General features: G+C 43.1%; 58 protein-coding genes, 1 tRNA gene, 2 rRNA genes and 2 pseudogenes (2 of these 63 only partly in view). 57 read left to right on the top strand and 6 right to left on the bottom strand.

Annotated features, from left to right (window positions below; all coding sequences use genetic code 11):
• From MKY15_RS07280 to rsmI, 12 genes are all read left to right on the top strand, one after another.
• Nucleotides 1-437, top strand: a 23S ribosomal RNA gene (locus MKY15_RS07280) (it extends 2,495 nt beyond the left edge of the window).
• Nucleotides 438-517: 80 nt separating this feature from the next.
• Nucleotides 518-633, top strand: a 5S ribosomal RNA gene (gene rrf / locus MKY15_RS07275).
• A 539-nt stretch (nt 634-1,172) separates the two neighbouring features.
• A complete protein-coding gene (locus tag MKY15_RS07270) occupies nt 1,173-2,609 on the top strand; it encodes an aminotransferase class I/II-fold pyridoxal phosphate-dependent enzyme (protein WP_187046268.1) in 1,437 nt (478 codons plus the stop codon).
• Between the two features lies 1 nt (nt 2,610).
• Nucleotides 2,611-3,246, top strand: a complete 636-nt coding sequence (gene tmk / locus MKY15_RS07265; protein ID WP_067213765.1) for a dTMP kinase — start codon at nt 2,611-2,613, stop codon at nt 3,244-3,246.
• Between the two features lie 47 nt (nt 3,247-3,293).
• Nucleotides 3,294-3,623 (top strand): cyclic-di-AMP receptor, encoded by a 330-nt coding sequence (locus MKY15_RS07260; protein WP_067213764.1) that lies wholly within the window; start codon nt 3,294-3,296, stop codon nt 3,621-3,623.
• Between the two features lie 20 nt (nt 3,624-3,643).
• On the top strand, nt 3,644-4,084 hold the full coding sequence (locus tag MKY15_RS07255) for a YaaR family protein (protein WP_342539321.1): 441 nt from the start codon (nt 3,644-3,646) through the stop codon (nt 4,082-4,084).
• A gap of 58 nt (nt 4,085-4,142) precedes the next feature.
• Nucleotides 4,143-5,150, top strand: coding sequence for a DNA polymerase III subunit delta' (gene holB / locus MKY15_RS07250; protein WP_342539320.1), 1,008 nt, complete (start codon nt 4,143-4,145; stop codon nt 5,148-5,150).
• Nucleotides 5,143-5,970, top strand: coding sequence for a stage 0 sporulation family protein (locus MKY15_RS07245; RefSeq protein WP_187046266.1), 828 nt, complete (start codon nt 5,143-5,145; stop codon nt 5,968-5,970). The genes holB and MKY15_RS07245 overlap by 8 nt, the downstream gene beginning before the upstream one ends.
• 43 nt (nt 5,971-6,013) lie before the next feature.
• Complete coding sequence (gene yabA / locus MKY15_RS07240; protein WP_231885860.1) at nt 6,014-6,355, top strand: DNA replication initiation control protein YabA; 342 nt, start codon at nt 6,014-6,016, stop codon at nt 6,353-6,355.
• A 182-nt stretch (nt 6,356-6,537) separates the two neighbouring features.
• Nucleotides 6,538-7,290: a tRNA1(Val) (adenine(37)-N6)-methyltransferase gene (locus tag MKY15_RS07235; protein WP_187046265.1), complete on the top strand. Its 753-nt coding sequence runs from the start codon at nt 6,538-6,540 to the stop codon at nt 7,288-7,290.
• Nucleotides 7,274-7,561 carry a GIY-YIG nuclease family protein gene (locus MKY15_RS07230; protein ID WP_067213759.1) on the top strand — a complete coding sequence of 96 codons (288 nt, stop codon included), beginning with the start codon at nt 7,274-7,276 and terminating at the stop codon, nt 7,559-7,561. Before MKY15_RS07235 ends, MKY15_RS07230 begins: the two co-directional genes overlap by 17 nt.
• The gene (rsmI, locus tag MKY15_RS07225) at nt 7,539-8,417 is read left to right on the top strand and encodes a 16S rRNA (cytidine(1402)-2'-O)-methyltransferase (protein ID WP_338654461.1); all 879 of its coding nucleotides are present in this window, start codon (nt 7,539-7,541) and stop codon (nt 8,415-8,417) included. The genes MKY15_RS07230 and rsmI overlap by 23 nt, the downstream gene beginning before the upstream one ends.
• A gap of 146 nt (nt 8,418-8,563) precedes the next feature.
• Here rsmI and MKY15_RS07220 read toward each other — a convergent pair whose 3' ends face one another.
• On the bottom strand, nt 8,564-8,842 hold the full coding sequence (locus MKY15_RS07220) for an AbrB/MazE/SpoVT family DNA-binding domain-containing protein (RefSeq protein ID WP_067213757.1): 279 nt from the start codon (nt 8,840-8,842) through the stop codon (nt 8,564-8,566).
• 279 nt (nt 8,843-9,121) lie between these two features.
• On the opposite strand from MKY15_RS07220, the gene metG reads away from it, so the two are divergent.
• The 18 genes from metG to spoVT all read left to right on the top strand — a co-directional run bounded on the left by metG (nt 9,122) and on the right by spoVT (nt 27,869).
• Nucleotides 9,122-11,095, top strand: a complete 1,974-nt coding sequence (gene metG / locus MKY15_RS07215; RefSeq protein WP_338654463.1) for a methionine--tRNA ligase — start codon at nt 9,122-9,124, stop codon at nt 11,093-11,095.
• A 249-nt stretch (nt 11,096-11,344) separates the two neighbouring features.
• Complete coding sequence (locus MKY15_RS07210) at nt 11,345-12,112, top strand: TatD family hydrolase (protein WP_067213755.1); 768 nt, start codon at nt 11,345-11,347, stop codon at nt 12,110-12,112.
• Between the two features lie 135 nt (nt 12,113-12,247).
• Nucleotides 12,248-13,477, top strand: coding sequence for a G5 and 3D domain-containing protein (locus MKY15_RS07205; RefSeq protein ID WP_187046261.1), 1,230 nt, complete (start codon nt 12,248-12,250; stop codon nt 13,475-13,477).
• Nucleotides 13,478-13,674: 197 nt separating this feature from the next.
• Nucleotides 13,675-14,241, top strand: coding sequence for a ribonuclease M5 (rnmV, locus tag MKY15_RS07200; RefSeq protein WP_067214112.1), 567 nt, complete (start codon nt 13,675-13,677; stop codon nt 14,239-14,241).
• On the top strand, nt 14,234-15,130 hold the full coding sequence (gene rsmA / locus MKY15_RS07195) for a 16S rRNA (adenine(1518)-N(6)/adenine(1519)-N(6))-dimethyltransferase RsmA (RefSeq protein WP_067213753.1): 897 nt from the start codon (nt 14,234-14,236) through the stop codon (nt 15,128-15,130). Before rnmV ends, rsmA begins: the two co-directional genes overlap by 8 nt.
• Before the next feature lie 142 nt (nt 15,131-15,272).
• On the top strand, nt 15,273-15,539 hold the full coding sequence (locus MKY15_RS07190) for a Veg family protein (protein WP_067213752.1): 267 nt from the start codon (nt 15,273-15,275) through the stop codon (nt 15,537-15,539).
• Between the two features lie 132 nt (nt 15,540-15,671).
• Nucleotides 15,672-15,848, top strand: a complete 177-nt coding sequence (locus MKY15_RS07185; protein WP_067213751.1) for a small, acid-soluble spore protein, alpha/beta type — start codon at nt 15,672-15,674, stop codon at nt 15,846-15,848.
• A 300-nt stretch (nt 15,849-16,148) separates the two neighbouring features.
• Nucleotides 16,149-17,015 (top strand): 4-(cytidine 5'-diphospho)-2-C-methyl-D-erythritol kinase, encoded by an 867-nt coding sequence (gene ispE / locus MKY15_RS07180; protein WP_187046259.1) that lies wholly within the window; start codon nt 16,149-16,151, stop codon nt 17,013-17,015.
• Nucleotides 17,016-17,070: 55 nt separating this feature from the next.
• Nucleotides 17,071-17,898: a pur operon repressor gene (purR, locus tag MKY15_RS07175; protein ID WP_067213749.1), complete on the top strand. Its 828-nt coding sequence runs from the start codon at nt 17,071-17,073 to the stop codon at nt 17,896-17,898.
• A gap of 1 nt (nt 17,899) precedes the next feature.
• Nucleotides 17,900-18,277, top strand: a complete 378-nt coding sequence (locus MKY15_RS07170; RefSeq protein WP_067213748.1) for a RidA family protein — start codon at nt 17,900-17,902, stop codon at nt 18,275-18,277.
• A 149-nt stretch (nt 18,278-18,426) separates the two neighbouring features.
• On the top strand, nt 18,427-18,711 hold the full coding sequence (gene spoVG / locus MKY15_RS07165; protein WP_067213747.1) for a septation regulator SpoVG: 285 nt from the start codon (nt 18,427-18,429) through the stop codon (nt 18,709-18,711).
• Nucleotides 18,712-19,106: 395 nt separating this feature from the next.
• Entirely contained in the window at nt 19,107-20,477 is a 1,371-nt protein-coding gene (gene glmU / locus MKY15_RS07160) for a bifunctional UDP-N-acetylglucosamine diphosphorylase/glucosamine-1-phosphate N-acetyltransferase GlmU (protein WP_340741127.1), read from the top strand.
• 14 nt (nt 20,478-20,491) lie between these two features.
• Nucleotides 20,492-21,451 carry a ribose-phosphate diphosphokinase gene (locus MKY15_RS07155; protein WP_338654474.1) on the top strand — a complete coding sequence of 320 codons (960 nt, stop codon included), beginning with the start codon at nt 20,492-20,494 and terminating at the stop codon, nt 21,449-21,451.
• A gap of 84 nt (nt 21,452-21,535) precedes the next feature.
• Nucleotides 21,536-22,168, top strand: a complete 633-nt coding sequence (locus tag MKY15_RS07150) for a 50S ribosomal protein L25/general stress protein Ctc (protein ID WP_067213744.1) — start codon at nt 21,536-21,538, stop codon at nt 22,166-22,168.
• Between the two features lie 307 nt (nt 22,169-22,475).
• Nucleotides 22,476-23,039: an aminoacyl-tRNA hydrolase gene (gene pth / locus MKY15_RS07145; protein ID WP_067213743.1), complete on the top strand. Its 564-nt coding sequence runs from the start codon at nt 22,476-22,478 to the stop codon at nt 23,037-23,039.
• Between the two features lie 54 nt (nt 23,040-23,093).
• Nucleotides 23,094-23,324: an anti-sigma-F factor Fin gene (locus MKY15_RS07140; RefSeq protein WP_067213742.1), complete on the top strand. Its 231-nt coding sequence runs from the start codon at nt 23,094-23,096 to the stop codon at nt 23,322-23,324.
• A 387-nt stretch (nt 23,325-23,711) separates the two neighbouring features.
• Nucleotides 23,712-27,242, top strand: coding sequence for a transcription-repair coupling factor (gene mfd / locus MKY15_RS07135; RefSeq protein ID WP_067213741.1), 3,531 nt, complete (start codon nt 23,712-23,714; stop codon nt 27,240-27,242).
• 90 nt (nt 27,243-27,332) lie between these two features.
• Nucleotides 27,333-27,869, top strand: a complete 537-nt coding sequence (gene spoVT, locus MKY15_RS07130; protein ID WP_067213740.1) for a stage V sporulation protein T — start codon at nt 27,333-27,335, stop codon at nt 27,867-27,869.
• Between the two features lie 249 nt (nt 27,870-28,118).
• On the opposite strand, the gene MKY15_RS07125 is transcribed toward spoVT, so the two are convergent.
• Together MKY15_RS07125 and MKY15_RS07120 are read right to left on the bottom strand one after the other, a co-directional pair.
• Nucleotides 28,119-28,826: a hypothetical protein gene (locus MKY15_RS07125; protein ID WP_342539319.1), complete on the bottom strand. Its 708-nt coding sequence runs from the start codon at nt 28,824-28,826 to the stop codon at nt 28,119-28,121.
• Nucleotides 28,819-29,643 (bottom strand): ABC transporter ATP-binding protein, encoded by an 825-nt coding sequence (locus tag MKY15_RS07120; protein ID WP_067213739.1) that lies wholly within the window; start codon nt 29,641-29,643, stop codon nt 28,819-28,821. The genes MKY15_RS07125 and MKY15_RS07120 overlap by 8 nt, the downstream gene beginning before the upstream one ends.
• Before the next feature lie 192 nt (nt 29,644-29,835).
• Here MKY15_RS07120 and MKY15_RS07115 point away from each other — a divergent pair, with 192 nt between their 5' ends.
• The gene (locus tag MKY15_RS07115) at nt 29,836-30,819 is read left to right on the top strand and encodes an iron-siderophore ABC transporter substrate-binding protein (protein WP_187046256.1); all 984 of its coding nucleotides are present in this window, start codon (nt 29,836-29,838) and stop codon (nt 30,817-30,819) included.
• The gene (locus MKY15_RS07110; RefSeq protein WP_342539318.1) at nt 30,819-32,783 is read left to right on the top strand and encodes an iron ABC transporter permease; all 1,965 of its coding nucleotides are present in this window, start codon (nt 30,819-30,821) and stop codon (nt 32,781-32,783) included. The genes MKY15_RS07115 and MKY15_RS07110 overlap by 1 nt, the downstream gene beginning before the upstream one ends.
• A gap of 98 nt (nt 32,784-32,881) precedes the next feature.
• Here the strand turns inward: MKY15_RS07110 and lepB are convergent, their stop codons facing one another.
• A complete protein-coding gene (gene lepB, locus MKY15_RS07105) occupies nt 32,882-33,427 on the bottom strand; it encodes a signal peptidase I (protein WP_067213736.1) in 546 nt (181 codons plus the stop codon).
• A gap of 624 nt (nt 33,428-34,051) precedes the next feature.
• On the opposite strand from lepB, the pseudogene MKY15_RS07100 reads away from it, so the two are divergent.
• From MKY15_RS07100 to MKY15_RS07090, 3 genes and pseudogenes are all read left to right on the top strand, one after another.
• Nucleotides 34,052-34,381 (top strand): annotated as a pseudogene (locus MKY15_RS07100) (hypothetical protein); the annotation flags it as partial.
• Between the two features lie 147 nt (nt 34,382-34,528).
• Nucleotides 34,529-34,676, top strand: a pseudogene (locus tag MKY15_RS07095) (cysteine hydrolase); the annotation flags it as partial.
• 290 nt (nt 34,677-34,966) lie between these two features.
• Nucleotides 34,967-36,184, top strand: coding sequence for an MFS transporter (locus tag MKY15_RS07090; protein ID WP_338654489.1), 1,218 nt, complete (start codon nt 34,967-34,969; stop codon nt 36,182-36,184).
• A gap of 184 nt (nt 36,185-36,368) precedes the next feature.
• Here the strand turns inward: MKY15_RS07090 and MKY15_RS07085 are convergent, their stop codons facing one another.
• Nucleotides 36,369-36,542 carry an aspartyl-phosphate phosphatase Spo0E family protein gene (locus MKY15_RS07085; protein ID WP_082786772.1) on the bottom strand — a complete coding sequence of 58 codons (174 nt, stop codon included), beginning with the start codon at nt 36,540-36,542 and terminating at the stop codon, nt 36,369-36,371.
• A gap of 219 nt (nt 36,543-36,761) precedes the next feature.
• Between MKY15_RS07085 and MKY15_RS07080 the strand changes: the two genes are divergently transcribed.
• The 7 genes from MKY15_RS07080 (at nt 36,762) to MKY15_RS07050 (ending at nt 41,983) form a co-directional block, all read left to right on the top strand.
• The gene (locus tag MKY15_RS07080; RefSeq protein ID WP_342539317.1) at nt 36,762-38,354 is read left to right on the top strand and encodes a polysaccharide biosynthesis protein; all 1,593 of its coding nucleotides are present in this window, start codon (nt 36,762-36,764) and stop codon (nt 38,352-38,354) included.
• 1 nt (nt 38,355) lies between these two features.
• Nucleotides 38,356-39,822 (top strand): nucleoside triphosphate pyrophosphohydrolase, encoded by a 1,467-nt coding sequence (gene mazG, locus MKY15_RS07075; protein ID WP_342539316.1) that lies wholly within the window; start codon nt 38,356-38,358, stop codon nt 39,820-39,822.
• A complete protein-coding gene (locus tag MKY15_RS07070; RefSeq protein ID WP_067213729.1) occupies nt 39,812-40,102 on the top strand; it encodes an RNA-binding S4 domain-containing protein in 291 nt (96 codons plus the stop codon). Before mazG ends, MKY15_RS07070 begins: the two co-directional genes overlap by 11 nt.
• 88 nt (nt 40,103-40,190) lie before the next feature.
• Nucleotides 40,191-40,487, top strand: a complete 297-nt coding sequence (yabP, locus tag MKY15_RS07065; RefSeq protein ID WP_067213728.1) for a sporulation protein YabP — start codon at nt 40,191-40,193, stop codon at nt 40,485-40,487.
• Nucleotides 40,484-40,951 (top strand): spore cortex biosynthesis protein YabQ, encoded by a 468-nt coding sequence (gene yabQ, locus MKY15_RS07060; RefSeq protein WP_067213727.1) that lies wholly within the window; start codon nt 40,484-40,486, stop codon nt 40,949-40,951. The genes yabP and yabQ overlap by 4 nt, the downstream gene beginning before the upstream one ends.
• A gap of 54 nt (nt 40,952-41,005) precedes the next feature.
• The gene (locus MKY15_RS07055; protein WP_067213726.1) at nt 41,006-41,425 is read left to right on the top strand and encodes a septum formation initiator family protein; all 420 of its coding nucleotides are present in this window, start codon (nt 41,006-41,008) and stop codon (nt 41,423-41,425) included.
• Between the two features lie 129 nt (nt 41,426-41,554).
• A complete protein-coding gene (locus MKY15_RS07050; protein ID WP_067213725.1) occupies nt 41,555-41,983 on the top strand; it encodes a S1 domain-containing RNA-binding protein in 429 nt (142 codons plus the stop codon).
• Nucleotides 41,984-42,329: 346 nt separating this feature from the next.
• Here MKY15_RS07050 and MKY15_RS07045 read toward each other — a convergent pair.
• A tRNA-Met gene (locus MKY15_RS07045) sits at nt 42,330-42,403 on the bottom strand.
• 214 nt (nt 42,404-42,617) lie between these two features.
• Between MKY15_RS07045 and MKY15_RS07040 the strand changes: the two genes are divergently transcribed.
• The 15 genes from MKY15_RS07040 to lysS all read left to right on the top strand — a co-directional run.
• Nucleotides 42,618-45,035 carry a SpoIIE family protein phosphatase gene (locus tag MKY15_RS07040; RefSeq protein WP_342539315.1) on the top strand — a complete coding sequence of 806 codons (2,418 nt, stop codon included), beginning with the start codon at nt 42,618-42,620 and terminating at the stop codon, nt 45,033-45,035.
• Nucleotides 45,036-45,122: 87 nt separating this feature from the next.
• On the top strand, nt 45,123-46,526 hold the full coding sequence (tilS, locus tag MKY15_RS07035; protein ID WP_342539314.1) for a tRNA lysidine(34) synthetase TilS: 1,404 nt from the start codon (nt 45,123-45,125) through the stop codon (nt 46,524-46,526).
• A 28-nt stretch (nt 46,527-46,554) separates the two neighbouring features.
• Nucleotides 46,555-47,097, top strand: a complete 543-nt coding sequence (gene hpt / locus MKY15_RS07030) for a hypoxanthine phosphoribosyltransferase (protein ID WP_067213722.1) — start codon at nt 46,555-46,557, stop codon at nt 47,095-47,097.
• A gap of 155 nt (nt 47,098-47,252) precedes the next feature.
• On the top strand, nt 47,253-49,283 hold the full coding sequence (gene ftsH / locus MKY15_RS07025) for an ATP-dependent zinc metalloprotease FtsH (RefSeq protein ID WP_187046248.1): 2,031 nt from the start codon (nt 47,253-47,255) through the stop codon (nt 49,281-49,283).
• Nucleotides 49,284-49,390: 107 nt separating this feature from the next.
• Nucleotides 49,391-50,155 (top strand): type III pantothenate kinase, encoded by a 765-nt coding sequence (locus MKY15_RS07020; RefSeq protein WP_187046247.1) that lies wholly within the window; start codon nt 49,391-49,393, stop codon nt 50,153-50,155.
• 16 nt (nt 50,156-50,171) lie between these two features.
• A complete protein-coding gene (gene hslO, locus MKY15_RS07015) occupies nt 50,172-51,059 on the top strand; it encodes an Hsp33 family molecular chaperone HslO (protein WP_067213720.1) in 888 nt (295 codons plus the stop codon).
• Nucleotides 51,037-51,957 (top strand): peptidyl-prolyl cis-trans isomerase, encoded by a 921-nt coding sequence (locus tag MKY15_RS07010; RefSeq protein WP_187046245.1) that lies wholly within the window; start codon nt 51,037-51,039, stop codon nt 51,955-51,957. Before hslO ends, MKY15_RS07010 begins: the two co-directional genes overlap by 23 nt.
• Before the next feature lie 247 nt (nt 51,958-52,204).
• Entirely contained in the window at nt 52,205-53,131 is a 927-nt protein-coding gene (gene cysK / locus MKY15_RS07005; protein ID WP_067213718.1) for a cysteine synthase A, read from the top strand.
• Nucleotides 53,132-53,321: 190 nt separating this feature from the next.
• A complete protein-coding gene (locus MKY15_RS07000; protein ID WP_342539313.1) occupies nt 53,322-54,731 on the top strand; it encodes an anthranilate synthase component I family protein in 1,410 nt (469 codons plus the stop codon).
• Between the two features lie 16 nt (nt 54,732-54,747).
• Nucleotides 54,748-55,602: an aminodeoxychorismate lyase gene (gene pabC, locus MKY15_RS06995; RefSeq protein ID WP_340741117.1), complete on the top strand. Its 855-nt coding sequence runs from the start codon at nt 54,748-54,750 to the stop codon at nt 55,600-55,602.
• Nucleotides 55,602-56,453 (top strand): dihydropteroate synthase, encoded by an 852-nt coding sequence (folP, locus tag MKY15_RS06990; RefSeq protein ID WP_342539721.1) that lies wholly within the window; start codon nt 55,602-55,604, stop codon nt 56,451-56,453. Before pabC ends, folP begins: the two co-directional genes overlap by 1 nt.
• An 11-nt stretch (nt 56,454-56,464) precedes the next feature.
• Nucleotides 56,465-56,833 (top strand): dihydroneopterin aldolase, encoded by a 369-nt coding sequence (gene folB / locus MKY15_RS06985; RefSeq protein WP_067213714.1) that lies wholly within the window; start codon nt 56,465-56,467, stop codon nt 56,831-56,833.
• The gene (folK, locus tag MKY15_RS06980) at nt 56,830-57,315 is read left to right on the top strand and encodes a 2-amino-4-hydroxy-6-hydroxymethyldihydropteridine diphosphokinase (protein ID WP_342539312.1); all 486 of its coding nucleotides are present in this window, start codon (nt 56,830-56,832) and stop codon (nt 57,313-57,315) included. Before folB ends, folK begins: the two co-directional genes overlap by 4 nt.
• Nucleotides 57,281-57,487: a tRNA-dihydrouridine synthase gene (locus MKY15_RS06975; RefSeq protein ID WP_342539311.1), complete on the top strand. Its 207-nt coding sequence runs from the start codon at nt 57,281-57,283 to the stop codon at nt 57,485-57,487. The genes folK and MKY15_RS06975 overlap by 35 nt, the downstream gene beginning before the upstream one ends.
• A 153-nt stretch (nt 57,488-57,640) precedes the next feature.
• Nucleotides 57,641-57,671: the 5' end (the start) of a lysine--tRNA ligase gene (gene lysS / locus MKY15_RS06970; protein ID WP_342539310.1), read on the top strand. It continues 1,460 nt past the right edge of the window; only the first 31 of its 1,491 coding nucleotides appear in the window; it begins with the start codon at nt 57,641-57,643; its stop codon lies beyond the right edge, outside the window.

The raw sequence follows: 57,671 nt of genomic DNA, 5'->3' as shown, positions 1-57,671 counted from the left end.
CCCCCAAGAGTCCACATCGACGGGGAGGTTTGGCACCTCGATGTCGGCTCATCGCATCCTGGGGCTGTAGTCGGTCCCAAGGGTTGGGCTGTTCGCCCATTAAAGCGGTACGCGAGCTGGGTTCAGAACGTCGTGAGACAGTTCGGTCCCTATCCGTCGCGGGCGCAGGAAATTTGAGAGGAGCTGTCCTTAGTACGAGAGGACCGGGATGGACATACCTCTGGTGTACCAGTTGTCTTGCCAAAGGCATCGCTGGGTAGCTATGTATGGACGGGATAAATGCTGAAAGCATCTAAGCATGAAGCCCCCCTCGAGATGAGATTTCCCATTACGCAAGTAAGTAAGATCCCTCAAAGAAGATGAGGTTGATAGGTCTGGGGTGGAAGCACGGCGACGTGTGGAGCTGACGGATACTAATCGATCGAGGACTTAACCAATTTTGAAAAGGGCTTGATTACCCTGATTCGTGTAGCACAATGTCTGTTTTATTCAGTTTTGAGCGAACAAGCTCAAAGAGTCTGGTGACGATTGCGAAGAGGTCACACCCGTTCCCATCCCGAACACGGAAGTTAAGCTCTTCAGCGCCGATGGTAGTTGGGGGTTTCCCCCTGCGAGAGTAGGACGTCGCCGGGCACCATGGATAACACAAAACGAGATGATTCTAAAGAATCATCTCGTTTTGTGTTATCTGCATGTTTTTTCCGGAAATTAAAGCAAAAGTACATAGAAAACATGGATTTGAAGAAATGTAGTCATTGCCAGCAAGTAGGTAATGACTTTTTGTTCGTCTAGAGTCGCCTTCTGTCCTGTAAGTAAAGGTAATAAGAACGCCTTGTCGGGGCTGAACAGGCGCTACATGACTGGTTGAACTCATATCTGTTGACTAACCAAAATAACCAGTGAATAAAGTAATCAAACACTAGGTGCTTCTTGTATGGTTGTCGTTCATCCGTCGATCTCCAAGGCTATAATAGGTACTCAAAGTGCTGAGGCTTTGGGGGATGAGGGAATAGATGGCTTCTCCGGAAACATACTAGTCCAAATGAAGACTTTGGAGCCTCCTTTACCAGTATGGTGGGTAAGAAAATGGTTATTCAACAGATGTGGGTTGTACTGGTTATATGATCGGTCTGAGATACTATATAATAGAAGGAAAGGAAGTGTGATTTACAATGAAAGATCCTAATCGGCCGCTTATTGAAGCGTTAACTAAGTTCAAAGAAGCAAACCCGATTTCATTCCACGTGCCTGGACATAAGGGGGGAATACTTTCTGGACTACCGACCGAGTTACGGATGGCTCTTCAATATGATTTTACTGAGTTAGAGGGACTTGACGATCTTCATGAGCCGAGTGGTGTAATTGAAGAGGCGCAACAGAAGCTGTCGTTACTCTATGGTTCGGATCAAAGCTTCTTTCTTGTGAATGGTTCAACGGTAGGGAATTTGGCAATGGTCTATGCGGCGTGCCGTGCGGGTGAAACAGTTATTGTTCAGCGCAATGCACATAAGTCGATTTTCCATGCGATTGAGCTGACTGGTGCAAGGCCAGTGTTTGTGTCACCGGTTTGGGATGTGACTACAAAGACAGCGGGAGGCGTGACCGCTGCGCAAGTCGGCGAGGCGCTCAAGGCCTATCCTGGGGCCAAGGCTGTTATTCTTACCTACCCGACGTACTATGGCCTAACAGGGACCGAGTTAGAAGAGACTATCAACCTTTGTCATACATATGGAGTTCCAGTCTTGGTAGATGAGGCACACGGTGCACATTTTGTTGTAGGTGAACCGTTTCCTCGTTCAGCGTTGGAGATGGGTGCGGATGTAGTTGTTCATTCAGCGCATAAAACATTGCCAGCGATGACGATGGCTTCTTTTTTACACGTACGCTCAGACTTCATCGCTGCAGAAAAAGTTGCCCGTTATTTAGGGATGCTACAGTCTAGCAGTCCATCTTATTTGTTGATGGCATCGCTTGACGATGCCAGAGCTTATGCAGAGTCTTATAATGAAGAAGATAAAAAGGTCTTCGTGGAATGGCGGGTATCTTTTATCAAACGTTTGAAACTGATACCAAGACTTCGAGCGTTTGAAACGGATGATCCGTTAAAGCTTATTTTACGCATTGAAGGTTATTCTGGTTTTGATCTACAAAAGAAACTGGAAGCGGAAGGAATTTATAGTGAAATTGCAGATCCCTATCAAGTGTTGTTCGTGTTACCGTTATTAAAAGTGGGGTCGATTTATCCTTTCGATGAAGTTTATGAGAAAATTAAAACTGCGGTTACTTGTTTGGATGGAGTGGATAAGATAATAAGTACAATAGAAGCACCACTACTTGGGGAGGGACTTTCTCGTCTTGCTTACACGTCAGAGGAAGTGGCGAATATGGAAGTGGAGTGGATTCCATACGTGGATTCCCTGGGGCGTGTGGCGGCCGCTTCCGTGATTCCCTATCCGCCGGGTATTCCGCTTTTAATTGCCGGAGAAATTGTAAAGGATGAGCATGTTCAAACTTTAGGGAAATTGCTCCAAATGGGGGCGAAATTCCAGGGGGAAATTCGAATTAACGAAAAACAGATAGTTGTAGTAAAGAATAGAGTGGAGGAATAACATGATACAGAAAGGTGTATTCATTACATTTGAAGGACCTGAAGGGGCTGGAAAGACAACAGTCATCAAAGAGTTATATAAACGTATGGAAGAACAAGGATTGAAGGTCATTCTTACGCGCGAACCGGGTGGAATTCGTATTGCGGAGAAAATCCGTGAAATAATCCTCGATAATGATCATCAGGAAATGGATGCGAAGACGGAAGCACTTCTCTATGCAGCCGCACGAAGGCAGCATCTTGTTGAAAAAGTGATGCCTGCACTTAAGGACGGAATGATTGTCCTATGTGATCGTTTTGTTGATAGTTCGCTAGCTTATCAGGGGCATGCGCGCGGACTTGGAATTGATGAGGTTCTATCGATTAATGAGTTTGCTATCAGTGATACGATGCCGGATCTGACGGTCTTTTTTGATATTAATCCAGAACAAGGACTTGCGCGAATTGCGGCAAATGACAAACGAGAAGAGAATCGATTGGATAATGAAAGTATCCATTTTCATCAAAACGTTTATGAGGGTTATCAGGAGCTCATTCGTCGTTACCCAGAACGGATTCAATCAACGGATGCATCGCTCTCTAAAGAGCAAGTAACGGAAAATGTTTGGAAAATCATATGCTCCCAACTCATTAAATAGTCAGATTCATGATATAATAGTTGGAAAGCGGAAAAGGGGAGATTATCGTGAAATTGATTGTGGCAGTTGTACAGGACCAAGACAGTAACCGGTTGTCTACGGCTTTGACCAAAGGTGACTTCCGAGCGACGAAATTGGCTAGTACGGGAGGATTTTTACGGTCGGGAAATACGACATTTTTGATTGGTACCGATGATGCCCTCATTCCGAAGGCGCTTGAACTTATTCGAGAAAATTGCCGTTCACGAGATCAAATGGTAGCTCCAGTTTCTCCAATGGGTGGAAATGCAGACTCATACATTCCTTACCCGGTTGAAGTCGAGGTTGGCGGTGCTACCGTATTCGTCCTTCCAATTGAACATTTTCATCATTTTTGATGAATAAGAGGTGAACCTAAATGAAAGTCAATAGTGACTACCGTTCGGGCATCGATAAGATGAGGAACGATCCTTTACACTCATCTCAAGGTGGAGCGCGGTTCGGCCAAATGGTCGTTAAACAAGAGCAGCGCCTCCAAGGAGAGCAGGTTACTAAGCTCCTCGGCGATATTTCATCGGCAGGGGACCGAATTGCCCGTTCTCGCAATTTGCGCGATATGGCTAAATTTAAAATGCTAGTTCGACGTTTTCTTAAAGAAGCCGTTGAATCTGGAATGGGACTTAAACAGTCTCATACATGGAATCGTTTCGGTGAGGGACGCAGGTTGAAAATTGTCGAAACGATAGATGAAAGGCTTATTGAGTTGGCAGAAGACTTGTTGAATGAAGAAAAAACATCTGTCGATCTATTAGCTAAAATTGGTGAGATCAAAGGGCTACTCATCAATCTATACATGTGATTCCGTGTTTTCTGTCGTTTAAGAAACACGGTTTTTTTGAACACGGAGGTGTGTGCTTATGCAAGATCAAATGAATAACCGACTTGTAGTAGAGCAAAAAAAAATAACTGAACGATTAAGTTCTTCTTATAAAAATGGGCGAATTGGACATGCATATATGTTTGACGGTGAACGTGGAACAGGAAAAGAAGCAGTTGCACTTTTTTTCGCCAAACTTCTTCTTTGTGCTAGTCCTGAAAAATTTGTTCCATGTGAAACATGTCATTCTTGTCGACGAGTGACGTCCAGTAATCATCCAAACGTAACGCTTATTCGACCAGATGGTCAGGATATCAGGAAAGAGCAGATGTCCAATCTTGTGTATAGCATGACGAAAAAGGGTTACGAGTCGGGTAGGAAAATATATATTATTACTAGGGCAGATCGGATGAACGTTGCTGCGGCGAATACGTTGCTTAAGTTTCTTGAGGAACCCGAAGGCGATGTAACGGCAATCCTTTTAACGGATTCATATCAATCGATATTGCCAACGATCCAATCACGGTGTCAACGGTTATCTTTTCTACCGCCATCTAGAGAAATGATGATTAGTGAGCTAGTCGAGAAGGGGATTACACCTTCAATGGCAGCGACCGTTACGATGGTCACTGCCAATCTGGATGAAGCTTTTCGACTGGCTGGAGATGATCAATTTGCACACATGCGAAAAACAGTGTTAAAATTGGTTGAAGCATCGGATAGACATGTCCATGAAGCGTTGTTATTCATTCAATCAGAATGGGCCCCTTTATTTAAAGAGAAGGAAGAGACTGAGAGTGGACTGGATTTACTGCTTTATGCTTACAGAGATGTGGTGGCATCCAAAGCCGGTTTGCAGTCAACAGCAACATTTCCCGATCAGCAAGAACTAGTTAGAGGTCTTTCGATGAAGATGACATATAGCCAGCTGTCTGCTAATATGGAGGCAATATTGCAGTCGAAAAAGCAATTGCATGGCAATATGAATCGCACACTTTTAATGGAACAATTGGTGCTCAGCATGCAGGAGGGGTTACTTGTTGTATAAAGTTGTAGGTGTCCGCTTTAAGAAAGCGGGTAAAATATATTATTTCGATCCACTGGAGTACACGCTCGACGAAGGTGACTACGTCATCGTTGAAACAGCACGTGGAATCGAATACGGTAAAGTTACAGGTAAGGTAAGAGAAGTTGGTGAGAATGATGTTGTCTTGCCACTCAAAAAGATCATTCGTCCAGCGCAAACGGAAGACCTCGAAAAAGTAGAGGAGAACCGTCTTGAGGCTGAACGGGCTTTTAGTACAGGTGTAGAAAAGATTATAGAACATTCGTTAGAGATGAAGTTGGTTGATGTCGAGTATACATTCGATCGAAACAAGATTGTCTTTTACTTTACGGCTGAAGGTCGCGTTGATTTCCGGAATCTTGTTAAAGATCTTGCTTCGATTTTCCGGACACGTATTGAACTGCGACAGATTGGTGTACGTGATGAGGCGAAAATGCTTGGTGGCATTGGACCATGTGGCCGGATGCTTTGCTGTTCAACATTCCTAGGTGATTTCGAACCGGTTTCGATAAAAATGGCAAAAGATCAGAACTTATCACTTAATCCTTCTAAAATATCAGGTCTGTGCGGACGTCTTATGTGCTGCTTGAAATATGAGAATGATGATTACGAAGAAGCAAAAGCGCTTATGCCAGATGTAGGAACACGTGTCCAAACACCTGAGGGGCCTGGAAAAGTAGTTGGACTGAATCTGCTTGAACGCCTTCTTCAAGTAAGTATGACGGATCAGGATTTGGTATTGGAGTATACGTTGGAAGAAATAATGGAACAACAAAAAAATATGGCTCAATTGATGAAATAATGAGGTGGGATAGTTGAAAGAAAAGAGTTTTCTGGATAGGGTTATGGAATTCGAGCAAGAACTCGAATCTATGCAAAAGCAATTCCGCGAATTGATTGGATTCGTCGCGCAGATGACGGAAGAGAACCATTCGCTTCAACTCGAAAACCATCATTTGCGCAAGCGGCTTGAAGAAATGGACAAACAAATTGATGAAGAAGTACAGACAATCAACACAAGGCAACATCGGAAAAAAACGAATAAAATAGACGTTGGAGAAGGCGTTGATAATTTAGCGCGCCTATATAATGAAGGATTTCACGTCTGCAATGTCCATTACGGTGGTATTCGTAAAGGGGAAGATTGTCTGTTCTGCCTCTCTTTCTTAAATAAACAAAACGTGTAAAATGAGCCGATCCTATTGCAACGTAGGCATCGGCTTTTCTTTTATTGTGGGCCCACAGGGGGTGGGTCATGCATCGGAGAGGGATTGAACTACACCCCTCTTTGTTGCCGCAGGACGCGGCATACTTAGGATGTGTTCCTTAATTCGGCGCTTCACGCATTTTTATTATGGAGGAAAATATTATGGATGAAATTTTACAAGATGATGAACGACTCGATTATTTATTAGCGGAAGATTTGCGGATTATTCAAAGTCCGTCTGTATTTTCTTTTTCTTTGGATGCAGTACTACTTGCAAGATTTGCCTATGTCCCGCTACAACAAACTGGAAAAATTGTAGATATATGTGCAGGTAACGGAGCGATTCCGTTGTTTTTAAGCGCCAGAACGAACGCTACTATTACTGCTGTTGAATTACAGGAGCGGCTTGCAAATATGGCGGTAAGAAGTGTCCGGTATAATGGGCTGGAAAGCAGGATTCGCATCCTTAATGATGATGTCATTGGCATTGCGGCAAAAATCGGCTATGAGAAATACGATACAGTAACATGTAACCCTCCCTACTTCCCAGCGCATGAGGCAAGCGAAAAGAACTTATCGGAGCATCTGGCAATTGCCAGGCATGAAATCCATCTAACGCTTGAACAGGCTATCCAGTCGGCAAGCGAATTGTTAAAGCAGGGGGGAAAGGCGGCGTTTGTCCACCGTCCAGGACGTTTACTCGACATTGTCACTGCAATGCGTGCAAATCGACTTGAGCCTAAACGAATTCAGTTTATTTATCCGAAAGAAGGTAAAGAAGCAAATACATTGCTAATTGAGGCGATTAAAGACGGTAAGCCAGATTTGAAAGTATTACCGCCTCTCTATGTGTATGGTGCTGATAATGAATATACGGAAGAAGTGAGGCTCCTCCTTTATGGACAAAATGGGTGATCACTTATTTTATGTATTAGAATGCAAGGATGGGTCCTATTATGCCGGTTATACGAATGATTTGGAAAAGCGTGTTCGTGTACATAATGAAGGGAAGGGCGCTAAATATACACGCGCAAAACGACCTGTACAATGTATTTACCATGAGAACTTCGAAACGAAACGTGAAGCTATGCAGGCAGAGTATCAATTTAAACAACTGAAGAGGAATGCGAAAGAGATTTATATTAGAAAGAGGCGAAACGTAAATGAAGTCACAGAAAAGTGCTGAACCAGGCGGTGGAAAACTGTTTTTAGTCGGAACACCAATCGGTAATCTTGAAGATATGACATACCGAGCGATTCGTATCTTGAAAGAGGTAGATATGATAGCGGCAGAGGATACGCGAAATACAATCAGGTTATGTAACCATTTTGAAATTAAGACACCGCTAACAAGTTACCATGAACATAATATTGAAGTTGGTGGCGAAAAGATTTTGGCCATGCTTGCCGATGGAAAGACAGTTGCACTCGTGAGTGATGCGGGTATGCCATGCATTTCTGATCCGGGGGCAGACATTGTAGCCAAGGCAATTATTGAAGGGTACGACGTAGTTCCTGTTCCAGGCGCGAATGCAGCAATCAGCGCGCTAGTTGCTTCAGGGTTAGTACCGCAACCTTTTATGTTCTTTGGTTTCTTATCACGTCAGAAGAAGGCCAGGAACATTCAATTAGACGATTTAAAACTACGAGAAGAGACGGTTATTTTATATGAGGCACCTCACAGGCTAAAGGAAACTTTACGCGCGTTACAGACGAGCTTCGGTGGGACACGCTCTGTTGTCCTGGCAAGGGAATTGACAAAACGTTTTGAGGAATTTCTTCGTGGTACGCTTGAAGAAGCTGTTTTATGGGCAGAATCAAATGAAATACGTGGCGAGTTCTGTATTGTAATCGAAGGCAGTGACGGAGTTATTGTGGAAGAGCAACAGGAGTGGTGGAACGACTTAGAAATTCGTGATCATGTGACAGAATTGATGGAAAGAAAAGGTCTTCGTTCAAAAGAGGCAATCCGAGAAGTAGCAAATGACCGTGGATTAAGCCGTCGCGATGTTTATAAAGAATTTCATGTCGAAGATGAATGACAGACAGTAGTACATAAGAAAAACGCTGTAGTCTGAACGTGAAATTTTTATGTTGCAATGTATTCACAGTATGAGATTTTATAGTATCCTAAGCAACGAAAAAAAATCCAGAACGGTTAACCGATCCGGACAATACTATTATTGATTTACTTTTTTAAGCTATCTTCAATTTCCTTGATGAGTTGTTTTGCGCCTTCTGGGCTCAAAATTAACTTGCCATCGATAAGACTTAAATTGTCGTCAGACACATCGCCCGTAATCGAGCATGTCATATTCGGCATATATTTCTTCAAGATGATTTTATCTTCATCAACGTAAATTTCCAAAGCGTCTTTTTGTGCAATACCAAGTGTACGGCGTAATTCAATTGGAATTACTACACGTCCAAGTTCATCGACTTTTCTTACAATACCAGTTGATTTCATGAGTTTAACTCCTTTCAATACATTTAGTTTCGTCAAAATTCGACAAAATTCTCTTAACAACTTTTATCATACCAATTCTTCCAATTAACGTCAATACTAGGCGCTTAAAACTATGAGAAAAATAGTAGTTATTTAAAAAAATGCGCTATTTTTCGACAAAAATAGACTAATAGACACGGAAATAACAATGACGTTAGCTGTTGTCGAGGAATTTCATTGTATCGCCAGTACGCTTTAGATAGAATAGATAGTACATACTTATACACTGGAGGAATATTCGTGGCTGATCAGAAAAAGACTTTCTATATTACAACACCTATTTATTATCCAAGCGGGAATTTCCATATTGGTACCGCATATACAACTGTCGCTTCTGACGCGATGGCTCGTTACAAACGACTGCGCGGGTATGATGTTCGGTTCCTGACTGGAATGGATGAGCACGGTCAAAAGATACAGGAAAAAGCGCAAGAGGCCGGACTGCCACCGCAGGAGTTTGTCGATGGTATCGCAGAGACAGCGAAAAAGGTCTGGAATACAATGGACATTTCATATGACGACTTCATCCGTACGACGGAAGAGCGCCATAAAGTGATTGTCGAAAAGATTTTTAAAACATTCCTTGATAACGGCGATATTTATAAAGGGGAGTACGAAGGATGGTATTGCCTACCTTGTGAAACATACTTTACGGAAGGGCAGCTTGAAAATGGCAACTGTCCTGATTGTGGACGACCTGTCAAAAAAGTGAAGGAAGAATCATACTTCTTCAATATGAAGAAGTATGCTGGAAGACTGTTGAAGTTTTACGAAGATAATCCGAAGTTTATCGAACCGGAATCGCGTAAAAACGAAATGATTAATAACTTTATCAAACCGGGGCTTGAAGACTTATCTGTTTCTCGTATGTCGTTTGATTGGGGCATAAAAGTTCCTGGGGATCTGAAGCATGTCATTTATGTATGGGTCGATGCGTTGACGAACTACATCACAGCGCTTGGCTATCAGTCAGATGACGATTCGTTATTCAAAAAGTATTGGCCGGCGGATGTCCATGTTGTTGGAAAAGATATTGTTCGTTTCCATACAATTTATTGGCCGATTTTCTTAATGGCACTCGATTTACCGTTGCCGAAGAAAGTATTTGCGCATGGTTTCATCATGATGAAAGATGGAAAAATGTCGAAATCTAAAGGCAATGTCGTCTATCCGGAAATGCTTGTTGAGCGCTACGGACTCGATGCGACACGTTATTTCCTTCTTCGTGAATTGCCGTTTGGGCAAGATGGTGTATTCTCACCCGAATCCTTTGTGGAGCGGACGAATTATGACCTTGCAAATGACCTCGGAAATTTATTGAACCGATCAATTTCGATGATCAATAAATATTTCGACGGAGAGATTCCGACACAAGGCCTTATCGCAACAGATTTCGATGACAGCTTGACGAATTTCATGACGACTACGGTCGGGAAATACGAAGCGTCAATGGAGAACATGCAGTTTAGCGCTGTCCTTGGCGATTTGTGGGCTCTTATATCGCGGACCAACAAATACATCGACGAGACGTCTCCATGGGTGTTAGCGAAGGATGAGGCGGATAAAGGGAAACTAGCGTCTGTTATGATGCATCTTGCGACTTCACTCCGTCACATTGCTGTATTATTGCAACCGTTTATGACGGAAGCGCCTAAACAGATCATGACGCAACTGGGTCTGGATGAAAAATTGCTTGCTTGGGATACGCTGGGTAATTTCAACGCGATTCCGACAGGCACGAAAGTCGTAGAAAAGGGTGTACCAATCTTCCCGCGCCTGGATGCGGACGTTGAAGTCGTTTATATCCGTGATCAGATGGCGATTACTGCACCGGCTGAAAATGCGCCTGCTGAGCAACCTGCAAAAGTGGAAGTTGAAGAGCCGGTAGTGGCGGAGATTTCAATCGATGATTTCCTGAATGTCGATTTACGCGTTGCGACAGTAACTGCATGTGAAAGAATTCCGAAAGCAGATAAATTGCTGAAGCTCCAACTAGATATGGGTTATGAGAAACGACAAGTTGTATCGGGCATCGCAGAACATTACGAACCTGAGGCACTAGTTGGGCAGAAAGTAATTGTTGTTGCCAACTTGAAACCTGTAAAATTACGTGGAGAGCTATCCCAAGGTATGATTTTGGCTGGGAAATCAGATGGTATTTTGAAACTTGCCACAGTCGATCAGTCACTTGAAAATGGTGCACAAGTTAAATAAGAATAGAAACGGCGTCCCTCATGGAAACGCCGTTTTTCTTTTTTGAGTATATTATCAATTTGTAAACTATTTGAGTTGAACAAATGAATACCTATATAAACTGAGCGAAGGCGCCTTACAAGGGGTAGCCGAAGCCCTAAGACTGGCGGGCGAAGCTGCTTGGCTTAGGGTGGGAGGCATCCCCTAGCGCCGTAGCGAATAAGAAGGAAATCCGTTCGATTAAAATAAAACAATTGTGAGGCGAAAGTAATGTATATAGATACACACGTTCATTTAAATGCAGATCAGTATGAAGAAGATATAGATGAAGTGATTCAACGTGCCCAAGAAGCCGGTGTTGACAAGATGGTGGTCGTTGGATTTGATCGCAAGACGATTTTGAAGGCAATGGAACTGACTGAACAGCACGCTTTCATTTACGCCGTTGTCGGTTGGCATCCTGTAGATGCAATCGACTGCACAGAAAAAGACTTGGAATGGATTGAATCACTCGCCGCGCACCCTAAAGTTGTTGGTATAGGGGAAACAGGACTGGATTATCATTGGGATAAATCACCGCGAGATGTGCAACAGGAAGTGTTCAGAAAACAGATTCAGCTTGCCCAGAAAGTAAAACTGCCAATTATTATCCATAACCGAGATGCAACGGCGGATGTCGTTCGTATCTTGAAAGAAGAGGGAGCAGAAAAAACGGGCGGAATTATGCATTGTTTTGGTGGAAGTGTCGAGACTGCAAATGACTGCATAAAAATGAATTTCATGATTTCATTGGGAGGACCAGTTACATTTAAAAATGCAAAGGCGCCAAAACAAGTTGCAACGGAAATTTCGCTTGATCATTTATTAATCGAAACAGATGCGCCTTATCTCGCACCTCATCCGTACCGTGGAAAAAGGAATGAACCGGCATGGGTGACGCTTGTTGCGGAAGAAATAGCGAGACTTAAAGGTCTCCCTGTTGAAGAAGTGGCAAAAAGAACGACCGCAAACGCTTTGAAAGTATTTAACATAACATGAATAAGATGGTAGGAAGTTTTCCACACTTTTCATATGAAGGGCTTCCTAAATTTGTTATTCACCAAATTCATACGGGTTGACATGCCGAAGAGTACCCTTTATAATCAGCCGAGTGATGAAGGAGGAGTTTTTTTCATGTCAAAAAGTACCATGAAAAACCTGTTCTATAAGTCATTGAGGAGTAAAAAAGTAGCGATTACCGTAGTTTCGCTAACGCTATTTGTTACTGTTATTTCACTTGTTCTCTTTGAGGGAACAAAAAAATCGATCACGTTGGACGTGGACGGTAAAGAACTTAACATTAAAACGCACGCACATACAGTTGGTAAACTTCTCTCCGAACAGGAAATTGAAGTTGCCAAACACGATCTAGTAATACCCTCAGTGAATACACCTATCGAGGATGGTCTATCGATTAGGTGGGAACAGTCGCAACAAGTTGTAATAAATGTCGATCAGGATACCAAATCCATATGGACGACTAATCATAAGGTGGAAGAGATACTTGCTGAAGCAGATATCGAAATTACCGAATATGATGTTGTAAACCCAGTGCTAGATGAACAGCTAGGGAAAGAAAATAGCATTACCGTCCAAAAAGCGTTTGAAGTAACGTTGAATGACGGCGGAGAAGAAAAGAAGGTCCGGTCAACTTCGACTACGGTCGCTGACTTTTTAAAGAGAGAGAACATTCATTTGAATGATGACGATCGTCTGAATAGAAAGGCAGATGGGTATCTAAAGCCTGGCTCTATAGTGGCAGTCGTACGAGTGGAAAAAGTCACCGATGTAGTGGAAGAACCGGCGAACTTTGCAGTTGAAACACGCAACGATCCATCTTTACTGAAAGGGCGCGAAAAAATCGTCCAAGCGGGAAAAAAAGGAACGGTTTCACGGAAGTTTGAAATTGTGAAAGAAAACGGGAAGGAAATTTCCCGTAAGCTTCTAGAAGAGAAGTCAATTAAAAAACCACAAACGAAGATCGTTTCCATAGGCTCGCAAGTGATGGTCGCAAGTGCATCAGCTGGGATGTCTAATTCAAAAACTGTATCGCGTAACGATTCATCCGCGGAAGGTGGGGAGTTCTACGTAACCGCTACGGCCTATACGGCGCATTGTAATGGTTGTTCTGGAATTACACGAACAGGCATTAATTTACGTGCGAACCCTAATTTGAAAGTCATTGCAGTCGACCCAAGCGTTATCCCGCTCGGTTCTAAAGTGTGGGTTGAAGGATACGGCTATGCCGTTGCAGGGGATACAGGCGGTGCAATCAAAGGCAAGAAGATTGATCTGCACGTAGCAACGAAAGGCGATGCTTATAAATTCGGCAGACGCCAAGTGAAAATTAAAATCATCGATTGATATATACATCCGCAGGACTGATATTAGTCCCGCGGATTATTGTGTTATAGCTATCTTCTGCTGAAGGAAGTTAAACCTCTGGGGGATATTATAAATTTTGAATTACGCCGAGGCGTAATTGATCGCCTGCCCATCTGTACATCCGCTTGCCGTCAGAGTAGAATTAGGGAAAGAATGCAATGGGAATGAGGATTTTTGTGAACATTAAAGAAATTATTGTTGTTGAAGGCAAGTCTGATACAGTAGCCGTGAAACGGGCAGCAGGTGCGGATACGATTGAAACGAACGGTTCTGCAATCGACGAGTTAACACTCACACGTATTCGGCATGCTCAGGAAACGCGAGGCGTCATCGTATTCACGGATCCCGACTTTCCTGGCAGAAGAATCCGCGCCATCATTGAAGAGCGTATTCCAGGTGTTAAACATGCTTTTCTTGAAAAGAAGCTGACGATTGCCAAAAATGGATCGGGGCTAGGTATTGAGCATGCACATGATGAGCATATACGGGCTGCGCTAAGTGCGGTTTACACCGTGGACGACCAGCCTGCTGTTGATATACCACTAGCAGATTTGATGACGGCTAGGCTTATCGGACATCCTGATGCAAAAAGGCGCCGTGAGCGCTTAAGTGAGCTGTTGCAAATCGGTCAAGTGAATGGCAAAGGATTAAAGAAGCGGTTGGAAATGTTCCGAATTGGTTATGATCGATTGGGAGAAGTATTAAAGGTTCTAGACGAGGAGGAAACGGAAAATAATGAATAAAGATATTGCGACTCCGGTCAGGACGAAAGAGATTCTCGCTAAATACGGTTTTTCGCTCAAAAAAAGTTTAGGTCAAAACTTCTTGATTGACCCCAATATTTTACGCAATATCGTTTCGCACGCAGGCTTGTCCGAAAAAACAGGTGTTATTGAAATCGGACCCGGTATTGGTGCATTGACAGAACATCTTGCAAGAAGCGCAGGAAAAGTCGTCGCTTTTGAAATTGACGGACGCCTCCTTCCTGTATTGGAAGATACCCTGTCGCCTTACGACAACGTGACAATCGTTCATCAGGACATACTGGAAGCTGACCTTCTACAAGTAATGCAGGATCACTTCGCGGATTATGAGGATGTTGTAGTTGTTGCAAACTTGCCTTATTATGTGACAACGCCAATTATCATGAAATTCTTACTTGGTAAAGTTCCAGTATCAGGTATGGTAGTTATGATGCAGAAAGAAGTAGCAGATCGCATTACCGCCGTTCCAGGGACAAAAGCATACGGTTCTCTATCCATAGCTATTCAGTACTATATGGATGCGGAAGTGGCTATGATTGTACCGAAGACGGTATTCATGCCGCAACCGAATGTTGAATCGGCTGTTCTACGTTTGACAAGAAAAGAAACGGCGCCAGCAAAAGTAATCGATGAAGACTTTATGTTTGTAGTTTCTAGAGGTTCATTCGTCCAACGCCGGAAGACGATCTTGAACAACCTACAATCGTCACTTCCTAATGGCAAGTTGAAGAAAGAATTAATATTGAAAGCTTTCGAACAAATTGGCATGGACCCTGGCCGACGTGGAGAAACACTGACAATAGAAGAGTTTGCAAACTTGTCGAATGCCTTGTATGAGGACTTCTTTGAGGAGAAGAAAAAACGATAGAGTTAGAACGTTTTTATTAGAAAAATACCCTTTTTTCTAATAAAAAGATTGACAAAGTAGACAAGCAATTGTTAAAATGAAGATTTTAATTGACAGAAACTTTTAAAAGTGTTATGCTTATACTTAGTGAGGTGTAAGCGACGTGCCAAAAACATTAGCGGACATTAAGAAGTCATTGGATTCTCATCTGGGAAAACGTTTGCACTTAAAAGCAAACGGTGGTCGGAAGAAGACAATCGAGAGAGCTGGAGTGCTGCGAGAAACATATCGTGCAGTATTCGTAGTTGAACTTGACCAGGACGAAAATGCATTTGAAAGAGTATCTTACAGCTACGCAGACATTTTAACCGAAGCGGTTGAAATAACAATTCTTGAAGGTGCAGATCCTACTGCATTCATTATCAAATAATTACAGTCTTAATGATTTAATTCATTTTTAAACAACACCTGTGCAAGCATTCTGAAAATGGATGTCTTGTGCGGGTGTTTTTTCTTTCGTTTGGTTCATACTACAATTGTCAGCCAAAAGGAGGAAAACCGAATGGCGAAAAAACGTGGCATAATGTCTGAAGGCTTGAAGGTAGAAATTGCGAAAGAGCTTGGATTTTATGATGTTGTGGAGCGAGAAGGTTGGGGCGGCATCAAATCACGCGACGCGGGCAATATGGTGAAGCGAGCAATTGAAATGGCCGAACGAGGAGTAGCACAAAAGAAATAACGCTATGAATTACCCATTATCCAACTAACAGGCTGACAAAAGAAGAGCTGAATCCGGGGCATCAAGATATCCGGCCAGCTCTTCTTTTTAGTGCCTGGGAAGTTGTGCGATATAGATAGGATTGGCCGTCCGTTGTTGATGATTGGTAGGTATGATTATATGGTCGGTTGTGTTTCCACATTTGTTCTGAAACCGAGGCATTCAAAAATCAATTATCCTATTATTATCATTTCACAGCGCAAATATTTCACCCTATGCTAAAATAGGGGGATACAGACTAGCTGGAATGGAGGGAGCCGGATGCTTTATGAAAAGGCACCAGCAAAAATCAATTTAACACTCGATGTATTACATAAGCGACCGGATAATTTTCATGAAGTCGAAATGATTATGACTACGGTTGATTTAGCAGACAGAATCTGGCTTCGTCCGACAGATAACGGGAAAATCATCATCAAGGCATCAGAACGACATGTACCCAATGATCGAAAGAACTTGGCTTATCAAGCTGCTGAATTGTTACAAATTGAATGTGGTATTACAAAAGGTGTTGAGATTACACTAGAAAAAAGTATTCCTGTTGCTGCAGGGCTCGCGGGCGGAAGTTCGGATGCTGCTGCTACACTACGGGGATTGAATAGGCTATGGAATTTAAAATTGAGTGTTGAAGAACTCGCGAGGCTTGGGGCACGGATTGGTTCGGATGTTTCATTTTGCGTACATGGCGGTACAGCACTTGCGACGGGGCGCGGAGAATTAATTGAAATCCTACCTCCCCCACCAAACTGTTGGGTCATTCTCGCGAAACCAGCCATTTCGGTTTCGACAGGAGATATATACGGAAAGCTGAATTTATCTGCGATTGATCATATCGATACGGTTCGAATGATTGAAGCATTAAGGGCGGGAGATTACGACAAAATGTGCAACTCAGTCGGGAATGTCCTAGAAACCGTCACAATGGATCTGTATCCACAAGTCGTTGTTCTGAAAGAGCAGATGAAAAGATTTGGTGCAGATGCAGTTTTAATGAGTGGTAGCGGCCCGACAGTTTTCGGTCTCGTTAAACATGAATCCAGGGTACCGAGAATTTATAACGGGCTAAAAGGGTTCTGTCCAGAAGTATATGCGGTTAGAATGGTCGGTGGACATACAATTCTTGATTAAATACGTACGATTGTGGTAATGTACATTAAAATATTCGGGTTTAGGAGATGGTACTATGAAGTGGAAAAGGAGCGAGCGGCTTGTAGATATGACTAGCCAATTGTTGGAATCTCCACATGAACTTATTCCACTGACCTTCTTCTCCGAACGTTACCAAGCGGCTAAATCCTCGATTAGTGAGGATTTGACGATTGTAAAAGAAACGTTTGAGGAAAAAGGCACAGGAAAACTGGTGACGGTTTCCGGAGCAGCGGGAGGAGTGAAGTTCATCCCGAAGATGGTAGAATCCGACGTTCGTGAAGTGATGTCGCTTCTAATGGAGAAACTTGGGCATTCGGATCGATTGCTGCCAGGCGGTTATTTATTCATGACGGATCTTCTTGGCAATCCGCGCATTATGGATCGTGTGGGTAAAGTATTTGCTTCAGCGTACGCGGAGACAGACATTGATGTGATTATGACGGTAGCGACGAAGGGTATTCCGATTGCTCATGCAATTGCGCGTCACCTGAATGTCCCAGTCGTTGTCGTTCGCCGTGATAGCAAGGTGACCGAGGGACCAACTGTGAGCATTAATTATGTATCTGGTTCAACCAGACGTATTCAAACAATGGTATTATCGAAAAGAAGCATGCAAAGCGGACGCAAAGTCCTCATTACAGACGATTTCATGAAAGCAGGCGGTACGATGCTTGGGATGAAGAGTCTTCTGGAGGAATTTGGTTGCGAACTGGCAGGTATAGCTGTTCTAGTAGAATCCGATCATGCTGAAGAGGTTCTCGTCGATAACTACTTATCTCTTGTTAAGCTTCATGCAGTAAATGAAAAGAATGGGACCATCGAGTTAGAAGAAGGAAACTATTTTGCGGAAGGTGGAAAATGATATGAATTATGTAGCGACAGAAAACGCACCACAGGCAATTGGACCTTATGCACAAGCGGTTAGTGTGAACGGAATGGTATATACATCCGGGCAAATTCCATTGACACCGGAAGGACTGCTTGTTGAGGGGACTATCGAAGATCAAACGCACCAAGTGTTCGCCAATTTAAAAGAAGTGCTGAAAGCAGCAGGTTCATCTTTGGATAAAGTAGTCAAAGCAACTGTTTTTATTAAAGATATGAATGAATTCGTTGCTGTCAATGACATTTACGCACAGCATTTTGGGTCTCATACACCTGCACGTTCAACTGTTGAAGTTGCTAGATTACCGAAAGACGTAAAAATTGAAATAGAGGTTATTGCTCTAGTAGCCAAATAACAGATACCCGCCCAAATATCACTTGGGGCGGGTTTTTTATTTCCGTGTCTTTCAAAATGTTTAAATAATTGTGTTTATAAAGAAGGGAAACGCTTACTTTTGTGGAATATAGTCGTCATGCACTGTAAAGACAAAAGGAGTGGTAAGAGATGGAAGTAACAGATGTGAGGTTACGAAAGATGGAAACTGATGGAAGGATGAGGGCAATTGCTTCGATTACAATTGACGATGAATTTGTCGTGCATGACATTCGGGTCATCGATGGAAATGAGGGATTGTTCGTAGCGATGCCGAGTAAACGAACGCCTGATGGAGAGTTTCGTGATGTAGCACATCCAATTAATACAAGTGCTCGAACCAAAATCCAAGATGCAGTAATGGCGGCATACCACCTTTCTGCAGAAGAAGCAGTATTTGAAGGCGCTGGTGCATGATGTGGCCCCTTCGTTTTTACCTATACTTATCGTGAAATAATATAGACAGCCTGTGGATAATTTACAATATAGAAGTTTCACGTCTAGGCTCCGGGCACAAAATGCTCGGAGACCTGCAGGATGTGGGTTCCGTTGAAGCGGGATTGAACTACGATTCACTTTGTGCTAGATGATAAGGACAACTTAGGTTGTGTTCACTTGCAGGTACCCTGCGCTTTTTTTATGGATTTTTTTGGCATTAAAAAGCTGAATAAAAAAGAGAAAATAATGATAAAAGATTGTAATCAACTTGTCAAGAGGTATGAGGTTGAAAATTAGCCCGTTTTCAGCTATAGTCAATAGTGAAAACATTCGAGGGGGATTCGCCTTCATCCCTCATTCATGGGGGCTATTAAATGACAAATACATATGCCGTTGTCCTGGCTGCAGGGCAAGGTACACGGATGAAGTCCGATTTATATAAAGTACTGCATCCCGTTTGTGGAAAACCGATGGTCGAACACGTAATTGATCATATACGCGGTCTTGGTATTGGTCGAATTGTTACGATTGTTGGACATGGTGCAGAAACGGTAGAAGAAACGCTTGGAGAGAAAAGTGAATATGCGCTACAGCAAGAGCAATTAGGCACGGCACATGCTGTTCAGCAGGCTGAGAGGCTTATTGGTGACTTGGATGGTACGACTATCGTTGTATGCGGAGATACGCCGCTCATTCGTTCTGAGACAATGGAGGAATTGATTGCGCATCATAAAGCAACAGGAGCAAAAGCAACTATCTTGACGGCTAATGCGGATGATCCAACAGGATACGGGCGTATTATCAGGGGAGAGAGTGGCCAAGTCCTCCGAAATGTTGAACAGAAAGATGCAACTCCTGAAGAACAAAAAGTGACGGAAATCAATACAGGGACCTATTGCTTTGACAATCGGACACTTTTTGAAACGTTGAAAAAAGTGAAAAATAATAATACGCAAGGGGAATACTATCTCCCTGATGTTGTCGGTATTTTGCAATCTGAAAATGCACTCGTTTCAGCATACGTGACAGGGGATTTCAGTGAAACACTCGGTATCAATGACCGCGTAGTCTTGGCAGAAGCAGAGCGTGTCATGCGTAGACGTATAGCTGAAAAGCATATGCGGAATGGTGTAACAATTATCAACCCCGAAAGCACGTATATAAGCGCGGCAGCCGAAATTGGCCGTGATACAGTTCTTCAACCGGGCACAATGATTGAAGGTCATACCGTTATCGGCAATAAGTGTGTAATAGGACCAAATAGCCAGATTGTCGACAGTGTAATCGGTGATAATACAAATGTGCATTCATCTGTTGTACTATCTAGCAGAATTGGTTCAACTACGGCAATAGGACCGTTCGCACATATCCGCCCGGACTCTGATCTTGGCGACAGTGTGAAAATCGGTAACTTTGTGGAAGTGAAAAAGGCGACACTAGGTGAAGGTAGCAAAGTGTCACATTTAAGCTATATTGGTGACGCAAAAATTGGGTCGCATGTAAATGTAGGTTGTGGAACAATCACTGTTAACTACGATGGCAAGAACAAGCATCTTACAACAATCGAAGATAATGCATTTATTGGTTGTAATTCCAATTTAGTCGCTCCAGTTACAGTTGGAAAAGGTGCATATGTAGCAGCTGGATCGACAATTACTAAAAGTGTGCCAGAAAGTTCACTTGCAATTGCGCGTGCACGGCAGGAGAATAAAGAAGGATATGCAAACAAACTAAATCTCAGTTAAACAGGGGGAACATGATGGCTAATCACTATCCTAACGATAAACTTAAGATATTTTCTTTGAATTCGAACCAAACACTTGCGGTGCAAGTAGCGGAAAAAATCGGACGTCCACTTGGCAAATGCTCGGTCAAACAATTCAGTGACGGAGAAGTCCAAATCAATATCGAAGAAAGTATCCGTGGCTGCGATGTATTCGTCATCCAGTCGACATCGTACCCTGTCAATGAAAACTTGATGGAACTTCTTATTATGATTGACGCTTTGAAACGTGCGTCAGCACGCACAATCAATGTCGTTATGCCTTATTATGGCTATGCGCGCCAAGATCGTAAAGCACGTTCACGTGAACCGATTACAGCGAAACTTGTTGCAAATTTACTTGAAACAGCAGGAGCCCACCGTGTCATTGCAATCGATTTGCATGCACCACAAATCCAAGGTTTCTTCGATATCCCAATCGATCATCTTGTTGCTGAGCCAATCCTTACAGAATACTTTAAAGGAAAAGGTTTTAACACTGATGAACTTGTTATTGTATCACCGGATCATGGCGGTGTAACGCGTGCGCGTAAGATGGCGGACCGCATGAAAGCACCTATTGCGATTATTGACAAACGTCGCCCACGCCCAAATGTTGCTGAAGTGATGAATATCGTTGGCAATGTTGAAGGGAAAACAGCAATCCTAATTGATGATATTATCGATACAGCAGGGACAATCACAATTGCGGCGAGCGCTTTAATCGAAAGTGGAGCAAAAGAAGTGTATGCTTGTTGTACACACCCAGTGTTGTCAGGTCCAGCAATCGAACGAATTGATAATTCGCAAATTAAAGAATTGGTTATTACAAATTCAATTGAGCTTCCGGCAACGAAAACATCCCCAAAAATCAAGCAACTTTCTATCGCTTCATTGCTTGCAGAAGCGATCGTGCGTGTGTTCGAAGAGAAATCTGTTAGTACATTGTTTGAGTAAATTTAATTTAGATGTTTCATGTCGCTTGTCATTGGGTATTTATTAGTTAACACAACTTTTTTTAAAGAAGGGTGATTAAATAAAATGAGTACAACTATACAATCAGAAGCGAGAGTACCATCAAAACAATCAGCACTAACTGGATTACGTAAAGAGGGCTATGTTCCAGCGGTCGTCTACGGTTATAAAACAGAAGCTACATCGATTTCAGTAAAAGAGCGAGACTTACTAAAAACATTACAAATAACGGGCCGTAATGGCGTTATTAAACTTAATATTGACGGGAAGGACCTTAATGTTGTCCTAAACGATTATCAATCTGACGTATTAAAAGGTGAAATTCGACATGCGGACTTCCTTGCTATCAATATGACAGAGGAGCTTGAAGTAGATGTTACTATACATCTTATTGGCGAATCTGTTGGCTTGAAAGAGGGAGGCGTACTTCAACAACCGAACCGTGAAGTGACCATCAAAGTGAAACCTTCGGATATTCCGGAGACATTTGATATCGACATTTCAAAACTTCAAATCGGCGAAACGATTACAGTAGCTGAAATTCGTGCGAATTCGAAATATGAGATTTTAAACGAAGATGATCATGCACTTGTTCTAATTTCATCACCACGTACAGCGGCGGAGATGGAAGAACTTGAAAGCGAAGCTTCTGAATCAGAAGAGCCAGAAGTAATTGGTGAGAAGAAAGAAGCGAAGTAATACAAACATGAGCGCACGGACATCCGTGCGCTTCTTTTCTGTTTCATAGTTAAGTAATTATAGGTTTTTTAACTTGGAATAGTGTCTTAGCACTAGTCACAAGGCTCCTAAGATATAGCTATGCAGTCGTTTGCGACAGGAAGTCGCTCACTTAGACTGCCTTTTTTGCTCTCTTTAAGCCCATGGCATCTGTATCGTTTCCTTGTGCTTTTCTCAAGGATAGGAAAGTATAACTTTATCTACATGAATCGGTGTCTAGACTCTAGCGCTTTTCTAAATCCTCTAGTGTAAAAGGAAGATGAAATCTATGAAAATGATAATAGGACTCGGAAATCCGGGTAAACAATATGAAAAAACACGCCATAATGTGGGGTTTCATGTCATTGACGAGCTTAGTACTCGTCTGCCAATCACTGCAGTACAATCGAAATTTGGTGGCATGTATACGGTTGTCCATCGTCCGGAAGGTAAAGTAATGCTTGTCAAGCCGCTTACTTATATGAACCTATCTGGTGAATGTGTTCGGCCATTGATGGATTACTTCGATATCGACGTAGAAGATATCGTTGTTCTGTATGATGATCTTGATATTGCTCCCGGAACAATTCGACTGCGTCAAAAAGGCAGTGCGGGTGGCCATAACGGCATGAAATCACTTATTGCTCATCTTGGTACGGACCAGTTCAATCGAATCCGAATCGGTGTTGGTCGTCCCATCGGTGGTATGAAAGTGGCTGATTACGTTCTAGCACCTTTCGGCAAAGATGAAAAACCATTAATTGAAGACATGGTGAAAAAAAGTGCATCCGCATGTGAAGCGTGGCTGGGCAAACCATTTAATGATGTCATGAACAACTTTAATGGTGTATAAGGAATAATAAAGCCGTCTTGCGCCTATACTTTGAGAAAAGGGGCGGAGACTAAAATGGCGATCCGTTATACTTGCCGGCATTGTGAGACTGAAATTGGCACACTTCCGTTTGAATCTGCGAAGGAGGCTATCCTTCTGCTGCACAAGATGGACGAAGAGGAAGTTGAGCATTTTCTGACGTATGAAAAAGACGGGGCATTGACGGTGCGATGCATCTGCGAACAGTGTGAGCAATCGCTTCAACGATTCCCGGACTACTATACACTTAACAAATGGCTTCAATAAGATGTACGCTTTGGCGCTAAATGCGTCCAAAGCTTTTTCTGTTTTTCTGTCTAAAGGTAGTTGTGTTGAACTATTAAATTATTTTGAATTTGCTGCGGCATAAGGGGATGTCTTAGGGCTTCGGTTACTTGATGTCCAGTTAATGAGATAATTTCCAGCAAAGGCGTCTACTGGGTTAGCCGAAGCAATAAGTCTGACAGTGATTTTCTATCCGGCTTATTGTGGGAGGCATCCCCTAGTGCCAAGCGTTGTTGGTAGGATTCTTTATTACAACATATATAGATAATTATTTTTCCAATATATAAATATAGTTTGGACTTGGCGCACTTGAATGGCCTAGCCCTTTTTGAACGCCTACTATTATTATGAAAGAAAGGATGTGTAGCATTGGAATCACTAATAGATTTGTTTTTACAAGAGAAAGAGATTGACGAACTAGTGGGAGAGTTGGAGGCGGGAATAGACCGTCAACTTATCGCGGGATTGTCAGGCGGGGCGAAGTCGATTCTTTTCAAAGTGCTTCAGCAGTCGAGCAAACGGCCCATTCTTATCGTATCCCCAAATTTATTGCAAGCCCAGCGTACATATGAAGACCTCGTCAAAATGTTGGGCGATTCACTCGTCCACCTTTACCCTGCAGAGGAACTCATTGCTGCGGACTTTTCTGTTTCGAGCTATGAACTTCGCGCCCAGCGCATCGATACATTAGATCATATGGTACGAACTGGGAAGGGGGTATATATCACGCCGATTGCAGGCATGAAAAAACTATTACCTGAAAAAGCACGCTGGCTATCCAATTCATTATCAACGACAATAGGCGCAGAAATTAATATGGAAGAATGGCTTGAAAGACTTGTGTCAATGGGTTATACGAGACAGTCAATGGTAACAGCGCCAGGTGAGTTTGCATTGCGTGGGGGTATCCTGGATTTGTATCCGCTGAATTTGGAAGAACCCGTACGGATTGAATTATTTGATACGGATGTTGACTCGATTCGCACATTCTCGGCGGAAGATCAGCGCTCAACAGGTAAGTTGAAAGACGTATCAATTCTTCCCGCTGCCGAATTTGTTTGGAAGGCTGAAGATTTGACGATCATCGCAGAAAACCTGGAGAATGCGCTTGGCGTTAGTTTGAAGAAGATGAACGATGTGGATGCGAAAGAACGGTTAACCATTAATATGAAGGGGGATATTGCTTTAATGAGGGAGGGATCCATTCCGGAAAACATGTTGAAATATGCATCGTTTTCAGCTGGAACGACTTCCCTTGAAAGCTATTTTCCAAGTAACGGAATCGTTTTATTTGATGAAATCGGACGGGTCCTTGAGGTTGTTGCATCACTAGAGTCGGATGAAAAGGAATGGATGGTTGCTCTTCTTGAAGAAGGGAAAATTGTTCATGATGCAAAAACTTCATATTCATTCGAAGAGGTACATGGAACATTAAAGCAACGAAAAGTATATTTATCCCTTTTCGTGCGCACAGTTCCAGGAATTGTTGTGAAAAAGACAGTGACGTTTTCTTGTAAACCGATGCAGCAGTTCCATGGGCAGATGAGTTTATTGAAAAATGAGATAGAACGCTGGCACCAAGGACGTTTCAATATTTTCATTATCGCAGACGGCAATGAACGAATGCAGAAAGTCCAATCTATCCTTGAAGATTACGATATGCAATCTGCCTTGTCTGGCAAACCGTCAAAAGCAGGTGGCATAATTGTCATCGATGGCGATTTGTCTGCTGGCTTCGAGCTGCCGTTTCAACGGATGGCAGTTATAACAGATTCTGAGCTCTTCAAAGGGACACCGAAACGGAAAGCACGTCCGCAAAAGATGACCAATGCAGAACGCATCAAAAGTTACTCGGAAATCAAGCCAGGTGATCATATCGTTCACGTTCATCATGGGATTGGGAAGTATTACGGGGTTGTAACGCTCGAAGTAAGCGGTATTCATAAAGATTACCTCGACATCAGGTACCGCGGAGAAGATAAGCTATTCGTTCCTGCCGACCAGATCGATTTAATCCAGAAATATGTCGCCTCCGGGGAAAAAGAACCGAAACTGCATAAGCTGGGTGGGGCAGACTGGAAGAAAACGAAAACAAAAGTTATCGCAGCAGTACAAGACATTGCGGACGACCTAATTGAGCTGTATGCCAAACGGGAATCGGAAAAGGGACATGCATTTGCAGTGGATGACGACATGCAAATGGCATTTGAAAACGCGTTCCCTTACGACGAAACCGATGATCAGCTCAGATCTATCGCTGAAGTGAAATTGGATATGGAAAAAGAACGTCCAATGGACCGCTTACTTTGTGGGGATGTTGGTTATGGTAAAACGGAAGTTGCAATTCGTGCTGCATTCAAGGCTGTATCAGATGGCAAGCAGGTAGCATTCCTTGTACCTACAACGATTTTAGCGCAACAGCATTACGAAACAATGAAAGAGCGTTTTTCTGGTTTCCCAGTTGAAGTTTCCCTCTTAAATCGTTTCCGTAAAAAGAAGGAACAAACGGAGACGTTGAAAAGATTGAAAGCGGGAACAGTCGACGTTATCGTTGGTACACATCGCCTTCTTTCTAAAGATATCGCCTACCATGATCTTGGTTTACTTGTTGTCGATGAAGAACAGCGATTTGGCGTAACGCATAAAGAAAAACTTAAACAGTTAAAAACACATGTCGACGTCCTGACATTGACCGCAACACCTATTCCACGGACGCTCCATATGTCGATGCTTGGTGTTCGTGATTTGTCCGTTATTGAAACGCCACCAGCAAACCGTTTCCCTGTCCAGACTTATGTTATGGAGCAAAACTTTGCACTTGTCCGCGAGGCAATTGAAAGGGAAATGGGCCGTGGTGGGCAAGTATTCTACTTGTATAATCGGGTGGAAGATATGGAGCGTAAAGTCGATGAAATCAAGCAGCTTGTGCCTGAAGCGCGAGTTGGATTTGCCAATGGTCAGATGGGCGAGTCGGCACTTGAGTCGGTGATTTTAAGTTTCCTTGAAGGTGAGTATGATGTTCTTGTAACGACAACCATCATTGAAACAGGTATCGATATTCCGAATGTCAATACACTTATCGTTCAAGACGCTGACCGTATGGGGTTATCACAGCTCTACCAACTACGTGGGCGCGTTGGGCGTTCGAATCGTGTTGCCTATGCCTATTTCCTTTATCAGCGTGATAAGGTGCTGACAGAGGTTGCAGAAAACCGTCTTCAAGCAATTAAGGAATTTACGGAACTTGGCTCGGGTTTCAAAATTGCGATGCGTGATTTATCAATTCGTGGTGCGGGTAATTTACTTGGTTCTCAGCAACATGGCTTCATCGACTCGGTTGGTTTCGATCTTTATTCTCAATTGTTGCAAGAAGCTGTTGAGCAGAAGCAGACAGGTATTGTAAAAGCGGATATACCAGACTTGGAAATTGCGTTGCCGCTTAATGCATATATTCCAGATGAGTATGTACGTGATGGATTCCAAAAGATTCAAATGTACAAAATGGTTAAAGCGATTGAAAATGAAACCGACTACAATGAACTTGTCGATGAAATGACAGACCGATTCGGTGATATGCCGCTCGAGGCTGACTTGTTACTACGTGTTGCAAGGGTAAAAGCTTGGGGACGTATCGCGGGTGCCGAATCCATTAAGAAACAACAATCGCTTATTGAAGTTCGCATATCGCCTGAAGGAACTGCGAAAACAGACGGCGCAAAACTGGTATCCGATTCAATGGCGTTTGGTCGTGCAGTTGGGTTCACGATGGAAAATGGTTGTCTTATCATGAGAATCGATGAGCGTCATACAGGGAAACAGACTGCATTTGATGTACTTGAAGAAATGATGCGAATTCTTCAGTCGTCTTTAAAGGAAACTGTTGTTAGTGATTCCGTCTAAAGGGCATGTTGCATATTTTGTCCATCCTTGATGCATACTACAATTGAAACAAAGTTAACGTTCAATTTTGTGGAAAGTGAGGCATCATGTATGAAGGCAACGGGAATCGTCCGCAGAATCGACGATCTTGGCAGGGTAGTTATCCCTAAAGAGATTCGAAGGACACTAAGGATTCGTGAAGGGGATCCACTTGAAATTTTTACCGACCGGGATGGCGAAGTAATTTTGAAGAAGTATTCGCCGATATCAGAACTCGGTCAATTTGCAAAAGAGTATGCGGAAACATTGTACGAAACACTAGGCACGCCTGCGCTCATTAGTGACAGGGATGAAATGATTGCCGTGTCCGGATTATCGAAAAAAGATTATTTGAATCGCCAGTTGTCGCCTGATCTCGATGAGATTATGACAGGCCGTAAAATCGTTACCGAAAAACTTGAAAAGGCGATTGAGTGGGTGCCTGGACAAGTGGAGCAGGTGAAGTCTTATTGTATTGCACCCATTATTGCTGCGGGGGATACGATTGGTGCTGTTTACCTGTTATCAAAGGTGCATTTTATCGGCGAAACTGAAATGAAAGCGGCGGAAACGGCCGCGCATTTTTTAGCGAAACAGATGGAACCATAAAAACAGCCCACACGAACCGGATATTGACGGTTTGTGTGGGCTGTTTTTAACGTCTAGGAAATTATAAAATCTCGAACTGAGGATAATTTCCAACATAGAATTTATACGTCTAGACTTCGGACGCAAAATGCGCGGAGGAAGTGAGTTACGCAGTGGGTAGGAATTGACCTAAATCCCCCCTTGTTGCGGCAAGACGGTGCAAATTTAGAATACCTTCTATAAATGGCTTTATGCCTGTTGCCTCTGAACTTAGGCGTTTGTACTTTTACTCTTTGCCAGTGGACAATAGGGGCATTTTTCCGTGTTCGGAAGCTCCTTATACAAACAACATGTTAATCGTTTATAATTCGCCATAGCGTCCAGTGCCTGTTGGTTGTTCAAATATTGTTTGAAAGGGGAGCGGCGCATTGCAGGTTTCCAAGCTTCATCATCCAATAAAACATCTAAATCTTGCTGTGCAAATAAGGAATTTTCTTGAAGCAGCATCGAGTACATCCATAAGACGTACCCCCATATGTTTTCCCACAAAATTAACTTCGCAATTTTTGCACGCTTGCTTAAATAGTCAACGACAGGATGTCCGTAGGTCTCAAGAATAAAGCGGATATCTTTTTCACGGTTTTGTACGAGTCTAAAGCCGGCAGGTGGAACGGAAAAAAAGATTGTATCATTTTCGATGAATAACGATACATCGTCCAAATCACCAGCCCAAAGTAAATTATGTTCACTCATTAAATGTAGTTGGGCAGCAATGAAAAAACCATGCCTTCTCATATAAATAGATGTAGCGACAGTATTCGTTGGGGCACCAGACAAACTTTGAATTATCTCAAATAGTTTGTCGCAACCTGATTCGGATAACATATCTGCCGCCGACATAAACGTGGTCGCCTGTTCACCGATACGCACACTGAAACGTTCTAGTGCAGAAATTTGTTCTGCGTGTAACTTAAGCACCCGTATTTTTCCGAAGTTCCGGTACGATACAACGGCCCCGTCCGAATGGAACACAGTGTGGTGTACCGAAAAGAGGGTCTGTGGAAACTTGACACTCCATCCCAAACACAGCTCGAACTAAATCGCAGGTAATAATATTCTCTGGCTTGCCTTGCGCATGGACACCGCCATCTTTAATGGCGACGATATTGTGCGCATAACGGGAGGCCAAATTCAAATCGTGTAGCACCATTACAATGGTACGGCCTTTTTGTTCATTTAATTCGAACAGTAGATCAAGAATTTCAATCTGATGCGTCATGTCGAGGTAGGTCGTTGGTTCATCCAATAAAATGACGTCTGTATCTTGAGCCAGTGTCATTGCAATCCATGCACGCTGCCGCTGACCACCTGATAACGTGTCGATCGATTGATCTCGTAGATCACTTATCCTAGTCGCTGTCATTGCAGCTTCTGTTTTCTTCGTGTCCTCTTCAGTCCATCTTGAGAGCCACGATTGGTGTGGATAGCGTCCTTGTTTCACAAGATCATGTACCGTAAGCCCTTCAGGTGATACAGGTCCTTGTGGAAGAATACCCATTTTCTTTGCTACATTACGTGAAGACAGCGAGTGGATATCCTTACCTTCAAGTAAAATAGAGCCGTCAGATGGTTTTAAAAGACGGGCAATTGAACGGAGTAACGTAGACTTACCACAGCCGTTACTACCGACGAAAACAGTGATTTCGCCTTTAGGAATCGATAAATTCAGGTTTTCAAAGAGTAGATTATCTTGATAGCCAATCGATAGGTTTTCAGCTTTTATTGAGGTATGCATTGGAATGCCTCCATATCTATAGGGAATCTAAATGATTTTCATTTTCAATTAGAGATAAGCATAGCATATTTAGCATCTATTGAGAATGATGGTCATTTATTTTTGAATAAACTTTACAAAGCCGTCTAATCAAGTTTAAACTACTAAATGAGAATAATAATCAAGATATAGATAAATGGAGGAATGTTAAGTATGAAGAAGTCTTTAAAATCCCTGCTTATTTTAGCGCTTTTTGCGGTGTTGTTGGTAGGTTGTTCTTCGAAGAAAGAAGATAAAGCTGCAGACAATAAAAAAGTAGAAAATAGTATAACAATTACGGGTGTTAATGGTGAAGTGACGCTTGATAAGCCTGCTAAAAAAATCGTTGTTTTAGAATGGACATATGCGGAAGATTTATTGGCAGTAGGCATTCAGCCTGCTGGGATGGCGGATATACAAGAATATCATGATTGGGTGAATATCGATGCAGAGCTTAGCAAAGACGTAGCAGATGTTGGAGGTCGCCAAGAACCGAATTTGGAGGCGATTGCTGCATTGGAACCGGATTTGATCATCGGTACTAGCTTCCGTCATGATGGGATGATTGCGGATTTAGAGAAAATTGCGCCTACAGTCATTTTTAATCCGTATCCTGAAGATGAAAAAATGGATTTGTATCAAGAAATGATAACAACATTTAACGAGATTGCAAAAGCGGTTGATAAAAAGGATGAAGCGAAACAGGTATTAGCTGACCTGGATGTGAAATATGAAGAAGCGAAAACGACTATCGAAAATGCCGGTTTGAAAACAAAAGATGTTGTCTTAACACTTGCCTATACGGGACCTCAAGCACCTGAAGTTCGTGTATTTACGCCAAACTCAATGGCTTCAATTATGTTAGAGAAAATTGGCTTAAACAACATCCATATCCCAGATCAATTTGAAATTTACGGTTCGAGTACGTATAACGTCGAGGGGCTAACGAAGTATGAGGATGCAAACTATTTGTATATCGTTCAGGCCGACGACAATATTTATGAGAAACAATTAAAAGATAATGCAGTTTGGAAGAACTTGAATTTCGTGAAAGAAGACCGTCTGTATGATCTAGGCGGGGATACTTGGTTATATGGAGGTCCTCTTTCAGCTGAAACACTGCTTAATAAAATTACAAGCACGATGGTAAGTAAGTAATGGCAAGAAAGACTTCAGGAAAACGATCCTTTTTAGTTATGATTATTGGGTTGTTCCTGTTGGTTTTATTATCTTTTATTCACTTAACACAAGGTCAAGCGGATTATACTGTTACCCAATTAGTAAAAGAAGTGTGGACAGAGGGGCGCGTGCAGGACATCGTGCTCTCTCTACGTCTTCCGCGGTTAATAATCGGGATACTTGCTGGTGGTGCCCTTGCAGTGGCGGGGGCTGTATTGCAGACGTTGACGAACAACCCATTAGCATCTGCAGGCACACTAGGAATTAATGCAGGCGCTTATTTTTTCGTCGTTGTTTCAATGATTTTCTTCCCATCGCTACTCGGGAATTTTCCGTTTATTGTTGCATTGATGGGTGCTGTACTGTCATCCGTTCTCGTTGTAATGCTAGCAGGTAAGCAAATGGAGCCCGTTCGTGTCGCGCTGACAGGAATGATTATTTCGTTATTGTTTGCGTCGATGACAGGTTCTTTGCAGCTATTATTCGAAAACCAGACGAACGGTCTCTTTTTATGGGGCTCCGGTACACTTGTTCAATTAAATTGGGACGGTGTATCGTTTGCAGGACCGGTTATCATTGTGTTCTTCGTCCTCGCGTTAGTGTTGGCAAAGCCATTGGATACGTTGTCGCTGGGTGAAGATATTGCATTGTCTCTTGGGCAAAATGTTAGGTTTGTTAAATTACTCGCGTGGGCTGTTGCAATTGTCCTTGCGGCTGCAGCAGTAAGTGTAGTCGGCCCAATCGGTTTTATCGGATTAATGGCCCCGCATATTGTTCGAATGCTTGGCGTTCGAGGGCATTTGAACATTCTCCTCCAGTCATTTTTATGGGGAAGTGTCATGCTGATAGGAGCCGATGTGTTAGGGCGATTGGTTCAATCTGGACAAGAAGTACCGGTTGGTGCAATGACAGCGTTGATCGGCGGACCGTGGCTGTTGTACTTGGCATGGAAAACTGCAAAAACGCATAGTCGGGGCGACCGTCAAATGGGCGGTACATTGAAACCAGTGAAACTATCGGTTGTCATTACAATCGTTGTCGCACTTATTGTTGTTATTATTTCATTGGCTTTATCATTCAATGGCACTGCATGGACGACCGAATGGTTGAAACCTGTTGTGTGGAATTTCCGAGTCCCGCGCGTGTTAACGGCGTTCATCGTCGGGGTTATGCTTGCAGTTGCGGGGGTATTATTGCAGGGGGTATTACGAAATCCATTGGCGGATGCAAGTATTTTAGGTGTTACATCAATGGGTGGTGCCGGGGCGATGATGCTTCTCGTGTTATTTCCTGCCATTCCGATCAAATATATGCCGCTAGGTGCAGTCGTGGGAGCTGCCATTGCACTCGGTATAATTTTAGGGACGTCATGGAAAAACAATTTCCAACCGATGCTTGTAGCACTTATGGGAATTGCGATTTCTGCATTCGGCTCGGCCGCCACACAAGTGTTTGTCGTGAAAGCGAAACTCGCCGTAGCGGCTGCGCTCGTCTGGTTGTCGGGAAGTACGTACGCAAAAGGATGGGACGATGTACAGCTAGCCTTGTTGCTATTTGCGTTGTTCATCGGTCCGGCCATTTTCTTGACACGCAGTTTGGATACGTTGACGTTCGGTGATGATGTGGCGGCGGGTCTTGGACTTTCAGTGAAGTCGACCCGTGTTTGGGCATTGATCGTTGGTGTCGCGATAAGTACGGCAGCCGTTTCAATTGTAGGGACGATTGGCTTTGTCGGGCTCGTAGCACCTCATATTGCACGTAGATTGGTCGGTTTCCGTCACCTGCCTTTGCTTGCCGTATCTGGATTATTAGGCGGACTGCTTCTTGTCACAGCAGATTTTGTCGGAAGGATTCTTATTGCTCCGAAAGATATTCCGAGTGGTCTGATTGTAGCGCTGATTGGCACGCCGTATTTGCTTTACCTTCTTCGGAAAATGAAATGAAAAGCGAGTCGCCACTGGCGACTCGCTTTTCATTTTGATATATATAAAACCCATTAAAATTAATCATTCTCCAAAAAAGGAGTCCTTCAAGTATATACTTATTTCGGTATACTGATTTCCGTGAATGGGTAAATCCGCAGCTTCACTTCACCAATGACAGCATCCTCAGAAATGAATCCGAAATATCGACTGTCATTACTCTTTAAGCGATGATCGCCAAGTACAAAAAAAGCGCCTTCAGGTACTTCCTCTTGCCCTGTAATTTCCGCTAACGTGAAATCTCCAGTTATCCGATCCGTGATTGGATCTCCATCAATACGCTTAGCATAGGGCTCATCATATACACTTCCATTAACGTACAATATGTCATCAATCATCTCAATACGATCTCCGGGTACTCCGATGACCCTTTTAATGTATTTATCTGTTGCATTAGGGGCATGAAAAACAATCAAATCGAATCTGTCAATCATGCTCACTTTACTCACAATAACACGGTTATTATCTTCGAAGGTCGGCAACATGGATTCTCCTTGCACCTTCGTTGGTACAAATAAAAACTGGTAACAGATAAAAACAATTGCAGATGCAAATAATAGTGATTGTATCCAAGAAAACAACTCACTTTTCACAGTTTTCTCCAATCATATCTCCCCTTCCGATTAACGTCTTTATCTATTAGTGTACAAGACGGGACCCATTATTAATACTTTAAACATGAATTTTACCCACTATAAGTAAATTTAGGGCGGTGATTAGGGAGATACATACCTATGTAGGAAGTAGATAATTGAAGAAGGATTTAATAGTTAATGGATTTCACTTGGATTATATAAAGGGAATTTGAAACATTGGAACAAATTGAACGTCTAAATATGTTGACATAAAAAATCCACTCAACAACGCTCGGCGCTAGGGGATGCCTCCCGCAATAAGCCAGACAGAAAACCGCTGTCAGTCTTATTGCTTCGGCTACCCCTATGAGGCGCCTTCGCTGGAGATTATATAGAATCATTAGTTCAACATATATACTATATTTTTTGTAATAAATATTCCCTTTTTAAATCCGCTTCGGCGACTCCTTTAAAGGCTTCAAAACTATAATCTATATTGTGTATCTTTCTAGCAATTTTCTGTATAACGATCTTTTGGAGTTTGAGTTATTTTTTTGTATATTCGGCGGGGAGCCGTGGGACATAAATATTAATAGTGCCTGTTCAACTTAAAAGTAAGCTAAACAAGCAGAATCTAACTATGCGAAAAGGAGAATGATTTTATTGAAACCAATTATAAAGGCTGGATTTATAATTGTAATCTGCATGTGGCTTGTAGCGTGTGGAAATAGCGTACAAGTGGGACATAAAAGCGGAGAGATTTTTACACCACATGAAACTGACATTATTCAAGTAGGAAGTGATGTAGAGAACTTGGAAGCTATGGATCAATTTGTAGAGGATTCAAAGAATGAAATGGAAAGAGAAGTTCGCTATGTAGTTTTTGAAAACGAAAGCGCTGATCCCACAGCAGTTTATACGTTAAAAGCTCGTAAAGACTTGGAAGCTGGACAAAGTTGGGTTGAGATATCACGGGACTGGAACTATGATGCAGAGGGTCATGACCTTATTGAGCCGCAACAGTGTAGCAGCGTGTCCAAGGATATAGAACGAGGTGCATTTTATCTGAATGAATGCTTCCATACGTGGGAGATTAAACTTATGCCCATTGGTGAAAGTAATAACAATACCTCAGATGCAACAGCCGCCTTTGGAAAGATGGATCAAAATGATACCTATTATGATGCAGAAACTGTACATACTATATCGCCTAGCGACACTACATGGTGAATTTGCGACAATACTTACACTAGAGCAAGTCCTAAAAAAGTATTTATAGCATTTTTCTTTGACTACTGTGAAAGTTAATCTTTGTGGGTACATTAGCTTTATGGATTTTGTGAATAGTATTCTGAAAATTTGTATTCAAACATATCAAATTGACGTATAATAGAGTTATATAACTCATTCTTACTACCTCTATAAACATTATTATATTGTAGCATTTTGTGATTTTTTTGCATTTTGTATTTTGTGTTGTAAAACAATAGATTTTAGGAGGTATTTGTCGAGTGTAAAACTACCCTGTACTAATCAGAATTAAATTTTGATTGTAAAGGGGTAGTAAGAATGAAGAGTGCATCTTTCCGTTTTCTTTGGATTGGCCAATCAATGGCCAATTTAGGTGATATTTTTTATATTGTGGGGCTTATTTCAATTTTATATGCTTCGACAGAGTCACCATTTATATTGGCATTGGTACCATTTCTTAGTATGTTTGGTCGTTTTATTAGCGGGATGATTTCCCCGCTACTGTTAAATCGATATCCATTAAAGACCCTGCTTGTTCATTCGCAAGTAAGTAAGACATTATTATTGTGTTTGCTAGCGCTTATCTTAGTATTTCACATAACGTCGAGCATACTCGTTATAGTAAGTTTCGTATTTACGATTGCATTCTTAGACGGTTGGGCAGCACCAGCAAGCCAAGCAATGTTACCACGCTTGGTTCCCAAAAATGAACTTGTGAAAGCCAATAGCTTCTTCTCCATCATTTACGAAACAGTAAATTTAGGGGGCTGGGCACTTGGCGGTCTGCTTGTTGCAATTTTCAGCGGTCAAGATGTCATTTTAATCACGTTGGCATTGTATCTGGTTGCTACTTTACTGATGACTAAAATTGTTGATCCAACCGAGTTTTACAGGAAATTTTCCGAAGGTCGTCAAAGCGGTGAGCTAAAAGAAGGTTGGCAAATCGTTTGGAGAAACCCGTTGTATAAGAGTCTTTATGTGATCATCGCATTTGAAGCAGTCGCAAATGTTGTATGGATTGCTTCTATACTCTACGTCTTCGTGGCTGAAATTCTTGGTGAGAATGAGTCTTGGTGGGGATATATTAATACATCGTTCTTTTTGGGAATGGTTGTCGGTGGGATCATATGCTCACGTTTTACCACGGTATTTGAGAAAAACTTAAAGTATGTTTTGATTACTTTTTCCTTTGGAATCAGTATCCTGACACTTCTTTTCGGTTTAACGACAATTGCTTGGCTGTCTCTTGTCCTTATGGGACTCGTTGGGATTTTTCAACAACTAAAAGCAATTGCTGCGAACACATTTCTTCAAAAGTCAGCCAGTCCTGAAGAACTCCCAAAAATTTATGCTGTAGAGAGTTCGCTGGTGTCGTTATTATTTGCAGTTTCCTCTTTACTGTTTGGCGCACTTGCCGAAATATGGGATGTGCGAATTACTTTTATAATTTCAGCCATATTGTTAGGAATAGCAGCAATGTATGCTGTGACTCGCCATCGTCATTTTTCTGTAAAGGAATCAATGATCAATCAGTAATGGTGAAAAGTGCAAAAAGGAGCTAAAACCATAGCGGTTTATAGCTCCTTTTGCCGTGTTATATAGTGAAGTATTGAATCCAGTGTAGGCGCCTTGCAGGGGTAGCCAAAGCGTTATTCAGTGGAATCATTTAGTCAGCTCGTATTGTTGACTATTTGTGTTCAGAAGACGACACATCATTAGGTCATTGTATAGCCCGGATCCCCTGATATCGATTCAATAAGGTGTCCAGCTCTTGGCTACGTGCAACGACAACCGGATGACTTAAACCAAAATGCTTTGCCGTCGCGTACATATCATTTCTTTTTAATTTTATTAATACGGATAGAACTCGCTTTTTAGGAATTGTTTTTACCATCCTTGGTCCCCTCCTATTTTACCTTTTTTATCAGTTTTATTTTTTGATATAATTTAACAGTTATATGTTTACAAAACTTATACCTATGTCTTTCCCATAACGTTGCACAATTAAACCTCTTAATAATTTAAATTAGAATATTCGATGTTATCCTGAATATCGTCATTATTCGTTCATGATATAATGGGTGTACTATGTACGAAAGAAAGAGGCACGATTATGGCGCAACAATGGGACATGAAAACGTTTATGAAAGGTGCGTCGATTCTGACCATCTCTGCAATCATTGTGAAATTACTTGGGGCAGTCTATCGAGTTCCGTTCCAAAACCTTGTCGGTGACAAAGGGTTTTATATTTATCAGCAAGTGTATCCGTTCATTGGCATTTTTATTGTCTGGACGTCGTACGGTTTTGCAGTGGCGGTATCGAAACTGCTTGCAGGAAGTACGAGTCGCGGTGAAGCAAAAGCGATGATGCGTGTGGCATTTACCTATCTACTTTTATTATCAGTGGCCTTTTTTGCTCTATTAACTATTTTCGCGCCATTTTTCGCGCGCTCCATGGGCGATGTTGAGCTCGTACCTCTCCTGCGTGCTGGCGCGTATATTGTTTTACTGATGCCGGCGTTAGCAGTTTTGAAGGGTTCATTTCAATCGGAAGGTCGAATGGTACCTGTTGCGGTTTCAGGCGTTGGTGAGCAGGTTTTCCGTGTAACGGTCATTCTCATAGGCACATGGATTGCGGTGCGATCAGGTGCTTCTCTCTATGTGGCAGGTGAGGTAGCGATGTGGGGGGCAGTTGTCGGGGAAGGTGCTGGCGTTATTATACTTGCACTCTATTTTCGGAATACGTTCAAAGGACCATTAGAAAAAGTGGACACGTGGCGAGTGGTGAAAGAATTGACGATTGTCAGTTTGGGGATCAGCGCAAGTTCACTTATTCTCCTGCTGTTTCAATTGGCCGATTCATTTACAATCTATAATATCCTGCTATCTAATGGTTTTGCGGCGGATGCAGCCATGGTGATGAAAGGTGTCTACGATCGTGGGCAACCGCTTGTACAAATGGGGATTCTGATTGCTTCGACATTAGCGCTCGCGATTGTTCCACTTATCGCTCATCATTCGGCAAAAAAAGCGGGACGAGGGGCATTACCGTTTATCCAGCTAACGTTCCGAACTGCTTTCCTATTCGGTTGGGCTGCAGCGGCAGGGCTTGCACTTGTTTTGCCTTATGTGAATGAAATGCTGTTTGAAACACGTGATGGTTCTGTAGCCCTCATTATTTTCTCATTACAAATTCTCTGGTTATCGCTTATTTTACCGTTAACAGCGATGCTTCAAGGTGCGGGGAAAGTTAAAGTGCCAACGCTCCTGCTTATCGGTGGGTTGGTTATAAAAATCTTCGCGAATCAACTTCTGGTTCCTTTATGGAATGTCACGGGAGCGGCGATTGCCGGCAATATCGGTTTCGCGGTAATTGCATTTGGGTTGCTGCTTTACTTTAAAACAGTATGGCCAATTCGCCTTGCACCAACACGTTTTTACAGATGGGTGATAGTGGCAACTACTCTCATGATAGCCATTGTTTTACCGTGGATGCTCATTGCAGACGGGTTTTTATTCGACCAATTACCAGATCGGATTGAGGCGACACTTATCGCATTAACATCTGTTTCGGTGGGAGCGGTTGTTTTCCTTTTCGTCATTATGAAATCACGTATAATGGCAGAGAAGGAATGGTTTCTTCTGCCATTCGGTAAACGTTTAGCTACATTGCAATTACGACTTACTAAAAGAAAAGGTGAATAGGATGCATCAGTTAACAATTATTGGTCTCGGCGCGGGTGACCTCGACCAATTGGCGCTAGGGACATATCGAAAGTTGAAAGAAGCGAAATATATTGTCGCGCGTACGGACCAGCACCCTGCTGTCGCCGAATTAAGAGCGGAAGGCATTGTTCTAATGAGCTTCGATGAAATTTATGAAAAACACGACTCGTTCGAGCATGTATATGATGAAATCGTAGAACAACTGCTCCTTATGTGTGCACAACAACCAGTGACCTATGTAGTACCGGGACATCCGCTTGTTGCGGAACGGACAGTCCAATTATTAGTCGAGAAAGAACGCGAAGGTTTAATCCAAATGGAAATTGCGGGTGGAAATAGTTTTCTTGACCCGATTTTTGCAGCGTTGCGCATCGATCCGATTGAAGGGTTTCAGCTACTCGATGGTACGGATATGAAACGCGATGATGTCCAGATGAAGCAACATATTTTAATTGGACAAGTGTACGATGCGTTCGTGGCATCTGAAGTGAAACTGTCATTAATGGAGAAATACGCCTACGACCATCCAGTGACGGTTGTAACGGCGGCAGGTTCTACGGGCGAGCAATTGATTACAGTTCCGCTATTTGAACTGGACCGTGTCACTGAAATTAATAATTTGACTACCGTTTATGTACCGCCTGTAGTTGAAAGAGAAGCGCGATTGAAAGATTGGTCGACGTTCAGGGAAATCATCGCTGCACTGCGCGCTCCGGGCGGGTGCCCATGGGATCGTGAACAGACGCATGCATCGTTGAAGCGGTATTTGCTTGAAGAAACACACGAACTGCTTGAGGCGATTGATAGTGAAGATGACGACGCAGTGATTGAAGAGCTTGGTGATGTACTGTTACAAGTATTCCTTCATGCTCAAATTGGCGAAGACGACGGTTATTTTGCCATGGAAGATGTGCTTCAATCGGTAGGATCGAAAATGATTCGCCGCCACCCTCATGTTTTTGGAGATAAAAGCGTGGTAAATTCAGAAGAAGTTCTGCAAAATTGGCAAGAAATCAAGCAACAGGAAAAACCGCAAGCCGACTCACTCTTGGAAGGTCAAGAACGTCCTTCTTCATCACTTTTAACGTCACTTAATTATCAAAAAGAGGCGGCAAAGGTTGGGTTTGATTGGCCAACGATTGACGGTGCTTTAGAAAAATTTGATGAAGAATGGCTGGAGTTCCGTAAAGAACTAGAGAGTGGTACGAAATACAGTCAAATGGACGAGCTAGGTGACGTTCTGTTCACAATCGTTAACATTTCACGCTTCCTCAAGTTATCTCCAGAAGAAGCAATGGTCCATGCAAATCAAAAGTTCAACAGACGGTTTTCATTTGTCGAAAAGAGTGTGAAAGATGGACAAGGCAAGTTTACTGACTATACACTTGATGAACTTGAAGAGTTTTGGAAACTAGCAAAAAAAGGGGAAGATAATGATGAGACTTGATAAATTCCTGAAAGTATCTCGACTAATTAAAAGACGAACACTCGCAAAACAAGTAGCTGATCAAGGGCGTATAACAATAAATGGGAAAGTGGCGAAAGCATCATCGGTTGTAAAAGAAAGCGATGAATTGGCCATCCGCTTCGGTCAGAAGATTGTAACGGTTAAAATTAACATGCTGAAAGAGACGACGAAAAAAGACGATGCAGCCTCAATGTACACGATTTTGAAGGAAGAGAAGCTTGAAAAAGTGGAACCAGAATTCATGGATGATGAAGACTGAACAACATGACAGGGAATTTTCCTGTCATGTTTTTTTATGTCCTAGCATAAGATAGCTGTGAACGTACAAGCAAAGGGGGAAGCATATAATGCAATTTCAAACTGATAGTCCTACGTACGCAATTCCATCAGGAGACCATGTCGTCACTATGCGCAACAGAAAACGGATGGATCTCACGTCTGTAAAATCAATCGACCGCTTCGATCAGGAAGAATTTCTCGTTCGAACATCGCAAGGATTATTGCAAATCCGGGGAGAGGAACTGCGCATTGTTCATCTCGATGTCGATAAAGGGCTTCTAACGCTAGAAGGAACGGTCGGCACTATTCAATACGATGAAGAAGAATCAGGTTCAAAAGGTTTCCTCCATAAATTGTTTGGATGAGTCTATCCGTTCAATTTCTTAGCCTGCTTGCTATGATTGGGACGGGCATTGTTGCTGGGGCATTCATGGACATGATTGGAACAAGTACCGCGCACGCCGGGAAGAAATCGATTATTCGAAAGCGTGCGGTTTGGCTCGAAGTCATTGGATGGGTACTCGTCGGATGTTGGACGTTTTACATCCTTTATCTCGTCAGGGATGGGGCGTGGCGGATATATGATCCAGTTGCACAGATTAGTGGAATGTTGCTATACGTAACTATTTTTTATAAGCCGTTCCGGTTTTTCGGGAGGATCTTGTTGGTGTTGTTAATAAGGCCGCTCTTGTTCCTCGTGCGTCTGATTGTATCTATTATCAGTCTAGTCATTCGTTTTATAGTGAAAGTCTTTGCAGTCCTCTTTACACCATTTGTTAAAATATTCCGTATCATTTCCGGAAAACTCTTTAAAAGAAGGGTGAAATGATATATAATTTATGGACTAACAAATTGTAGTGTGTGAAGAGGGGAAGTGCAGGACGTGGAACAGAAACAGCAGAGGAAATCGTCCGAAAGGGTCGCATCGATTCAAACTGAATATGTCCGCTCACTTCAAAAGAAAGAGACTAGGAAGAATGCGCGGAAAGTCCGTTTATACCGTAGACTGGCTGTGTTTGCTATTGTGGCAGCCGTTATTCTAGGTGGTCTGACGAATATGTTCATCAACCAGAAACAGACGTTGGCAGCGAAAGAGTTGCAAAAAGTCGAGGTGCTGGCCCAGCTTGAAGGGGTACAGGAAGAACAAGAAATGCTAAAAAGACAACTTGTGAAATTGAATGATGATGACTATATCGCAAAGCTTGCACGCAAGGAATATTTCTTGTCTGAAAAGAGCGAAATCATTTTTTCAATACCCGAAAACAATAAAAAAACAGATGAACAAGACAAAGGAAAAGAGTAGTCTTATTGACACTCTTTTTTTATTGGCTATAATGGAAGTAAGGATCCTGCAATTTGCAGGGCTCATTAATACGGTTGCAAGGCTCCCAGCGCGGGGCCCGCTTAAATTTTAAGGAGGAGCATTTTTTTTATGTCAATTGAAGTAGGCAGCAAGCTAGAGGGTAAAGTAACAGGAATCACAAACTTCGGGGCGTTTGTTGAGCTACCGAATGGCTCAACAGGCCTGGTCCATATCAGTGAAGTGGCGGACAATTATGTCAAGGACATCAACGATCATTTTAAAGTCGGTGACATGGTTGAAGTGAAAGTGATGAACGTCGGTGCAGATGGTAAAATTGGGTTGTCGATTAGAAAAGCGAAACCTGAATCTGAACAGCGTCCAGAACGTCCTCAGCGCCCGCAACGTCCGCGTCAAGGTGGTGGCCGTCCTGCTATGGATCGCCCAGAGAACTTTGAACAAAAAATGGCAAAGTTCATGAAAGATAGCGAAGAGCGTCTCTCTACTTTGAAAAGAGCGACAGAATCGAAACGCGGTGGCCGTGGCGCAAGCAGAGGGTAACTTGCTAGCTGTTTCAATTCATGAAAAAGTGTACGAATAGTATGAAGAAAAGTAGTGAACAAAGGGAATGACCCTTGTTCACTGTTTTTTTGTGCGGAGAATTGTCATGGTAAATGGCGAAATTGTAACGGAAATCGTGAAACTGTAATGGCATTCGTCTGAACTGTCATGGTAAATGACGAAACTATCACGGGAAATCACATAAACCGTCACATCTCCCCAAACAATCGCGCATTTTTTCATTGCAAAAAAAGGCAGTTCTTACATCGAGAATTCACGATGTAGGAACTGCTTTTTTAGTGATTTATTGTCCAACTCCTGGACGGTTGTATCTGCATTTCATAAATGGCGGCAGAGGGGATCGAACCCCCGACCTCACGGGTATGAACCGTACGCTCTAGCCAGCTGAGCTACGCCGCCTTCGTATATTCTAGTTAGCACTTGTTTCCGCTTGATCAGAACAACAATACTTATAATACAAGTGAATCAATGCAGTGTCAACCCGTCTTAGGAAAAAAGAAAAAACAGTTCGGAATGAGTCGAAACATTTTGTTTTCTTGTTGTCATGAACAGACAATTTCTTTCCATCTGCCTATGTATACTCAAGGCATAGCAGACATAGGGGGAATGAGGAATGAAACTAATTGATCATTTAGCACGTCCAGTGGGCCATCCAATTGGTATGTATGTCGAGATGATTGGAAAACGAAAAATGCATATTTTAGTTGCGACTCTATTCTTGTTTGGATCTTTTTTCTTGTCGCAAGCCGTATTATTCGATGCAGCGGTTCCTTTTTTCTTGCCGGTGTGGGCACTTGCACGGGCTCGCTTCAGAAAGCATCTCATATGGGTGTTCATTGGTGGGATGTTTGGAAGTGCATTCCTTGGTCTTGGACAGGCTGTTATCCATCTATTGATGCTCGCGTTATTTAATGCGGTTATTAAATATCCGCTCATGCGAAAATCAGTACCGCTAACAGTAGCAGGATGCATTATCATTGTTCAAGTGTTGTGGCAGTTTATTATGCATATCGGGCAACCACCAGTAAATGTTCAATTATATATTGGCTTTGAAGCAGTTCTTGCTTTGTTCATGACTTTTTTCCTCTTTGTTGCTTTTCCTGCCGCAGATCGAATCTTCTTTGGTAAATGGACACCTGAACGACTTGGAGCGGCTTGCCTTGTCGGTGCGCTGGCTACAACTGGAATGAGTGGACTTATGCTAGGTCCTGTTTCGGTTTCAGGTACGCTCATTCATCTGACAATCTTGCTTGCGGCGCTTGTGGGGGGGCTTCCATTTTCAACAACAATCGCAATGATCATCGCTGCTATTGTGGGGGTGGCAGAATTGTCCTTCACCGGAATGATGGCGGTGTATGGTATGACTGGATTTTTTGCAGGCACACTCCGCCGTTTCGGGAAAATTGGTATCGTGTTAGGAGGGGCCTCTGTATCGGGATTTTTCCTTATGTATGATTTGACCTTGCCTCTTGATACTTCACACTTTATAACACTCGCAACCGCAACGATTATTTTTTTACTAATCCCTTCGAAAAAACTAGAGTCGATTAAACGCATTTTTTATCCGGAGAATACAGAGACTACTGACAAACAACAAAAATGGTTAGCGGAGCGGCTCGACGAACAACTAGCTGATTTCAAGAAGTTCTCTGAATTTATGTCGACGCTTGTTGGCGACCGATCTTCCCCCCACGATAATGCAGATGTATTACCTCAGCAGGTTATACCAAAAACTTGCCAGTCTTGTTTCCGTTATGCCAAGTGCTGGGAAGGTGCAGATAATGATATGGGTGGGCTTCTTAGTGAGTGGGAAATGACCTATTCTATGACGAAAAAAGCTAAGCGTCATCGTGTTGAGGAAAAGATTAAATATAAGTGCGTCCGATTCAATGGATTAGTTACGGAACTTGAGGAACAAGCTGCCAGTCGTTTATTGACGGGACAACTTCAGCATGGACGAAAAATGCTTGCCCTCCAGTTGCGTGATATGAGCACCCATCTGGACAAAATCATGAATGAAGTAAAAGAAGATTTGACTGTTTATAAGCCTGCCGAGGAAGATTTGGCAAAACGGCTCCAAGAGAAAGGTATTGAGTACTTCCAGATTGATGTTTTACCAGGAGAGAGGGGTGCGCGTCGCATCATCTGCTGTATTCCTGAGAAAAGATCTGATTTTGAAACGGATACGACAGTTGCGGAAAGATTTATACTGCCAATTCTTGAAGAAATGTACGATGAGCCGTTCAGGGTCGCCAAATCTGCCGTTTTACAGGACCCTTTTCCACATATACAACTAACGTTTGGTTCGGCAGTTCGTTTTACCCTTGATTATGGCATCGCGGCAACAGCAGGCGGCGAAACATTTCACGCCGGTGATGCATATGAAGTGTTCCCAATTCATGAAGGGTTGACGGCGGTTTTGTTGTCGGATGGAATGGGCCAGGATTTAAATGCATATCGTGAGAGTCGAAAGGTAATTCGTTTAATGCGAGAATGTTTGGACCGGAAAATGGATCCTGAAACAGCCATGCATACGTTGCATTATATGATGTCTTTGAATGGGCTTGATGATATGTACGCCACGCTTGATCTGGCCCTCGTAGATTTGCAAGATGGTCGCATTTGGTCTTGGAAGGCAGGATCGATGAGCACATATATTAAACGCGGTGACGACTTTTTAAGACTGGATAGCAAATCGGTCCCTGTCGGTTTTCTTCCATCCTTTTCTGTGGAGGCAAAAAAAGAAGAGTTGAAGTCAGGAGACATTATACTTATGTTAACGGACGGGATTTTTAATGGGGATATCCCGCTTGAGAAGCAAGAGAGGTCGTTGTACAGTACGCTTGAAAAATATGGAGGATTCGAATGTGACAAAATTGCAGACCGTATTATGCATGAAATGGAGCGGAAGTTTGGTGTGATTGGAGACGATCGTACTGTGTTAGTTATGAAAATCGATCATGTTCTGCCGAAGTGGTCAAGTTTCACACCCTATTCACAAACTATTTCCCGGGAAAGGGTCATCGGATGAATATGTAAGTAAGTGAGTCCCCTCCTTTAGATATTCTATGGTAAAATTCGAGTAAGAATAAATTAGAAAAGAGGAGGGAGCGGAGCAATGGATAAATTTAAACAGACGATATTCCGTTTTATCAAGGAATGGTCACTCATCGCTCCGGGGGACCGTATTTTAATCGCCTGTTCGGGTGGAGTAGATTCGGTAGCGCTTTTACATTTCATGGCTTCAAATCAAGAAAGCATGGAGATTGAAGTTGCCGCAATTCACGTCGATCATAATTTGCGCGGAGAAGAGTCCGCGGCAGACGGCACATTTGTGGCAAGGCTGTGTGAAGTGTATGGGATTCCTTTTTTTGGCGGAAGTGTCCCGGTTCCGGCTATTATCGAGAAAGACGGTGGCAATGTGCAGGCTGTCTGCCGAAATGGACGGTATGCATTTTTCGAGGAGATCATGACAAAGCACGGTTATGATGTTTTAGCAACGGCACATCACGCAGAAGATCAGTTGGAAACGGTCTTGATGCAAGTAACGAAAGGCAGTCAGCCATTGGGGATGTCGGTGAAGCGTGAAGTTGAAGGTGGAATTCTTATTCGACCTTTCCTTCCGGCTATGAAAGCGAACCTCTATTCATATGTTGGAGAGCATGAATTACATTTTCGAGAAGATCCAAGTAATGAAAGTGATGCCTATCTGCGTAATCGTTACCGTCACAAAATCGTTCCGTTTATTCTGGATGAAAACCCGGGAGCTGCTGAAAATGCAGTGAGAATGTCTGGTTATCTACAGGAAGATGAAGAATTGCTTGAAATGCTGGCGCAGGAACGTTTTGATGAAATTACTAAGTTCACAGAAGCGGGCCTGCCTGTCGTCGACGGAAATGCTTTTTCCCGCATGCACCAAACTTTACAAAGGCGGATAATTACACTACTATTGAGGTATCTTTACAATGGGGAAATTATGCCCGTAAAATATAATTCCGCGCTTATAAGTCAACTGTTACACCATCTATCTTCGCAAGACGGGAATGTATCCATTCACCTTCCACGCGGTTACCGATTCATTCGGGAATACGGCGTGCTGACGTTCGTTCGTGATACACCAATTGAAGAAGTGGAGTTGCAAAAAGTGTTGCCGAAAGGCGTTTGGACCCGTTGGGGAAATGATTTTCAGCTTTATTGGAATGAAGTGAGTAATCTCGATACGGAGTTATTCATGGATACTGATGACATCATGTATTTTGACTTGCCTCACTCTGCACTTCCCTTGTCTATCAGGAGAAGAGAGGATGGGGATCGAATCTTGTTGTCGGGGATGACACACCCGAAACGTTTATCCAGGTTGTTTATCGACGAAAAGGTTGGCATGACAGAACGCGACCGATTGCCGGTAATCATTACAGCGCAAGGTGAAATTTGTGCAGTTCCAGGAGTGCGGTACGGAGTGATATTTTCACGACACAAGACAGATCAAAGTAAGTACATAGTTAGTACAAGAAAGTTATAATGATCTGTATGAAAGAGGAGGAATTTCGATGTTGGGGAAAGATATCGAAGAGGTACTAATTACAGAAGAACAGATTCAAGAGAAAATCCGTGAACTTGGTGCGGTATTGACAGAAGAATACCAAGACAAGTATGTACTAGCGATTGGTGTGCTCAAAGGTGGATTACCTTTCATGAGTGACCTAATTAAGCGTATCGATGCTTATATCGAACTCGATTTCATGGATGTTTCAAGTTACGGAAATGCAACAGTGTCATCAGGGGAAGTTAAAATCGTCAAAGACTTGAACACAAGTGTTGAAGGACGCGATGTACTCATTATTGAAGATATTATCGATAGCGGGAAAACATTAAGTTACCTTGTCGAACTGATGAAATACCGAAAAGCGAATTCTATTAAAATTGTTACTCTCCTTGATAAGCCAACTGGCCGAAAAGTAGACCTAAAAGCAGATTACGTTGGTTTCGACGTACCGGATGCGTTTGTTGTAGGCTACGGCCTTGATTATATGGAGAAATACAGAAACTTACCTTATATTGGTGTTCTGAAAAAGGAAATCTATTCTTTCTAAACAATTGCAGGAAAATCTTTTAAGGGTCGCGAAATTCTACTTTGATGATAAGAGGCGCTTGCGCTTTTCCGTCAAGGCATTTCCTTTGTAGGATGAATCAGACCTGTGATAAGATTTACACTAGTTTTCTGTCTAATGAAATGAGGAGGCTTGGGATGAATCGAATACTTCGATACTTTCTATTATACGGACTGATATTTCTTGCAATCATGGGGATATTTAGTTCACTAAACAATACAAACCCGAAACAGAAAGAGATTCGGTATGACGAATTTATTACTGCGTTGGAAGATGGAAAAGTAACAACAGTAAGTTTACAGCCAGTTCAACTTGTCCTTAATGTGAAGGGCACAATGAAAGGCTATAAAGAAGGCGAAGAGTTCGTCACGAATATTATGAACGATACCAAGACGCAGGAAGATATCCGTGCACTTGCTACGCAAACTCAAACGGAAATCGACATCTTGCCGACTCCTGTTGCAAGCGCGTGGGTATCCTTCTTCACGGGTCTTCTACCGTTCATCATCATCTTCATCTTGTTCTTCTTCCTGTTAAATCAGGCGCAAGGCGGAGGAGGCGGCGGTGGCCGTGTTATGAACTTCGGTAAGAGTAAGGCGAAGCTTCATACGGATGACCGTAAAAAAGTTCGTTTCACGGATGTTGCTGGTGCTGACGAAGAAAAAGCTGAACTTGTGGAAGTTGTTGACTTCCTGAAAGATTCACGTAAATTCGTTGAAGTTGGCGCGCGTATTCCGAGAGGGATCTTGTTAGTTGGACCTCCTGGTACGGGTAAAACATTGTTAGCGCGTGCGGTTGCTGGTGAAGCGGGTGTACCGTTCTTCTCAATCTCAGGTTCTGATTTCGTTGAAATGTTCGTTGGAGTTGGAGCATCACGTGTACGTGACCTTTTCGAAAACGCTAAAAAGAACGCACCATGTATTATTTTCATCGATGAAATCGATGCGGTCGGTCGTCAACGTGGCGCAGGCCTCGGCGGTGGACACGATGAACGCGAACAAACATTGAACCAACTCCTTGTTGAAATGGATGGTTTCGGTGAGAACGAAGGGGTTATCATTGTTGCGGCAACAAACCGCCCTGATATTCTTGACCCTGCACTTCTGCGCCCAGGACGTTTTGACCGTCAGATTACAGTTGGTCGTCCGGATGTAAAAGGAAGAGAAGCAGTTCTTCAAGTTCATGCGCGCAACAAGCCGCTTGACGACACTGTCAACTTGAAGGCACTTGCACAACGTACACCTGGATTCTCGGGTGCAGATCTTGAAAACTTATTGAACGAGGCAGCACTTGTTGCTGCAAGACGCGATAAAACGAAAATCGATATGTCAGACATCGACGAAGCAACGGACCGTGTTATTGCGGGACCTGCGAAGACGAGTCGCGTCATTTCGAAAAAAGAACGCGATATTGTAGCGTTCCATGAAGCGGGTCACGTAGTTGTAGGGCTAATGCTCGATGACGCTGAAATCGTTCATAAAGTAACAATCGTCCCTCGCGGACAGGCGGGCGGTTATGCCGTCATGCTTCCGAAAGAGGATCGTTACTTCATGACGAAACCTGAACTTCTCGATAAAATCGCAGGACTTCTTGGTGGTCGTGTTGCAGAGGAAATCGTTCTTGGCGAAGTTTCAACTGGAGCTCACAATGACTTCCAGCGTGCAACTGGTCTCGCTCGTTCGATGGTAACTGAATACGGAATGAGTGATAAACTTGGACCAATGCAGTTCGGTCAGGCTCAAGGGCAAGTATTCCTTGGACGCGACTTCAACTCTGAACAGAACTATTCTGAAGCGATTGCGTATGAAATCGACCAAGAAATGCAACGTATCATTAAAGAACAATATGCGCGTACGAAAGAAATTCTTTCGAGTAAACGCGAGTTGCTTGATCTGATTGCAACGACACTTCTTGAAGTGGAAACACTCGATGCAGAGCAAATTAATCATCTGAAAGATCACGGCACATTGCCGGATCGTCCATATGGTCGTTATGGCTTGGACAATAAAGATGAAGCAGTAAAGAGTGTGGATATTTCGAAAGAAGGAGATGACACAGTCATTTCTGATGCAACTGGAGCGCCTACGGACCCAGCTATCGGTGATTTACCGAAAGAGTATAAAGTGGACGAAGCTCTTAAATCAATTAACGAAGAACGCAAAGACTGAACACCTAATAAGAGCTGACTGTTTCTTTTGAAGCAGTCAGCTTTTTTCTATACCCGGATATGTGGTATGATGTGTTGGAAAATGACGAAGTTAGCGAGGAAACCATTATGCTATTAGTGCTAGATACAGGAAATACGAATATTGTCCTTGGTGTCTATGAACAAGGACAGCTTAAACATCATTGGCGCATGGAAACTTATAGACATAAGACAGAAGATGAATATGCGATGCAAGTGAAATCTTTATTTTTACACGTTGGACTCTCTTTTGACGATGTAACCGGCATTATCATTTCATCAGTAGTCCCGCCAGTCATGTTTCCTCTGGAGCAGATGTGCAGGAAGTATTTCAACCAAAAACCGCTTATTGTTGGCCCTGGTCTCAAAACTGGATTGAATATCAAGTATGAAAACCCACGCGAAGTTGGTGCAGATCGGATTGTCAATGCCGTTGCGGCTGTTCATGAATATGGAAGTCCGCTGATCATCGTTGATTTTGGAACAGCAACAACCTATTGTTATGTGAATGAAAAAGGCGAATACATGGGTGGAGCAATTGCACCAGGTATCGGGATTTCCATGGAGGCTTTGTTCGACAGGGCATCTAAATTGCCAAGAATCGAACTGGCAAAACCGGATCAAGTTGTAGGGAAAAGTACGGTGGCTGCTATGCAGGCTGGGATTGTTTACGGTTATGTTGGGCAAGTTGATGGTATTGTTGCCCGCATGAAAGCACAAAGTAAGGAAGAACCGACCGTCATCGCTACGGGAGGGCTTGCTGGTTTGATCGCAAGTGAAACGACTGTGATTGATGTCGTTGACAACTTCTTGACGCTAAAAGGGCTTCATCTAATTTATGAACGAAACATGTAAAAGGAGCAGATAAGAAATGAATGATTATTTAGTAAGAGCGCTTGCGTTCGACGGGACAATCCGGGCATACGCAGCTCGCTCGACCGAAACAGTATCAGAAGTGCAACGTCGTCATTTGATGTGGCCAACTGCAACGGCAGCATTAGGACGTTCAATGACAGCGGCAGTCATGATGGGTGCGATGTCAAAGGGTGATGATAAACTGACAATAAAGGTTGATGGCAATGGACCAATTGGTTCGATGGTCATTGATGCAAACGCGCATGGCGAGGTTCGGGGTTATGCATCTAATCCGCAAACGCATTTTGATTTAAATGAACAGGGTAAACTTGACGTAAGGCGTGCAGTTGGAACGGACGGTATGCTATCGGTCGTCAAAGATCTAGGGCTTCGTGATTTCTTTACGGGGCAAGTTCCGATTGTATCGGGTGAGATCGCTGAAGATTTTACGGAGTACTTTGTCGTTTCGGAGCAGGTACCTTCAGCAGTGGGTCTTGGTGTGCTGGTTAACCCGGACAATACAGTGAAAGCTGCCGGTGGCTTCATTGTCCAAGTTATGCCTGGCGCAACGGAAGAAACAATTGTGGCATTGGAAGAGCGTATTGCCAACGTTGAACCAATTTCAACGTTGATTGCCCGCGGCCTCACTCCTGAGGAGATTCTTGGTGAAGTTCTGGGTGCGGCGAACGTGGAAATTCTTGACCGGATGGATGTTTCATTCGCATGTAATTGCTCGAGGGAACGTTTTGGAAATGCGATCATCGGTCTTGGGGAGCGCGAAATTCGAGACATGATTGAAGAGGACGGACAAGCGGAAGCACATTGTCACTTCTGTATGGAAACATACGTGTATCCGAAAGAAGTTTTGGAAGGTTTTATCGATGAAATACAATCGGAAGCCTGAAGGGACAACAAGTTTACAGAAACGAAAACTGAAGACGAAACCGCTCATTCTGTTAATTGGAATCCTTTTAGCCTTCAATATCTTCTGGCTTGTTGGGTGGCTTATACCGGACAAACCTAAGCAGACAGATGAAGAAGTTGCTTCGGTAGCTGGTAAGCCTATTACGAGAGAACAATGGATGTCGGCAATGGAAAAGGAAGTTGGACGTGAAACTCTTCTTGACCTTGTGAATGAAAAAGTGATGGCGGTAGCTGCAGAACAATACGGGATTGATGTATCGGAAAAGGAAGTTGATCTTGAAATTGCGCTTATTCGTTCCGTGGACGGTCGCTCTCATTCTGGTCAAGATGAGGAAGGAATGCGGAAGAAAATCCGTTCTAACCTCATCCTTGAAAAGGTATTAACGAAAGATATCGTTGTTAAAGATAATGCGGTAAAGAAACAGTATGATGAAAATACTGCACTTTACAATATTTTAACTGCTTACAGAACCGCTATTATTGTTGTTCCAACGAAAGCTGATGCAGAGCAGACAATTGAAGAGCTTTCAAAAGGTTCAAGCTTTGACGTTCTCGCAAAAGAGCGATCGACGGATTTGGCTTCGGCTAGTCTGGGTGGAGATATAGGCTATATCAACGATTCGACAGATTCAATAGACAAGGCAATCGTAGAGACTGTAGCCGATGCGAATGAAGGAATGACGAGTGGAGTTATTGCTTTGAGTGATGGTACATATGCGGTTACTCATGTAAGTGAAGTGGTGAAAGGGCAGTCGTTTAAATTTAAAGAAGTAAAAGATCATATCAAGCGTGAAATTGCACTTGAGCAACTTCCGCAAACTGTTAGTCCGGAAGCGTTTTGGAAAGAATTCGACGCAAAATGGTTTTACGGTAAATAATAGAAAGCTGTTTGGAAACCGATATAAATTGGTATTTCCGGACAGCTTTTCTTAAAAGGGAAGAAAGTGTAATTTTTTCTACATAAATCAGTGTCTAGACTCCGGGCTGCCTTCTTTAGATTCAGTCTGAAAGCATTGGGCAAAGAATACATATAGTGGGCATTCAATTGTTGACAATGTTCACATAATGGTAGTAATATTAATATTATAAGACATATCAAAATAGTAGGAATTGGAGAGGGTATAAATGACGCTAGTTGGAAACTCTATTGCGGATCTTGTTGGGAAAACACCCCTTGTTAAAATGAACAGAATGACAGGCGCAGATGATGCGGATGTTTATTTGAAACTAGAATATATGAATCCGGGATCTAGTGTAAAAGATCGTATTGCGCTTGCGATGATCGAAGCGGCTGAAAAGTCCGGAGATTTAAAAGAGGGCAGTACAATTATTGAACCAACAAGTGGCAACACGGGAATAGGCCTTGCGATGATTGCTGCGGCAAAAGGGTATAAGTCTGTTTTGGTTATGCCGGATACGATGAGTACAGAGCGGCGCAATCTACTTCGTGCTTATGGCGCGGATCTTGTGTTAACGCCGGGTGCTGAAGGAATGAAAGGCGCTATCGGAAAAGCGGAAGAACTTTCAAAGGAAAATGGTTGGTTCATGCCGCAACAGTTCAACAATGAAGCAAATCCCGAAATTCACCGTTTAACGACAGGCCCTGAAATCGCAGATGCACTAGACCGTGTAGATGCGTTCGTTTCTGGAATTGGAACGGGTGGCACGATTACGGGTGTGGGTAGCGTCTTAAAAGAACGTTTTCCTGAAGTAAGTATCATTGCTGTTGAACCGACGGACTCGCCTGTACTATCAGGTGGAAAGCCGGGTCCACATAAAATTCAAGGAATCGGTGCTGGATTCATTCCAAAAGTGCTCGATACTGATATCTATGATGAAATCGTCCAAGTAACGAACGACGAAGCGTATGACACAGCAAGACGTGCAGCACGCGAAGAAGGTATTCTTGGTGGTGTTTCATCCGGAGCGGCAATCTTTGCAGCTCTACAAGTGGCGAAGAAGCTTGGTAAAGGGAAGAAAGTCGTTGCGATTCTTCCGTCCAACGGTGAGCGCTATTTGAGTACTCCGCTATATCAATTTGACGAAGAGTAATAGTGTGGGAGGGGGAAGGGCTGAGATGCTCTTTCTTTTTTGTTGTTTAAATTTGTTTGTTATGATCGGTCTGTGGTGGGATATGGTCGCCCCTCAAATGAAAAGATATCATCTGCTTTTCTTTTTATAGCGTAAAACGGCTTTCACGCGGTAAGATGAAGATACTAATTGTTATCGGGAGGAAACTGGGATGAACAAACAAAAGATCGCTTATACGACATCAGCAATGACGAAAGAACAGCTCTTCTATGCTTATAAAGAGTTGGCACACGAGCATGAAAGTCATATCCTTCTTGAAAGTGGACGCGGCGGTGCGTTATGCATGGCCGGAATTAACCCGCTCGTTACGTTACGGACGTTGGATGGCAACAAATTACAACTTATCTGGCGTGATGGTACGGAGGAAGTAAGAGAAGGAAATCCGCTTGAATTGCTAAATGATTTTGTTCAATCCTATGAAATGGAGTCTATTCCTGAACTGCCAGACTTCCAAGGCGGTGCGGCAGGATTCATCAGTTACGATTATGTCCGTACATATGAAAACATCCCAGTCGATACGATAGATGATCTCGATACACCTGATTTGTTCTTTTATATATTTGACCGCTGGGTAGTGCTTGACGTTAAGACTGAAATGGCTTATTTCATGACACTTCCGAATTGTGGATTGGAACCAGCAGAATTGGAAGCTGAATGGATGACTGCGGTTTCGGAAGGACTAAGCAAGCAAGTCTTCACGCCGAGTAAAGCAGTGGAAGTAGTATTAGGTGAAGATGATCTTGCTGTATCTGTAACTGGAGCGCAGTTTGAACAAATGGTCCGAGACGTGCAGACTTATATTGCTAGTGGAGATGTTACTCAAGTTAATCTTTCAGTGAGACAATCAAAACCGCTGTCAGTACATCCGCTAGATATGTACGAAGCACTTCGTTCATTCAATCCGTCACCTTATATGGCCTCAATGGGTTCGCCGGAATTTGCTGTCGTATCTGGTTCACCCGAACTGTTATTGAAAAAGCGTGGGGATGAAATAAGTACACGACCAATCGGTGGAACACGGCCGAGAGGGAAAGATGAAAACGAAGATGCTGCGCTTCAAGCGGAATTATTGTCGAATGAAAAAGAGACTGGCGAACATATTATGCTCGTAGATCTGGAACGGGAAGACTTTGAACGGGTTTGTGCACCGGAAACGGTGGAAACGGATGAATTCATGGTTGTGGAGAAATACTCTCACGTTATGCACCTTGTATCGAACGTTCGTGGAACTGCGGCAGAAGGTATTTCGAATGCAGAAATCGTTAAAGGCGTGTTCCCGGGGGGGTCAATTACCGGCTCACCAAAACTCCGGACGATGGAAATCATTGAAGAACTTGAGCCGACGCGCAGAGGGCTATATACAGGATCTATTGGTTGGTTCGGCTTTAACGGTGATTTCGAACTGAATATCGTTATCCGAACGGCATATATCAAGGATGGTATTGCGCATATTCAGGCTGGCGCAGGTCTTGTCGCTGATTCAGTACCAGAAGCGGAGTATATAGAATCGTTGAATAAGGCAAAAGCGCTTTGGCAAGCAAAGGCGATGGCGGAAAAGTGAGATTGGGGGATTCGGTATGTGGTGTTGGATGAATGGTGAATTCCTGCGTGCGGAGGAGTTAAAAATCTCCCCGTTCGATCATGGATTTCTATATGGTGCTGGATTTTTTGAAACCTTCAGGACATACGGCGGCAATGTGCTCTTGTATGATGAACATATGGATAGGTTGCATACGGCACTTACAGAGTACCGCATTACGATGCCTTATGATGAAACCGAAATTCTTGCGGCTGTGCGTAAATTAGGTCAGTTAAATGGCGGACAGGATGGCTATTTTCGGTTGAACGTCTCTGCGGGTGTCCATGATATCGGTCTTGCACCCTCTTCATACGCATCACCGAACGTAATCTTATTCAGAAAAGAATTGGCTCCGACTGTTCGTGGTACGGAAAAGAAGGCGGTCTGGCTAGATACTCTGCGTGATAAACCGGAGAGCACTGTGCGCCACAAATCGCATAACTTTCTTAATAACGTACGGGGGCGGCTAGAGCTTCCTTCATTGAAAGAGTTGGAAGGCCTTTTCGTAACAGAGGAAGGTTTTGTAGCGGAGGGTATAACGTCAAATGTTTTTTGGGTGAAGGACGGTGCGTTATTTACTCCAGCTATCGAAACAGGGATTCTGCCGGGGACGACACGTGCGTTTATTATTAAATGCGCTAAAGTTGAGGGAATTCCTGTGAATGAAGGATTTTATGGTAAGGAACATGTAGAGGACGCGGACGAGTTATTCGTCACGAATGCCGTGCAGGAAATTGTGCCGCTATCTATGATTGAGGAAATCTCACTACCGGGGGCGACGGGCATTTATTATAAAAAACTACATGCATTTTATATGCAGGCAATAGATGATATGGAAGAAGGTTGCTGTTGATGGAATTGGCTCGTGCACGTGATAAATATCGGTTTGGTAAGACGGAAATGGATTTCAAAAAAGAAACGGTAATTATGGGTATTTTGAATGTGACACCGGATTCGTTTTCAGATGGTGGAAAATACGGTCGTATCGATGCGGCGCTTAAGCGCGCGGAAGAGATGCTTCGCGACGGGGCAAAAATTATCGATGTGGGTGGGGAATCAACGCGCCCTGGGCATATCCCGATTTCATTAGAAGAAGAGCTAGAACGAACGGTTCCAGTTATCAAGGCTTTGACAAGAGAGCTTGGATGTACGGTGTCGATTGATACATATAAGGCGGGTGTCGCGGAAGAAGCGATGCTTGCGGGAGCGCAGATAATAAATGATATATGGGGAGCGAAGCGTGAACCTTACATCGCGGACGTTGCAGCAAAACACGGTGTGCCGATTATATTGATGCATAATCGTGAGCAGGCAGAGTACGAGGGCAACTTTATGGATGAAGTTATCGCTGACTTGGAAGAAAGTGTCGGTATTGCGATTGCGGCTGGTGTAGCACACGATAATATCTGGCTCGATCCGGGCATCGGCTTCGCGCGAAATGCAATTCAAAACATATGGACGATGCAAGGACTCGATCGAATTTCTGAAATGGGCTACCCGGTTCTTCTTGGAACTTCGCGGAAGTCGCTAATCGGCAACGTACTTGGATTGCCGGTCGAGGAACGATTGGAAGGTACAGGCGCAACGGTATGTTATGGAATCGAACACGGCTGCCATATTATGCGGGTTCATGACGTGAAGGAAATCGCGCGAATGGCGAAAATGATGGATGTACTGACGGGGAAAACAGATTTTGAACAATAGGAGGGTGCGCTATGGATTATATTCATTTAAATGAATTAGAGTTTTATGGTTATCATGGGGCGTTGCCTGAAGAAACGAAGCTTGGCCAACGTTTCCGTGTGACGGTCTCTCTTGCTACGAATCTTTCTGAGGCTGGAAAAACGGATAATCTGGATAAAACAGTGAATTATGCGGAAGTATACAGTGTGTGTCAATCGATTGTTGAAGGCGAACCCGTAAAATTGATTGAAACGGTTGCTGAAAAAATTGCAACTGCTGTATTAGCCGAATTTGTGGATAAAGTGACTGGTGTTCGTGTCGTGCTTGTGAAACCAGATCCGCCGATTCCAGGTCATTATGCATCGGTGTCCGTTGATATCACAAGGGGGCACTTCCAGTGAACGTAGCTTACCTCTCGATTGGTTCGAACATCGGTGATAGGTTACTTCATCTGACAGAGGCGGTGCGGGCACTTCATTCACACGAAGGTCTAACAGTTACTTCAGGATCGTCGATTTACGAAACAGCGCCCGTCGGCTTTACAGATCAAGCGGATTTCCTCAATATGGTGGTATGCGTGGAAACGGGTTTGGTGGCGCAGGAACTTCTGGACGTTTGTCAAAAAATTGAACACGGGCTTGGTCGGATTCGTGATATAAGATGGGGTCCGCGGACTGCAGACCTTGATATTTTGCTGTATAATAACGACAGTATTGAAACAGAGAGCTTGGTTGTACCGCACCCAAGAATGCATGAGCGGGCCTTCGTTCTTATTCCACTTCTTGAAATTGCTCCTTTAATGGGCAATCCAATGGTAGACACGAGTGTCATACTTTGGAGGAAGGTTAATGGGGTCAATGATTTATTGCAAGAGGGCGAATGAAAATGCTAAAGTGAACAGGGATATCATCCGTCAAATGAAAGAAGCGGTGTCGATGCCTATAATCGGGAACGGCAATGTAGAAACAGCTGCTGACTTAATTAACCTAATGAACGGTTTTGCCGATGAAATGATGGAACGCGAACAAGTGGCGGTTAGTGTAAGTGCTGTTTGAGTCGGATAATCCAGGCCGCCACGTATTGTGGGGGCTCTTTTTTGTAAATGAATCATACAATGCGAATAAGTAAAGCGTGTCCGGGCGGCACAAATTGTGTACAATAGATGCATGCTATCTAATGCAGCGGATAATGATGAAGGAGTGAAAGAAATGTCACACTTAGATGAAATGAACGACCAGC

The sequence above is a fragment of the Sporosarcina sp. FSL K6-1540 genome (genome assembly GCF_038620285.1).
Lineage (GTDB): Bacteria > Bacillota > Bacilli > Bacillales_A > Planococcaceae > Sporosarcina > Sporosarcina psychrophila.
This window is presented reverse-complemented; position numbering and strand designations above follow the sequence as displayed.

Coding starts and splice junctions, on each gene's coding strand:
- MKY15_RS07270 (WP_187046268.1), top strand. CDS start 1,173: ATGAAAGATCCTAATCGGCCGCTTATTGAAGCGTTAACTAAGTTCAAA.
- tmk (WP_067213765.1), top strand. CDS start 2,611: ATGATACAGAAAGGTGTATTCATTACATTTGAAGGACCTGAAGGGGCT.
- MKY15_RS07255 (WP_342539321.1), top strand. CDS start 3,644: ATGAAAGTCAATAGTGACTACCGTTCGGGCATCGATAAGATGAGGAAC.
- holB (WP_342539320.1), top strand. CDS start 4,143: ATGCAAGATCAAATGAATAACCGACTTGTAGTAGAGCAAAAAAAAATA.
- yabA (WP_231885860.1), top strand. CDS start 6,014: ATGGAATTCGAGCAAGAACTCGAATCTATGCAAAAGCAATTCCGCGAA.
- MKY15_RS07235 (WP_187046265.1), top strand. CDS start 6,538: ATGGATGAAATTTTACAAGATGATGAACGACTCGATTATTTATTAGCG.
- MKY15_RS07230 (WP_067213759.1), top strand. CDS start 7,274: ATGGACAAAATGGGTGATCACTTATTTTATGTATTAGAATGCAAGGAT.
- rsmI (WP_338654461.1), top strand. CDS start 7,539: ATGAAGTCACAGAAAAGTGCTGAACCAGGCGGTGGAAAACTGTTTTTA.
- MKY15_RS07220 (WP_067213757.1), bottom strand. CDS start 8,842: ATGAAATCAACTGGTATTGTAAGAAAAGTCGATGAACTTGGACGTGTA.
- MKY15_RS07210 (WP_067213755.1), top strand. CDS start 11,345: ATGTATATAGATACACACGTTCATTTAAATGCAGATCAGTATGAAGAA.
- MKY15_RS07205 (WP_187046261.1), top strand. CDS start 12,248: ATGTCAAAAAGTACCATGAAAAACCTGTTCTATAAGTCATTGAGGAGT.
- rsmA (WP_067213753.1), top strand. CDS start 14,234: ATGAATAAAGATATTGCGACTCCGGTCAGGACGAAAGAGATTCTCGCT.
- MKY15_RS07185 (WP_067213751.1), top strand. CDS start 15,672: ATGGCGAAAAAACGTGGCATAATGTCTGAAGGCTTGAAGGTAGAAATT.
- ispE (WP_187046259.1), top strand. CDS start 16,149: ATGCTTTATGAAAAGGCACCAGCAAAAATCAATTTAACACTCGATGTA.
- purR (WP_067213749.1), top strand. CDS start 17,071: ATGAAGTGGAAAAGGAGCGAGCGGCTTGTAGATATGACTAGCCAATTG.
- MKY15_RS07170 (WP_067213748.1), top strand. CDS start 17,900: ATGAATTATGTAGCGACAGAAAACGCACCACAGGCAATTGGACCTTAT.
- spoVG (WP_067213747.1), top strand. CDS start 18,427: ATGGAAGTAACAGATGTGAGGTTACGAAAGATGGAAACTGATGGAAGG.
- glmU (WP_340741127.1), top strand. CDS start 19,107: ATGACAAATACATATGCCGTTGTCCTGGCTGCAGGGCAAGGTACACGG.
- MKY15_RS07155 (WP_338654474.1), top strand. CDS start 20,492: ATGGCTAATCACTATCCTAACGATAAACTTAAGATATTTTCTTTGAAT.
- MKY15_RS07150 (WP_067213744.1), top strand. CDS start 21,536: ATGAGTACAACTATACAATCAGAAGCGAGAGTACCATCAAAACAATCA.
- pth (WP_067213743.1), top strand. CDS start 22,476: ATGAAAATGATAATAGGACTCGGAAATCCGGGTAAACAATATGAAAAA.
- MKY15_RS07140 (WP_067213742.1), top strand. CDS start 23,094: ATGGCGATCCGTTATACTTGCCGGCATTGTGAGACTGAAATTGGCACA.
- spoVT (WP_067213740.1), top strand. CDS start 27,333: ATGAAGGCAACGGGAATCGTCCGCAGAATCGACGATCTTGGCAGGGTA.
- MKY15_RS07120 (WP_067213739.1), bottom strand. CDS start 29,643: ATGCATACCTCAATAAAAGCTGAAAACCTATCGATTGGCTATCAAGAT.
- MKY15_RS07115 (WP_187046256.1), top strand. CDS start 29,836: ATGAAGAAGTCTTTAAAATCCCTGCTTATTTTAGCGCTTTTTGCGGTG.
- MKY15_RS07110 (WP_342539318.1), top strand. CDS start 30,819: ATGGCAAGAAAGACTTCAGGAAAACGATCCTTTTTAGTTATGATTATT.
- MKY15_RS07090 (WP_338654489.1), top strand. CDS start 34,967: ATGAAGAGTGCATCTTTCCGTTTTCTTTGGATTGGCCAATCAATGGCC.
- MKY15_RS07085 (WP_082786772.1), bottom strand. CDS start 36,542: ATGGTAAAAACAATTCCTAAAAAGCGAGTTCTATCCGTATTAATAAAA.
- MKY15_RS07080 (WP_342539317.1), top strand. CDS start 36,762: ATGGCGCAACAATGGGACATGAAAACGTTTATGAAAGGTGCGTCGATT.
- mazG (WP_342539316.1), top strand. CDS start 38,356: ATGCATCAGTTAACAATTATTGGTCTCGGCGCGGGTGACCTCGACCAA.
- MKY15_RS07070 (WP_067213729.1), top strand. CDS start 39,812: ATGAGACTTGATAAATTCCTGAAAGTATCTCGACTAATTAAAAGACGA.
- yabP (WP_067213728.1), top strand. CDS start 40,191: ATGCAATTTCAAACTGATAGTCCTACGTACGCAATTCCATCAGGAGAC.
- yabQ (WP_067213727.1), top strand. CDS start 40,484: ATGAGTCTATCCGTTCAATTTCTTAGCCTGCTTGCTATGATTGGGACG.
- MKY15_RS07050 (WP_067213725.1), top strand. CDS start 41,555: ATGTCAATTGAAGTAGGCAGCAAGCTAGAGGGTAAAGTAACAGGAATC.
- MKY15_RS07040 (WP_342539315.1), top strand. CDS start 42,618: ATGAAACTAATTGATCATTTAGCACGTCCAGTGGGCCATCCAATTGGT.
- tilS (WP_342539314.1), top strand. CDS start 45,123: ATGGATAAATTTAAACAGACGATATTCCGTTTTATCAAGGAATGGTCA.
- hpt (WP_067213722.1), top strand. CDS start 46,555: ATGTTGGGGAAAGATATCGAAGAGGTACTAATTACAGAAGAACAGATT.
- ftsH (WP_187046248.1), top strand. CDS start 47,253: ATGAATCGAATACTTCGATACTTTCTATTATACGGACTGATATTTCTT.
- MKY15_RS07020 (WP_187046247.1), top strand. CDS start 49,391: ATGCTATTAGTGCTAGATACAGGAAATACGAATATTGTCCTTGGTGTC.
- hslO (WP_067213720.1), top strand. CDS start 50,172: ATGAATGATTATTTAGTAAGAGCGCTTGCGTTCGACGGGACAATCCGG.
- MKY15_RS07010 (WP_187046245.1), top strand. CDS start 51,037: ATGAAATACAATCGGAAGCCTGAAGGGACAACAAGTTTACAGAAACGA.
- cysK (WP_067213718.1), top strand. CDS start 52,205: ATGACGCTAGTTGGAAACTCTATTGCGGATCTTGTTGGGAAAACACCC.
- MKY15_RS07000 (WP_342539313.1), top strand. CDS start 53,322: ATGAACAAACAAAAGATCGCTTATACGACATCAGCAATGACGAAAGAA.
- pabC (WP_340741117.1), top strand. CDS start 54,748: ATGTGGTGTTGGATGAATGGTGAATTCCTGCGTGCGGAGGAGTTAAAA.
- folP (WP_342539721.1), top strand. CDS start 55,602: ATGGAATTGGCTCGTGCACGTGATAAATATCGGTTTGGTAAGACGGAA.
- folB (WP_067213714.1), top strand. CDS start 56,465: ATGGATTATATTCATTTAAATGAATTAGAGTTTTATGGTTATCATGGG.
- MKY15_RS06975 (WP_342539311.1), top strand. CDS start 57,281: ATGGGGTCAATGATTTATTGCAAGAGGGCGAATGAAAATGCTAAAGTG.